At 69.3% G+C, this 57,671-nt stretch carries 43 protein-coding genes and 4 pseudogenes (2 of these 47 only partly in view); 29 read left to right on the top strand and 18 right to left on the bottom strand.

All coding sequences use genetic code 11. The annotated features are described in order from the left end of the window. Window positions 1–893 carry the 5' portion of an SGNH/GDSL hydrolase family protein gene (locus tag GPA10_RS24495; RefSeq protein ID WP_157167354.1) on the bottom strand. The gene continues 139 nt to the left of window position 1, outside the view, so 893 of the gene's 1,032 nt are visible here — the first part of the coding sequence; the start codon lies at window positions 891–893; the stop codon falls past the left edge of the window. Between the two features lie 472 nt (window positions 894–1,365). Then, a pseudogene (locus GPA10_RS24490) lies at window positions 1,366–1,524 on the bottom strand (IS5 family transposase); the annotation flags it as partial. On the opposite strand from GPA10_RS24490, the gene GPA10_RS24485 reads away from it, so the two are divergent. Continuing rightward, the gene (locus tag GPA10_RS24485; RefSeq protein ID WP_198351685.1) at window positions 1,511–1,699 is read left to right on the top strand and encodes a hypothetical protein; all 189 of its coding nucleotides are present in this window, start codon (window positions 1,511–1,513) and stop codon (window positions 1,697–1,699) included. The pseudogene GPA10_RS24490 and the gene GPA10_RS24485 overlap by 14 nt on opposite strands. Window positions 1,700–1,709: 10 nt before the next feature. Here the strand turns inward: GPA10_RS24485 and GPA10_RS24480 are convergent, their stop codons facing one another. Further along, entirely contained in the window at window positions 1,710–1,883 is a 174-nt protein-coding gene (locus tag GPA10_RS24480; protein ID WP_157167352.1) for a hypothetical protein, read from the bottom strand. Between the two features lie 169 nt (window positions 1,884–2,052). Here GPA10_RS24480 and GPA10_RS24475 point away from each other — a divergent pair, with 169 nt between their 5' ends. Then, on the top strand, window positions 2,053–2,424 hold the full coding sequence (locus GPA10_RS24475) for a chaplin family protein (RefSeq protein ID WP_157167351.1): 372 nt from the start codon (window positions 2,053–2,055) through the stop codon (window positions 2,422–2,424). A gap of 155 nt (window positions 2,425–2,579) precedes the next feature. On the opposite strand, the gene GPA10_RS44075 is transcribed toward GPA10_RS24475, so the two are convergent. From GPA10_RS44075 to GPA10_RS24465, 3 genes are all read right to left on the bottom strand, one after another. After that, on the bottom strand, window positions 2,580–2,741 hold the full coding sequence (locus tag GPA10_RS44075; RefSeq protein ID WP_425505810.1) for a DUF6192 family protein: 162 nt from the start codon (window positions 2,739–2,741) through the stop codon (window positions 2,580–2,582). 316 nt (window positions 2,742–3,057) lie between these two features. Further along, complete coding sequence (locus tag GPA10_RS24470) at window positions 3,058–3,660, bottom strand: RICIN domain-containing protein (protein ID WP_157167350.1); 603 nt, start codon at window positions 3,658–3,660, stop codon at window positions 3,058–3,060. A 58-nt stretch (window positions 3,661–3,718) separates the two neighbouring features. Continuing rightward, entirely contained in the window at window positions 3,719–4,300 is a 582-nt protein-coding gene (locus tag GPA10_RS24465) for an RICIN domain-containing protein (RefSeq protein WP_157167349.1), read from the bottom strand. Window positions 4,301–5,104: 804 nt separating this feature from the next. Between GPA10_RS24465 and GPA10_RS24460 the strand changes: the two genes are divergently transcribed. The 4 genes from GPA10_RS24460 to GPA10_RS24445 all read left to right on the top strand — a co-directional run bounded on the left by GPA10_RS24460 (window position 5,105) and on the right by GPA10_RS24445 (window position 10,253). Continuing rightward, window positions 5,105–6,103: a winged helix-turn-helix domain-containing protein gene (locus GPA10_RS24460; protein ID WP_157167348.1), complete on the top strand. Its 999-nt coding sequence runs from the start codon at window positions 5,105–5,107 to the stop codon at window positions 6,101–6,103. A gap of 180 nt (window positions 6,104–6,283) precedes the next feature. Next, entirely contained in the window at window positions 6,284–7,276 is a 993-nt protein-coding gene (locus tag GPA10_RS24455) for a transposase (RefSeq protein ID WP_157167347.1), read from the top strand. Window positions 7,277–7,698: 422 nt separating this feature from the next. Next, window positions 7,699–9,078 carry an SUMF1/EgtB/PvdO family nonheme iron enzyme gene (locus GPA10_RS24450; RefSeq protein WP_157167346.1) on the top strand — a complete coding sequence of 460 codons (1,380 nt, stop codon included), beginning with the start codon at window positions 7,699–7,701 and terminating at the stop codon, window positions 9,076–9,078. Continuing rightward, entirely contained in the window at window positions 9,075–10,253 is a 1,179-nt protein-coding gene (locus GPA10_RS24445) for a hypothetical protein (RefSeq protein ID WP_157167345.1), read from the top strand. Before GPA10_RS24450 ends, GPA10_RS24445 begins: the two co-directional genes overlap by 4 nt. 303 nt (window positions 10,254–10,556) lie before the next feature. Here the strand turns inward: GPA10_RS24445 and GPA10_RS24440 are convergent, their stop codons facing one another. Further along, window positions 10,557–12,257 (bottom strand): hypothetical protein, encoded by a 1,701-nt coding sequence (locus tag GPA10_RS24440; RefSeq protein WP_157167344.1) that lies wholly within the window; start codon window positions 12,255–12,257, stop codon window positions 10,557–10,559. A gap of 295 nt (window positions 12,258–12,552) precedes the next feature. Between GPA10_RS24440 and GPA10_RS24435 the strand changes: the two genes are divergently transcribed. After that, window positions 12,553–14,103, top strand: coding sequence for a flavin monoamine oxidase family protein (locus tag GPA10_RS24435; protein WP_157167343.1), 1,551 nt, complete (start codon window positions 12,553–12,555; stop codon window positions 14,101–14,103). 143 nt (window positions 14,104–14,246) lie between these two features. On the opposite strand, the pseudogene GPA10_RS42710 reads toward GPA10_RS24435, so the two are convergent. The 3 genes and pseudogenes from GPA10_RS42710 to GPA10_RS24425 form a co-directional block, all read right to left on the bottom strand. After that, window positions 14,247–14,378 (bottom strand): annotated as a pseudogene (locus GPA10_RS42710) (IS5 family transposase); the annotation flags it as partial. Between the two features lie 110 nt (window positions 14,379–14,488). Next, window positions 14,489–14,569: pseudogene (locus GPA10_RS42705) on the bottom strand (hypothetical protein); the annotation flags it as partial. A 19-nt stretch (window positions 14,570–14,588) separates the two neighbouring features. Beyond that, window positions 14,589–15,701 carry an AfsR/SARP family transcriptional regulator gene (locus GPA10_RS24425; protein WP_198351684.1) on the bottom strand — a complete coding sequence of 371 codons (1,113 nt, stop codon included), beginning with the start codon at window positions 15,699–15,701 and terminating at the stop codon, window positions 14,589–14,591. A 502-nt stretch (window positions 15,702–16,203) separates the two neighbouring features. On the opposite strand from GPA10_RS24425, the gene GPA10_RS24420 reads away from it, so the two are divergent. Together GPA10_RS24420 and GPA10_RS24415 are read left to right on the top strand one after the other, a co-directional pair. Beyond that, window positions 16,204–16,350: a hypothetical protein gene (locus GPA10_RS24420; RefSeq protein WP_157167340.1), complete on the top strand. Its 147-nt coding sequence runs from the start codon at window positions 16,204–16,206 to the stop codon at window positions 16,348–16,350. A gap of 537 nt (window positions 16,351–16,887) precedes the next feature. Beyond that, entirely contained in the window at window positions 16,888–18,804 is a 1,917-nt protein-coding gene (locus GPA10_RS24415) for a helix-turn-helix transcriptional regulator (RefSeq protein ID WP_157167339.1), read from the top strand. A gap of 53 nt (window positions 18,805–18,857) precedes the next feature. Here the strand turns inward: GPA10_RS24415 and GPA10_RS24410 are convergent, their stop codons facing one another. Further along, window positions 18,858–19,307: an RrF2 family transcriptional regulator gene (locus GPA10_RS24410; protein ID WP_157167338.1), complete on the bottom strand. Its 450-nt coding sequence runs from the start codon at window positions 19,305–19,307 to the stop codon at window positions 18,858–18,860. Between the two features lie 107 nt (window positions 19,308–19,414). On the opposite strand from GPA10_RS24410, the gene GPA10_RS24405 reads away from it, so the two are divergent. Next, entirely contained in the window at window positions 19,415–20,905 is a 1,491-nt protein-coding gene (locus GPA10_RS24405; RefSeq protein WP_246259637.1) for an MFS transporter, read from the top strand. Window positions 20,906–20,998: 93 nt separating this feature from the next. On the opposite strand, the gene GPA10_RS24400 is transcribed toward GPA10_RS24405, so the two are convergent. The 4 genes from GPA10_RS24400 to GPA10_RS24385 form a co-directional block, all read right to left on the bottom strand. Continuing rightward, window positions 20,999–21,853, bottom strand: a complete 855-nt coding sequence (locus GPA10_RS24400; protein WP_157167337.1) for an AfsR/SARP family transcriptional regulator — start codon at window positions 21,851–21,853, stop codon at window positions 20,999–21,001. A 1,077-nt stretch (window positions 21,854–22,930) separates the two neighbouring features. Next, window positions 22,931–23,230 (bottom strand): hypothetical protein, encoded by a 300-nt coding sequence (locus GPA10_RS24395; protein WP_157167336.1) that lies wholly within the window; start codon window positions 23,228–23,230, stop codon window positions 22,931–22,933. Between the two features lie 335 nt (window positions 23,231–23,565). Next, window positions 23,566–24,027, bottom strand: a complete 462-nt coding sequence (locus GPA10_RS24390; RefSeq protein ID WP_157167335.1) for a hotdog fold thioesterase — start codon at window positions 24,025–24,027, stop codon at window positions 23,566–23,568. Continuing rightward, window positions 24,024–25,757 (bottom strand): class I adenylate-forming enzyme family protein, encoded by a 1,734-nt coding sequence (locus GPA10_RS24385; RefSeq protein ID WP_246259635.1) that lies wholly within the window; start codon window positions 25,755–25,757, stop codon window positions 24,024–24,026. The genes GPA10_RS24390 and GPA10_RS24385 overlap by 4 nt, the downstream gene beginning before the upstream one ends. A 149-nt stretch (window positions 25,758–25,906) precedes the next feature. Here GPA10_RS24385 and GPA10_RS24380 point away from each other — a divergent pair, with 149 nt between their 5' ends. The 15 genes from GPA10_RS24380 (at window position 25,907) to GPA10_RS24310 (ending at window position 41,835) form a co-directional block, all read left to right on the top strand. Further along, on the top strand, window positions 25,907–27,769 hold the full coding sequence (locus tag GPA10_RS24380) for an AMP-binding protein (RefSeq protein ID WP_343041281.1): 1,863 nt from the start codon (window positions 25,907–25,909) through the stop codon (window positions 27,767–27,769). Beyond that, window positions 27,766–28,887 carry a beta-ketoacyl synthase N-terminal-like domain-containing protein gene (locus GPA10_RS24375; protein ID WP_157167333.1) on the top strand — a complete coding sequence of 374 codons (1,122 nt, stop codon included), beginning with the start codon at window positions 27,766–27,768 and terminating at the stop codon, window positions 28,885–28,887. Before GPA10_RS24380 ends, GPA10_RS24375 begins: the two co-directional genes overlap by 4 nt. Further along, complete coding sequence (locus GPA10_RS24370; RefSeq protein ID WP_157167332.1) at window positions 28,884–29,888, top strand: beta-ketoacyl synthase N-terminal-like domain-containing protein; 1,005 nt, start codon at window positions 28,884–28,886, stop codon at window positions 29,886–29,888. The genes GPA10_RS24375 and GPA10_RS24370 overlap by 4 nt, the downstream gene beginning before the upstream one ends. 84 nt (window positions 29,889–29,972) lie before the next feature. Then, window positions 29,973–30,233: an acyl carrier protein gene (locus GPA10_RS24365; protein ID WP_157167331.1), complete on the top strand. Its 261-nt coding sequence runs from the start codon at window positions 29,973–29,975 to the stop codon at window positions 30,231–30,233. Continuing rightward, on the top strand, window positions 30,230–30,751 hold the full coding sequence (locus GPA10_RS24360) for an SDR family NAD(P)-dependent oxidoreductase (protein WP_157167330.1): 522 nt from the start codon (window positions 30,230–30,232) through the stop codon (window positions 30,749–30,751). The genes GPA10_RS24365 and GPA10_RS24360 overlap by 4 nt, the downstream gene beginning before the upstream one ends. Before the next feature lie 50 nt (window positions 30,752–30,801). Then, entirely contained in the window at window positions 30,802–31,980 is a 1,179-nt protein-coding gene (locus GPA10_RS24355) for a 3-deoxy-7-phosphoheptulonate synthase (RefSeq protein WP_343041280.1), read from the top strand. Between the two features lie 135 nt (window positions 31,981–32,115). Continuing rightward, window positions 32,116–32,886, top strand: coding sequence for a 2,3-dihydro-2,3-dihydroxybenzoate dehydrogenase (locus tag GPA10_RS24350; RefSeq protein WP_157167329.1), 771 nt, complete (start codon window positions 32,116–32,118; stop codon window positions 32,884–32,886). Window positions 32,887–33,065: 179 nt separating this feature from the next. Further along, entirely contained in the window at window positions 33,066–33,689 is a 624-nt protein-coding gene (locus GPA10_RS24345; protein ID WP_157167328.1) for an isochorismatase family protein, read from the top strand. After that, complete coding sequence (locus GPA10_RS24340; RefSeq protein ID WP_157167327.1) at window positions 33,686–35,659, top strand: chorismate-binding protein; 1,974 nt, start codon at window positions 33,686–33,688, stop codon at window positions 35,657–35,659. The genes GPA10_RS24345 and GPA10_RS24340 overlap by 4 nt, the downstream gene beginning before the upstream one ends. Before the next feature lie 4 nt (window positions 35,660–35,663). Continuing rightward, window positions 35,664–36,443, top strand: a complete 780-nt coding sequence (gene fabI, locus GPA10_RS24335; RefSeq protein ID WP_157167407.1) for an enoyl-ACP reductase FabI — start codon at window positions 35,664–35,666, stop codon at window positions 36,441–36,443. A gap of 102 nt (window positions 36,444–36,545) precedes the next feature. Next, window positions 36,546–37,877 carry an IS701 family transposase gene (locus GPA10_RS24330; RefSeq protein WP_157167326.1) on the top strand — a complete coding sequence of 444 codons (1,332 nt, stop codon included), beginning with the start codon at window positions 36,546–36,548 and terminating at the stop codon, window positions 37,875–37,877. Then, the gene (rdgB, locus tag GPA10_RS24325; RefSeq protein WP_157167325.1) at window positions 37,874–38,476 is read left to right on the top strand and encodes an RdgB/HAM1 family non-canonical purine NTP pyrophosphatase; all 603 of its coding nucleotides are present in this window, start codon (window positions 37,874–37,876) and stop codon (window positions 38,474–38,476) included. The genes GPA10_RS24330 and rdgB overlap by 4 nt, the downstream gene beginning before the upstream one ends. A gap of 431 nt (window positions 38,477–38,907) precedes the next feature. Beyond that, on the top strand, window positions 38,908–39,624 hold the full coding sequence (locus tag GPA10_RS24320; protein WP_157167324.1) for a class I SAM-dependent methyltransferase: 717 nt from the start codon (window positions 38,908–38,910) through the stop codon (window positions 39,622–39,624). A gap of 257 nt (window positions 39,625–39,881) precedes the next feature. Further along, a complete protein-coding gene (locus GPA10_RS24315) occupies window positions 39,882–40,613 on the top strand; it encodes an MOSC domain-containing protein (protein ID WP_198351683.1) in 732 nt (243 codons plus the stop codon). Beyond that, window positions 40,606–41,835 (top strand): cytochrome P450, encoded by a 1,230-nt coding sequence (locus GPA10_RS24310; protein WP_157167322.1) that lies wholly within the window; start codon window positions 40,606–40,608, stop codon window positions 41,833–41,835. The genes GPA10_RS24315 and GPA10_RS24310 overlap by 8 nt, the downstream gene beginning before the upstream one ends. On the opposite strand, the gene GPA10_RS24305 is transcribed toward GPA10_RS24310, so the two are convergent. Beyond that, window positions 41,832–41,969: a hypothetical protein gene (locus GPA10_RS24305; protein WP_157167321.1), complete on the bottom strand. Its 138-nt coding sequence runs from the start codon at window positions 41,967–41,969 to the stop codon at window positions 41,832–41,834. The two genes, GPA10_RS24310 and GPA10_RS24305, sit on opposite strands and share 4 nt — an antisense overlap. A gap of 88 nt (window positions 41,970–42,057) precedes the next feature. On the opposite strand from GPA10_RS24305, the gene GPA10_RS24300 reads away from it, so the two are divergent. The 3 genes from GPA10_RS24300 to GPA10_RS24290 all read left to right on the top strand — a co-directional run bounded on the left by GPA10_RS24300 (window position 42,058) and on the right by GPA10_RS24290 (window position 46,227). Next, window positions 42,058–42,993: a nucleoside hydrolase gene (locus tag GPA10_RS24300; protein WP_343041288.1), complete on the top strand. Its 936-nt coding sequence runs from the start codon at window positions 42,058–42,060 to the stop codon at window positions 42,991–42,993. A gap of 68 nt (window positions 42,994–43,061) precedes the next feature. Then, window positions 43,062–43,721 (top strand): HD domain-containing protein, encoded by a 660-nt coding sequence (locus GPA10_RS24295; protein WP_157167319.1) that lies wholly within the window; start codon window positions 43,062–43,064, stop codon window positions 43,719–43,721. A 697-nt stretch (window positions 43,722–44,418) separates the two neighbouring features. Next, window positions 44,419–46,227, top strand: coding sequence for an outer membrane protein assembly factor BamB family protein (locus GPA10_RS24290; RefSeq protein ID WP_157167318.1), 1,809 nt, complete (start codon window positions 44,419–44,421; stop codon window positions 46,225–46,227). A 523-nt stretch (window positions 46,228–46,750) separates the two neighbouring features. On the opposite strand, the gene GPA10_RS24285 is transcribed toward GPA10_RS24290, so the two are convergent. Together GPA10_RS24285 and GPA10_RS24280 are read right to left on the bottom strand one after the other, a co-directional pair. Beyond that, complete coding sequence (locus GPA10_RS24285) at window positions 46,751–47,407, bottom strand: SMI1/KNR4 family protein (RefSeq protein WP_157167317.1); 657 nt, start codon at window positions 47,405–47,407, stop codon at window positions 46,751–46,753. 32 nt (window positions 47,408–47,439) lie between these two features. Beyond that, window positions 47,440–55,779, bottom strand: coding sequence for a DNRLRE domain-containing protein (locus GPA10_RS24280; RefSeq protein ID WP_343041279.1), 8,340 nt, complete (start codon window positions 55,777–55,779; stop codon window positions 47,440–47,442). Window positions 55,780–56,822: 1,043 nt separating this feature from the next. Between GPA10_RS24280 and GPA10_RS24275 the strand changes: the two are divergent. Further along, window positions 56,823–57,671 (top strand): annotated as a pseudogene (locus GPA10_RS24275) (RHS repeat-associated core domain-containing protein); its annotated part runs 865 nt beyond the window's last position; the annotation flags it as partial.

Here is a 57,671-nt window from a genome sequence, read left to right as displayed (position 1 = left end):
CCCCGGTCGTCGCCGTCGCACGCCGTGTTGCCGCCGGTGACGGCGTAGAGGTCGACGAAGTCGACGCCGCCTTCGGCGTCAGCGGCGGCCTTCTTCATGACGTCGTTCAGCCGCTTCTGAATCTGGTCCAGGACCGGCAGAGCGTCCTGCGGGATGTCTGCGAACGGCAGCTGCGTCTGACCGGGCGCCGCGGTCAGGCACTTGGTGGTGTCCTCGGGCACGAGCCGGGGGTAGCCGACCAGGACGCGCTTAGCGTCGGGGGCGAAGTAGCCGATACGGTCGAGCAGCTCCTCCAGTTCCCCACCGACCCGCTCGAACTGACCGTCCAACCACTGCTTTCCCTCCCCGGCCTCGAAGAACTCACCACACTTGGCGGCCGGCTCGTCTCCGTCCACCGGGTCTCCCGGCAGCAGAGAGGGGTTCCGGAGCTCGTCGGAACACTGCTTCAGGACGCGGTTGAACCCCAGCGTGTTGCCGCCCATGCTTCCCACGGTCAGCTGGGTGTCCTGCTTGAGCGCGTCCTGCTGCGGCGGGAGCTCGCCGGCGCCGAAGGGCAGCTCCTGCCTCTCCCAGAAGTGGTGGATGAGCGCGCCTCCGCAGGAGACGTCCGACTGGACGTCGAGCGTGATGTTCTTGCCTGCCAGGCGCCGGGTGGCGACGGCGGGATAGTTCTCCGTGGCCTGGAAACACCAGCCCCTCTCGCTGTCCTGGTTGTTCACGGGATCGATGCCAAAGTTGGCGGTGTAGGAGTCGCCGAAGAAGACGGCCGGTACGGGATCGGCGGGAGCCGCACCCGCGCTCTCTGCCGGACCGGCGAGGGCCAGGCAACTGCCCAGCGCGACGGCCGCGGCGGTCAGCCGCCGTACTACCGGTGAATTCGTCGTCTTACGCATGGCCGAAGACATGGCTGTGCCCTTTCACCGAGGTTCAGGAGGAGGAACCGAGTAAGCTGGAACGCTCCGTATTCATTCATGCACAGAAAGCGATTCTCTAGTTGAGTCAGCCAAACCAGGTATTCCTGGACAACCTCCCGCATCTGTCCATCTCGCCTGTTCAACAGGGGTGCTGGGGAGGTTTGGCCGATGAGTCCGGAGGTGATCACGACTCGAAAGAGGGAGGAGCCCGCCCGGCCACCAGCCGGGCCCAGCAGCACGGCCGCGCACCGAGCCGTGCACCGAAAGGGGCAAAGGCGTCCGGCACGCCGTCGGCCGTTTCGAACAAAGGCGCCAGCATCGAAGAGGAGTTTCGCAACCGACGCTGCTGCTTCTGCGTACTTGGCGGAGAGTCAGCCTGGAACCTGAGCCCAGGCCGACGGTCCACAGGGTTCTGTGCAGGGCTTGATTCGCGCCGCCCCTTCACTGCCCACTAGGTTCCGCGCCAGTTGGGGGTGATTTCGCCGGTGAGGCGGCATGTCATGAGGTCGATCGTCGCGAGGTGAATGAGGGCTTGACTGCGGTGCGGGTGGGTTTCGTAGTCGCGCGCGAGTCGGCGGTGGTGCATGCGCCAGCCGATGCTGCGTTCCATCGGTTGGTGGATGCACGCCCGGCGGCTGGTCAGAGACCACGAACGGCTGCCCGCCCACGCGGAGGCGATGATCAACACCGCCGTCATCACGCTGATGCCCCGTCGCCCGACCCGGCCCCGCGGCTACCCCACCGCGGCGGCACCCCGGCCCGCCGAACTCGTCCAGGCCGCGTGACGCCAGCCCCCTATCTGTCGCCCGGCCCGGCCGGGCGGTCCTCCGGGCCGAGGAGCCGCCGCAGGAAGTCGGCGCCAGTCTTGACCTGCCCCGCCGTCAGCCCCGCCTCCCGCTCCACCCGCTGCGGAGACAAGTGCTCTTTGGGACGGGACCAGATCAGCTCGCCGGTCTCGTATCCGCGCACCCCTCGCACCCCGGGCCGGTGGGTCGCGAAGCCGCTTGAAAACACACGCCTCCACCCCGGAGGAGACCACCCACCCACAGCTGTCCTGCCTGCCCGGGCCGGGTGCCGGAACAGAGCTGCCGGGACCCTGCGGTCAGTAGCGTGGCAGCGATGCCGTCGTTGTCCGGTCATGACTCAACGTTCAGTTCGTGCTGTCCTTGTCCTGGCGGCCGCTGCGGGTACCGGCTTCGCGGGAGTGGCTCCGGCGGCGGCGGGCGGGGTGGGCGATGTGCTCTCCCCGGCCTTCGGCACGAACTGCGCCAACCGGCACGGTGCCCACGCGGCCGGCACCGCCACCCACGGCAGCGGCTCGGGTGACGGTAACCTCCTGGGCCTTCCCGTCGGCAGTCCGCTGAACCAGTGCGGAGGCGCCGACCTGCCCGCGCCGGACTTCACTGTTGCCCCCACGGCCAGCTTCGACGTCTGTGAGACCGCCGAACAACTCGGACCCGTCGGCCTGGCCAGGGTGGGTCTCGCCGTGTCCGCCGGACTGTGCAAGTAGCCGACAGCTACAGGTGACAACGCCCCTGCCCAAGACTGGCCGCACACACGGCCGCTCCGGCACCTGAACTGTCCGTCCGCCGCAGACTCGGTCCAAGGCCGGCTCACGGTGTCGCGGCTGGTCAGCGTCTGGTGCCGTAGCCCGTGTTCCCCCAGTCACAGGCCGCTCGGGGTGTCGACCTGCCATCCCGCCAGGCGCTTGGCCGCATCACCGGCCCACCTCGGCTCGCCTGTACGCGGGTGCGGCGGCGGGGACTGAATCAGGGTGGCCCGGTCCTCCAGCTTTCTCCAGGATCCGGTGGATGCTGGACGGAACACCCTCCGCCCGGTACTGGCGCGGCCACCGGCCCGCGGTGTGTCGCACGATGTGTATCTGGTCGTAGCTGACGTCTGCACGAAGACGGCCGAGAGCCGGTACGGGGACCGCCGGACGGCACGGGCCCGGGCCCGTGCCGTCCGGTCCGGCGCGGGTGGTCCGTTGACGGGCGACGGGGCCCGGGTCGCCGGTCAAGGGGATTGCCGGACGGTACACGCCCGCCCCCGGGTCAAGGGTGGCGCAGGGGCGGGCGCTTGGCAGCACCGGGAAGGACTCACCGGCGCCGGACCGGCCCGAAGACGAAACCGTACCGGTAGGTCACCGCCAGAAGTGGTCGTTCCACTCGCCGCAGGGCCACTGGATGACCTTCGCACCGTCGGCGCCACTGCCGTCCTGCACGGCGAGGCACTGCTGGCTGTTGTAGTTCACCAGCCTGAACCGGCCGCCACCGGCGTTGTCGAACCGCCAGAAGTGGTCCTTCCACTCGCCGCACGGCCACTGAATGACCTGCGTGCCGGGGGTCTTGCTCCCGCCGGGCACGGCCAGACACTGCTTGCTGTTGTCGTTGATCACCCGGAAATGGGGGACGCCGTCGATGGTCCACTGTTCCGCAGACCAGAAGTGATCCTTCCAGCCGCCGCAGCCCCACTGGATGAGTCCGATGCCCTTCTCATGGCTGCCGCCGGGGACAGCGAGGCATTTACGGCTGCCGTAGTTGACGATGTGTGCCGCGAGTGCCGCCGCACGATCCGCGGCGGGGCCCGGGGCCGCGCGCACGGCACCCCGCAGCGGCGCTGACGACGCGTGTCCACCGCGGGACGCGGTTCCGTCCGTCTCGGTCGTGCCCGCCGCCGTCGGCGCGCCCGCGACCAGTGTGGTCAGTACGGCCGCCGTGACGGCAGCACGTTTCCGGTTGCGCATGCCTTCCCTCCGTTTTGCCTCGGATTGCCTGTGGATCAGGGGCTTTCGGGCGTCAGCACTAGTGCCAGTGCTGGTCCTTGTACGCCGGAGTGCACGGGAATCCGAACGCGTCGTTGTCCCGGTGTGCCGCGAGACACCTGTCGCTGTGGAAGGCGTTTTCGATCATGTAGGCGCCGCCGCCGACGTCACGGTAGAGCCAGTGCTGGTCGCGGTAGGAGGTGTTGCAGGGGCCGGTGAAGACTCTGCCGTTGCCGTGCATGGCCAGGCATTGGCCACTGTGAAGGTTCTGCAGCATGCCGTAGGCGTTCAGGGACCAGTACTGATCCGCGTAGGCACCCTCGCAGCGAGTCGCGAACGCTCTGGGGTGATGATTGGCCAAGCACTGATCGAGGTGCACGTTTCGCAGCAGGAAGCCGTCGGCGCGGTCGGTTTTGGCGGAGAGCGCCCCGGAGAGTGCCCCGGAGGCCGGCCCGGCGAGGGCCGAGGCGGCGGCAGCCGGCGCCGCAGGGGTGCCGACGGTGCCGGAGGGGGCCGCCGTGACTGAGGGAGCCGCCGTGACTGAGGGAGCGGTCAGGAGCGCAACTCCTGTCGTGAGGACCACGGTCGCGGCAACGGACGCCAGCTTCTTTCGGACAGACATACACATTCCTTCCGGCTCTGCTTCGAGAGCGCGTTGGTCGTGAGCTCGTACTGAGCCTGATGTGCACGGAGTGAGCTCGTACTGAGCCTGATGTGCACGGAACGGGGAGGCCGCGGACGAGCGCCTCCACCGCGTCCCGTACGGTGCGCGGACGGTGTTCTCCCGGCGCGCACCCAGGTTCGGCCGCGGGACTTTGATGAGCAGCCCCTTTCCGTGCCGCGCATCAACTCCGTGAACCCGTGGAGTCGGCCGGGGGCCGACGACGGTCAGGGGGTGGCCACCCGGAGTGTGCCGCACTGCCTGCCGATGTGGGCACGCACAGTGCGGAGCCTCCGAGGGGGGCAGGGCCCGGGGGCGTGAGGGGCTTGCGCGGGGCGCCGTGAGATTCCGCTGAACCCGGCGGCCGCCTGTGCCCACCCTCGTCGGCACCGTCCCCTACACCGCGCGGCCCGGGACTACTGCAGCCCGAGGGCGAGCCGCACGCCCCTTTACGCGGAGGGCTGACGCCGCTGCCGTGATCGCCAGCTCACTGTAGGGGTGTCAGTGGCCCCGCCCGCAGGGGCCCGGCCCGAAGCCACCCCAGCCGTCGATGCAAGGACCATCGCGGCTCCGCCCGCAGCTAAAGCAAACCGCTTGCACATGGGATGCCCCTTTCCTCATCAGCACACGCACCCTGCGCGTACTTACCAACCTGAAAGCAGAAAGGGCGGGCGATTGAGACAACGACGTTCGACCTCACCCGAAACCGCTCAGTAACCGGGCATCGTGCGGAGGGTGGGCCATCGAGACGGAGGAGGTCGATCGTTGCCCCTGCGAATCCACTTCACCGCACAGGACCTGGCACGCATCATCATCGACCGCACCCAGGAGCTGCCGGTCAGTGAAGCCGTCATGAGCCTTCAGGTCCTGCGCAGGCGGGACAGTGCCATCCGTTTCCGCGCGTGGCGGCGAGAGACGGAGGCCTCATTCCGTCTCTCGCTGACCATGCTCCCCGCACTTGTACCGGCAGGCGGCTGGGTCCCGGACTTCCTCACTCCGGTGGACAGTTGCTCACCGGCGAGCGGGGTCTTCGAGACCATCAGGACAACCTCTCCGCGGCGCATCGCGTCCGAGCTGCGGCGCTTGGACGAGCAGCAGCGCATCCCCGCCAAGCTGACAGGGCTGGCGTGGGGGGATGCCGGCACCATGAACGCCCTGGTCGGCGAGTTGCAGTCCTACTACGACCGCGCCATAGCCCCGCACGCGGCCGCCATCAAATCCATCCTGGCGATCGACCGCGCCAGGATGGCGGACCTCATGACCACCCGGGGAGCAGAGGCCCTGCTCGGCGAGCTGCATCCGTCCCTGCACTGGGACGCACCGGTTCTGACGCTCGCCCACCCTCGCGACACGGATTTCGAGTTGCAGGGCCGGGGCATCGTGATCAGCAGCCACTTCTTCTGCGGTACGCAGCCGCGGGCCCTGCTCAACGAATACGACACCCCGGTGCTGGTCTGCCCCGCCTCGGTCGACCTCGTACGCCAGCGCATCCCGGGCGTGCCCGTGGATCCCGCGACGTCACTAGTCGCGCTCTCCGCCGTACTGGGACGCACCCGCGCGCGCGTACTGAGCGCGGTGACGGACAACGCCCCCACGACCACCGCGCAACTGGCCCACCGCCTGCACCTGTCCATGGCCTCGGTGTCGGAACACACCACCACTCTCCGGCAGGCGCGACTGATCGACAGCTACCGCCAGCGCAACACCGTCCGGCACGTCGCCACCCCCCTGGGAGCCCGCCTCCTGGCCGAAACACGAAGCTAGTGCGTTCTCTTCGGTGCCAACCCCCGCGAGGACGAGAACCGACTGCCCCTCCGCGTCGCTCGCAGCGCCGGGCGAAGGCCCGTACACGGCAGGACCCGGATCCGACCAACCAACCGGCCACGAAGAAAGGCGCTGCCCGCCTCGAAGGACGGCACTGGCGCCTTCCCAGCGGCGAAACCGATGTCGCTGGTGGGCGGCATGGCCGCGGGCTCCGACAGCATCGACGACCTCAACGACATCGACGACATGGACCGGCTGCGGCACGGTGCTACGGGCCGCCTGCTCTCCGGAGTGCGGGCCCCGTCCATGCCGGGGTCGTTCCAGCGCTCCTTCACCCACGGGCGTGTTGAGCAACTGCACGCCTTGGCCCGCCGGTTTCTGCACGAACTGGCCCGTCTCACCCCGCTGCTGCCCGGGCGCGAACCAGGCCGCCTACGTGGCTGCGCAGGGGACCCTCGAACTCCGCGCGCGGGGCGGCAGCGTTCGCCGCTGAGGCCATCCCGCACCGCACGCGCCTGCGGCGCCAGCGGCCTGCTGGTGCTGCGGGCGGACGCCGCGTACTACGGCGCCGATGTCATCAACGCCTGCCGGGCCTTGGGTGCCCGCTTCTCCATCACCACGCGGACGAACGCCTCCGTCGAGGCCACGATCGCCCGCATCGACGAGGACGCCTGGACACCGATCACATATCCCCAAGCGGTCTGGGACGAGGAGGGCCAGCGCTGGATCTCCGACGCCGAGACAGCCGAGATCCGCTGCACCGCTTTCCCTTCCAAGCCGAAGAGACAGGAGGTCACCGCCCGACTGATCGTGCGCCGCGGCAACCGCCTGAGCCGGTACCGTCCCCGCCGGGCAGGGCGCGCTCTTCGACACCTGGCGCCACCACACCGCGTTCACCGACTCCACTCCCCGCTCGCCTTGAGGGATGCCGAGTCTGATCACCGTCGGCACGCTGTCGTCGAGCAGATGATCGCCGATGTCAAGAACAGCGGCTTCACCCACGCGCTATCCGGTCATTTCCAAGCCAATGCCGCGTGGCTCGCCCTGGCGACCCTGGCACACAACCTGACCCGCGCCGCCGACGCCCCGGCCTCCGTACTCCATGCCAGGGCGACCACCGCCACCATCCGTGACCGCCTGATCAGTGTGCCCGCCCGCCCCATGCCCAAATGAGGGGCTGCGCTCCTGACGTACACGCGGGTCGCGCTCCGACAGGAGATGCGAGATGCCCACAGGAAGTGATCACTCCGGCGGCATGTCTGCGTCCGCGCCTGCAAAACGGCTACCACAGGAGAAGTGCAGTTGCGTGTGCCGGGGTGATCCGGCAGGAGTTCTTCCCGGGCAGCAGGATGGGCAAGCTAGTCGCCCTCCGTCCTGCAGAGTACGACCCATCCCGTCCGTGTCACCCGAACGGAGGCGCACCGGCGGCAGATCTCCAACCCCTGACACGCGGCGTGAACCGGCGGTGAAGGCACCCCGGGCGGGCTCCCGCGGCCCCTTGGCAGGCTCTGCGTGTGCCAGCGGCTCTTGGCAGCCTGATAGCCGAACAGACATTGCCGAACAGGCATTGCCGAACAATCAGGGATCAGTGACCCATGCCCGGAACCCCAGCCGCTCGGTCCATAGGCCGTCCCCTGCTCCGTGACCTGTCTAGAGGGCAGCTCACCAGCTATTTCACGAGCACCTGGGACAGCTACGAAACGCTGTTCCGAGGCGTGCTCGACGCGCCTGAGGCGTACTGTGCGCGCGTCCACCCCTTCCGGCTGCCGCTCGTCTTCTATCTCGCGCACACGGCGGCGTTCTCCATGCGGAAACTCGCCATGGCCGGGCTCGTGGACAGCAGCGAGACATCCGCGTTCGACGAGCGCATGGAACGGGGCGTGTCACCCGAGGACCCCGACGAACTGGCCGGGCTCACCGACTGGCCGTCCCCGGAGACAGCGTGGGCCTACCGGAAACGTGTCCGGGGCCTCGTTCTGCGGGCTGTCGAGGACGTGCCCCTGTCCGCCACCATGGAACCAGAAGCGCCCCTCAGGGCGCTGCTCATGGCGATCGAGCACGAGAACATTCACCTGCACACCTCCATCCCTCTGGTCCGCATGTTGCCGTCCCGGCTGAAGGAGACGCCGCAGGGGTGGCCCGCCCCCGTCCAGGAACACACGGGAGCACCCGTGGCATGCGACCGCGGCGAGGGCTTCGTGCACTGCCGCGGCGGCCCGGTCCAGTTCGGCAGTACAGGGACCGAGAGGGACGGCTTCCAGTGGGACAACGAATGGGGGCGGCGGGAGGCGGAGGTCGCGCCCTTCGCCGTCGCGCCGCATCCGGTGACCAACGGCCAGTTCCTGCGATTCGTCGAGGACGACGGGTACGAGAAGACCGACCTGTGGACGACCCACGGGGCACGGCTCTTCCTGGACCGGGTCAGCAGCGGACTGCCGAACTCCTGGCTCCGCGCCGACGCCGGGCCGTATCGGTACCGGGGTGTCTTCGCCGACACCGACATGCCCTGGGACTGGCCCGTGGAAGTCAGCAGACACGAAGCGGTCGCCTACGCCAACTGGGCCGGGGCCGGGCTCCTGTCTGAGGAGCAGTTCCACGCACTGCTGAACCAGGAGTTCGGCGGGGCCGGACAGGTGGCGCACCGGAACGGCGACTTCAACGTCGGTCTCCAGCACGGCAGTCCGCGGCCGGTACGCGCTCGCGGTGCCGTTCTCGGGCGCGGCGGGACCGACTTCCTCGGCAACGTCGCCCTGTGGCTGGAGGACGACTTCACGGCGCTCGACGGGAACACGTTCCGCGTCGACCCCCTCTATCCGGACTTCTCCGAGCCCTGGTTCGGGAGGGAAACGGGGCTGCTCGCGGGTGCCAGCTACGCGGCGCGCGGACACATGGCCGACATCGGGGTCATGCGTGACTTCATGCAGAACCACATGGACCAGCTCGCGGGCATCCTCCTGACACGGCCCGCGCCATGACCGACGCGGGCTCCGAGCGCGACGTACGCGCCACGACCGACGCAGGCCCCGTTAGCGACGTACGCGCCACGACCGACACGGGCTCCGTGAACGACGTACACACCGTGACCGACACGGGCTCCGTGAGCGACGCACGCGCCACGACCGGCGTACGCCAAGCGCGTCAACTCCACCTGATGCGTGCCGCGTCGGCACTGGGTATCACGGTGCACGACCGCATGCCGGAACTCGGCGTGGACCTCGTGATCTACCGCCACGGAGCGAAGTCCGTCCCCGTCCTGGAGGGACGCTACGACCATGAGTTGCGGGCCCGCGACTTCTTCCTCACCGAGGACAAGCACGCCACCAAACTCCTCCTGAGTGAGGCGGGCTTCACCACCCCCCGGGGTTTCGCCTTCGCCTTCACCGACACGCCTGCATCCGATGGCGACGACGACCTCCCGCGCCTCACCGCCTTCGCCACCGACGCCGTCGCCGCACTGTCAGCCAATCCCGCAGCCGACGCCCCCGCACTCGCCCCCGTGGTCGTCAAACCGCGGGCGGGCATGCGCGGAGACGCCGTGCGCATGGACCTCGTCACTGCGGCAGCCGTTGCGGAACACATCGCCGACCGGCGGCACCTCTTCCGGTCCTGGATTGTCGAGGAACAGGTCGACGGCAAGGACCTGCGGCTCCAGCTTGTCGACGGCGAACTGGTCGCCGCCTGTGTCCGCGAGCCCGCCTCGGTCACGGGTGACGGACGCACCCGGCTGGCGGAGCTGGTCGAGACGCACCGTACCGCCGTCGCGGCCGCCAACCCCGACAACCGGCTCGTCGTCGACACCGAGACTCAGGATCTCCTGGCAGCTCAGGGACTCGGGCTCGACGATGTGCCCGCGGCGGGCCGCGCGGTCCGGTTGAAGAGGACCGCCAACCTGGCCAAGGGAGGCGTCGCGGTCGACGTGACAGAGAGTCTGCACGCGGACTTCGCCCCCTGGGCCGCGTCCGTGGCTGACCTTTTCGGCACGAGGATCCTGGCCATCGACGCCCTGTGCGCCAAGCCGCACGACCCACCGACGACCGGCACCACCATCCTGGAGGTCAACACCGCACCGGAGTGGGTCCACCACACGTTCTCCCGCAACCGCACCCACGACATCGCAACGCGCGTCCTGCGCTCCTGGTTCGACCTGTGAGCGGGGCCGACAACAAGGCATAGATGACCCGCCACCCAACCTGACGGGCGGTCAGGAAAGTCAACATTGGCTCAGCAGGCGGCCGTGCGTGGCGACTCCGGGTGTCCTGGCGGGCCCGGACCAGGAGGCGTCATCGAGCGGACGTCGTCTTCGCTCCTCTGCCATCAGTACGACGGTGATACCGAACGGGTGGGGTGGCCCATTTCGAGGGCGGTGAAGGAGAACTACGCCCTACGGAGTTCGCGGACAACGAGGTGTCCGACGTGGCTGCGCATGACACGGCGAGGGGGCAGCCGATCGCCGTCACCGCTGCCGAGCCAGGTGGACGAGCCCGGCGGAAGCCAGCACGTCGATGCGGCGCCGGGTCTCCTCGGCGGCGTCCAGGACGTCGAGGCCGGTAGCGGCCACCATGCCCCATCGGTCCGGCACACAGGCGATCAGATCGGCGTCCGGCACGGCCGCGCGGCCGGCGGTCAAGGAGGCGGTAGCCGAAGGCCGGAACAGGCGGGTGGCGGCATAGCGGGCACCGGACTTGTCCTGGAAGGTCCTCAGGTACTCCGCGCCGTGCGAGGAGAGGTTGAAGTCGATCGCGGCGGCCAGGACCTCGTCCCCGAAGACGCCGCCGATCCGCCCGACGGCGAAGTCCACCCCGCCGGTCACCAGGCCGCCGTGGCTGCCGTCGGTGACGCTGGCCTGGCTGAGGAAGGCCGTGTGCAGTGCCTCCATGGCCCGGGCCATGGTGTCGTACAGCGCGGGCGGCAGACCGCATCGCCGCCATCCGGCACGGTCGGTGAAGACGTTGCCCTCCCAGGCGTAGCCGTTGAGGATCTGGAGGGTGAGCCCGGGGGCCACGCGGCCGTCGCGGATGTGTCCGGAGGGGGCGACGGGACAGCGGCTGCCCCCGCCGTCGTCGTAGGTGAGGTAGTCCACGGCCGCCTCCAGCAGGTAGTCGTCACCGTGCTGGTGAGCCTCGGTGGCGGCGTCGCGGAGCCTCGCGGCGTCGTGCAGGTCGACGGGGCCGACGATGCGGGCGCCGCTGCCCGCCTCGCACGGTTTGAAGAAGGCCCGGCGCAGGCCGTAACGCCGGCGCAGCAGATCGGCGGCGCGCCCGGTGTCGTCGGCGAAGCGGTCGGGCTCGTCGGCATGGCGGCGCACGGTGTAGCCGGGCAGGACGGGCATGACCAGTCCCAGACGGCGGTGAGCCAGGCTCAGCCGCTGCTCGGCTGCCAGCAGTCGGTCCGGTGGCATCCCCTCGTGTGCGGGCAGTTCCTCGGCGTCCCGGATGTAGGGGTGGATGTGGTTCTTGCTGTTCCAGGCGGTGGCGACGCGCGGGCTGTTGGCGTCGGTGTGCAGGCGTTCCAGGCCCGTCCGGCGCAGCAGCCACAGCAGGAAGATCTGGGTCTCTCCGTCCAGGGCGTACGGGCGGGCCACTGCGTGCGGGCGTGCGCGCAGCCAGGCGATGACGCGTCCCAGCGGGCTGGCGTCCTTGTCGTGGTGGCTCTCGGGGTGGCTCTCGGTGTGGCGTACGGCCGTGGCGAGCAGTGCCTGGCACAGGTAGTAGTGCTTCAGGTCCTGAAGGTCCACCGCGTCCACGCCGAACACCTCGGCTGCCTCCCGCCAGGGCCGTGTCCGCCCCACGAGCAGGTCGCCCGGCCGGGCGAGGAAGGCCGCTCGTGCCTCCAGGTAGGTGGCGCAGTCATAGGGGGGACGCCCCTCCGCCAGATCTGCGACATCCCCTTCGAAGTGCCGGTTGGCGGGTGTGGCGCCGTGCAGGAAGAGAGAGGGGTCACGGTCCTGCGGGGTGGCGCGGTACGGCAGGAGGCGGCGCGCCGCTTCCTGCTCGGCCTGCTGCGGCGTCAGGCCGAGCAGACGTGCGCTGTAGTCGGCGAGGCCCCCCTGGTGCACGTACGGGCCGGTGCCGAAGCCCTCCCACGCGCGTTCTGTACCGTCTTTCAGCCGGATGCGTGGTCCGTGCGGGCCGGTGGCGCTCGGGAAGGTGTCCATGACCGGAACAACGAGGGCCGCGTCATCATCGTTGCACCACCGGGCGGACGTCCCCCACCCAGCGGAACGAATACCTCTTCTCGCGACTCAGACCTTCTTCTGACGACTTATCGCTTCTTTCCATGACATAACGGAAGAAGGTTCCCTAACAAGCCCCCAAACAAGGACCCAATCAAGCCCCCTGACAAGGTCCCTGACAAGGTCCCTAAGAAAGTCCCTGACAAGGGAACACCAGTCCTGAGCAGACCGGCCGCCCGCCGGGCGGCCACCCGAGCCGGGCAGGAGTGCCACGGACATGCCAGACGCCGTACCGGAGCCAGCACTGCCTTACAGCCTGCGGGCCGCGTACTCCAAGTGGGCGCGGGCCATCGGACCCAGTCCGCCCGCCCGTGGTACGACACCCCTGCGGCCCGGAGGCCGGATCGGCATCATCGGCGCGGGCATGGCCGGCCTGTACGCGGCCCTGCTGCTGCGCGGCCAGGGACATGAGGTGACGATCCTGGAGGCGTCGCCGGGCCGGGTCGGCGGACGGATCATGACCCACCGGTTCTCCTCCCGGCCCGAGCAGTACTTCGAGGCCGGGGCGATGCGTCTGCCGCTGATGCTCGAGCACCAGCCGGTGTTCGACCTGATCGATTTCCTCAACACCCGCGACGGATCGATCGAGCTGCTCGATTACGTGCTGTGCCACCCGCAGGGGAACCGGGTACTGGTCAACGGCGCACGCGACCGGCACGGCCGTGTAATGACGGTCGAGTACGCCGAGGCACACCCCGAGGAACTGGGCTTCGGCCTGCCCCTGCCGGTGCGCACCGCCCGGCAGATACTCGACCGGGTCATCAGCTACTACGTGGAGCTGCTCAAGCGTGACTTCGCGGAGGGGTTCCGGGCGCTCATCCAGTACGACGACTGGTCCTTCTACAGCTACCTGACCACCGTCTGCGGCTGGAGCCCGCGCGAGATCGACTACGTCGAGGTGATGACCTCGCAGACCAACCAGTTCCAGGCCAGCTTCCCCGAGATCGTCATGGAGAACGTCGACTTCGCCGAGCGCCGCTGGAAGACCGTCAAGGACGGCATGGACCGGCTGCCGGCCGCCTGCGCCCGGGTGATCGGACACGACCGGTTCCTGATGGGCGCCCACGTCCACGCCCTCCAGCAGCATCCGTCCGGGGTCACCGTCCACTACACCGATGGCGGCGCGGGCCGGCACGCCCACTTCGACAAGATCATCGTCGCGGTGCCCCCGGCCGTGGTCCGCATGTGGCACCGCCCCAGGTGGTCGCCCGACAAGGAGCGGGCCATCCGCGCCATGAACTACCAGCCGCTCTACAAGGTCGGCCTGCGCTTCGCCGAACGGTTCTGGGAACGCGGCGACCGGCCCGCGCACGGCGGCCAGTCCATCACCGACCTCCCCTCACGCTGGGTGGTCTATCCCTCGAACGGCATCAGCACCACCGGCCCGGGAGTCCTGCTCCAGTACGCCTGGATGACCGACGCCTACACCTGGCTCCCCCAGGACAGGGACACCCGGGTCGCCCGCGCCCTGTACGATCTCCAGTTGCTGCATCCGGAAGTCGACGTCCACAGCCTCTTCATCGAGGCCCATGACGTGACGTGGTCCACGCAGTGGGCGGCGGGCGACGCGAAGTTCCTTCCCGGGCAGTTCCGCGAACTCTTCACCGCGGGCCAGAGTGCCGAGAGCGACATCCACTTCGCGGGCGAACACCTCAGCGTGCACCACACCTGGATCCTCGGTGCCCTGGACTCCGCCAGGGTCGCCTGCCGCCAGATCACCGGCCGCCACTTGCCCTACCTGTCCGCCGCCGACGGAGTGCCGGGGTGAGCGTGCGGCACTCCGGGATGGTGTTCGGTGGCAGCCGGGTCGGCGCCCGTTCCAGAGCCAGGCAGTCCGTCGGGGCTCACGGTGCCGGGGCGCTCACTGGGTGTCTGGTCCTGTGGTGGGGGCTGGTTGCCGGGGGGGCAGGTTCCGCGCCAGTTGGGGGTGGTTTCGCCGGTGACGCGGCGGGTCATGAGGTCGTTCATCGCGAGGTGGATGAGGGCTTCACTGCGGTGCGGGTGGATTTCGTAGTCGCGGGCGAGTCGGCGGTGGTGCATGAGCCCGTGGGCGGCTCGACTGATGTCTCCCCGCGGCGTCCCCGAGGCCGACTGGCACCAGCATCCCGGACCCAGTTGCGCAGGGTCTCGGTATTGATTTCCAGATCGACGGCGACCTGCCGGATCGTCGCTTCGGGCCGCGACCGATACAGCGCGACCGCGTCCGCCTTGAACTGCGGCGGATAGTTCTTCATGACCACGAGATGTCCGTTCTCAGATCCTCAGGATCCAGTGTCTCGTGTGTCCAAGATCAAGGGTCAAGGCCCCACCCCCGGTGCTGCGGCCTTCACCGGGCAGGAGAGCATCGAGCCGGGCGATCGCGTCGGCCCGACCAACGAAGTCGCGTATGCAGTGCGGCAGTTGGGCGGGAACCAGGGAGTGGTGCCGCCGGGTGCGGTCGGGCTGCTGCGGGCCTGATTCTGCCGAGACGAAACCCGATCCTGCTGGACCGTAAGCCGATCCTGTCACACTTGAGCCCAACCCTGCTGGGCCCGAGCGCAGTCCGGCCGCAGACGCAGCGGCCAAGCTCGGCTGCGGTACGTCAAGTGCCATGTCCCCTGCGAGAATCCGCTGGTGCAGCCGCTGCAGCCGTTCCGTGGGCTCGGTCCCGATCCGCTCGTGGATGCTCCGGCGCGCCTGCCGGAAGGCGGCCAGCGCCTCGGCCTGGTGGCCCGCACAGTACAGCGCAAGCATGAGCAGGCCGTACAGATTCTCCCGTGTCGGCTGATCGGCCACGAGCCGGCGCAACCCACCCGCCAGGTCGAAGGGGGCACGGAGCCCGAGGTCCACTTCGATGCGCTCCTCCAGCACCTTGAGCCGCCGTTGTTCCAGCCGCTGCCGTTCGGCCTCGACCGACGGCCCGGACAACCCTTCGCACACCTGCCCGCGCGACAGACCCAATGCCTCGTGCAGCGCTACGGCCGCCGCGGGCATGCCTCCCGCGCTGCGCGCGGCGCGGGCACGTTGCACCTCACGGTCCAAGTCGTGCAGATCCAGCCGGTCGGGCGGCACGGTCAGCCGGTAGCCGGCCGCGGTCCAGGCCAGCAGACGCGACAGCGAACGGGGTCGTCGGCCGGGTTCGAGCACACGGCGCAGCCCCGAGGCATGCCGCTGCGGGAGGTTCACCGCGTGCGCCGGCGGCGTCATCCCCCATAGGCCGCTCATCAGTTGCTGCTGACTCAGTGAGCGATTGACGTTCAGCAGCAGTATGGCGAGGACAACCCTCTGTTGCTGCTGGCCGAGATCCAGTTCGGCCCCTTCCCGCCATGCGCGCAGCGGCCCGAGCAGTTCGAAACGCAGTGTCCGTGAGACGGCCTGATCGCCCATCGCCCCTCCCCCGAGTGGAGCAACTCCCGTCAAGGCTATCCCCAACCGCAGTGCAGCGGCCCCTTCCGCCCTGCCCTCCAGTCGTGGCTGATGCCGACTGCAACGGCGACTCCAACCAGTCCTCCAACCCGCGTACGCACGATGAGGACCGCACCCACCCCTTGGCGTGCGGGCCCCACCGGCCGGCCCGCCCAACGCACTCACAAGACAAGAAAAGCGAGGCAGGTCATGACTGGATCCACCAGCCTTACGGCAAGCGACCGGGGCGAGGGCCCTCGGCCCGGTCAAGGCGGCCGCGACCGCCGTCACCGAAGGCATCACCACGGCTCTGACGACCGCGCCGCCCCACCTGCGTTCCCCGCACGGCTTCCTGCTCGTGCGTTACGCGATCCAGCAACTCGGCCTGGTCGACGCCGGGCTCGGCGCCATCACCGTCCCATGGTCCACCTGGGCGTACTTCTCGCGTACGCGCTGTGGGGAACCCGGAAGAGGTGAGACACCCATGGCGAAGAGGAGCAGCACGGCACAGAATCCAGCCGGGCACCATCACTGCCGCGGCGACCAGAGCCGCCCCTACCAGCTCGCACGCTGGCTCGGTCCGATCTACACGGTGTACCGAATCGTGCGGGACCACTGGGACCACTCCTGACCTGAGCTATGGATGCGTCACCGGATCATGGACCGCCCCGGCCGGGGGCAGCCGCAGGCTCAGCCCCGAGTGCTCCACGCGCGGTACGTGGATCGTCGCCACAAGCATCGGGAAGTCTCCCTGGTCACTGCTGACTTGCGCGAGGCAGTCGGCGTTCGTGGAGCCGGGGCGTCGACGAACTGGTGCGTCACCACAAGCAGCAGCTCGCGAAGTGGCACGAGGCTCTGGACGGACTCGTCGGGTCGATCCGCAGCGACGACCGCGTACCGCAGTGGGCAACACCGGTCATCAAGCTTCCGCGAAGCCTCATCAACAACAAAGCCTCATCAATGACGACGGCAGCCGGTAGCGTTTGACCCGCAGCCAGGCGAAACCATGGCGCTGCACACACCGCACGCACCGCGTATCACGCTTGTATCACTCATGTATCTGCGGGCGGCCTGGAAGCGAAGTGGACTTGTCCGCATGCCCGACCGCCGATGACACTCACGAGGTAACGACAGGAGCTGGCCGAACCGAAGCTGGTGGGAACTTCGCATGCCGGACTACTCGATACCATACGAGCCACTGCGGGAAGTGCCGCTGGAGTTGGCCGAACTGTCACTGCAGGCTGTGGAGTTCGTTCAGGCTGCCGCGCTCGTCGGCGAGCCGTTCACGCTTCAGGAAGTTGCCCGGGTGCAGTCGGTGACGGCTCTCTCGATGCTGCTGGCGCTCGAAGAGACGATCACGGCGGGCGTGATCGGCATCAAGGGGCACAGGCTGGTGTTCCGCTCGCCCGGCCTGCGCCGCAAGCTCAATACCCGGATCTCCGTCCCCCTCCGGAAGGTCCTGCTGCGGGGTGCGCCCCCGCACCGGTCGCCTGCGCCGGCCGCGATTGCGCCGGCCACCGAGGCCCGTCCGAAGCCGCCCGCCTCCGGGGAACGGCCGATGCCTGTGGGACGGATGGCCGAACAAGCCCCTGAGTCCCTGGTGTCGGCCCTGCTGTTGTGCCGGGAGGATCCCGGCCGGCCGCTCGACCCGCACACCGAGATCGCGTTGAGCCGGACGCTGAACGAGGCGCCCGCGCCTGCGGACGGCGCGGTGGGCGGCGACGCCGATGCCGCGGAGATCCTCGCCTTGTTCGTCCCCGATGAGACAAAGCAGCGGGACCGGGCGAAGGCGATAGTCGCGACCCGGAGGCGCAGCGCCGTCTCCGTCGTCGCCGCCTTGGTCCTCGCGAACCTGGACTGGGCCGCGGGCCGCGTCGATCAAGCGCTGGAGTGGGGCCACGAGGCCCTGCGGATGGACCAGGACGCCCTGCCCGTCGCCTGGCGTCCGTATCCTCCGCTCGTCCTGGCCGTCATGCTGGTCCATCTTGGCCGCTTCACGGAGGGCGAGGCGCACCTCGCCCGTGCCCGGGAACTGGCTGAACGGCTCGAGCATCCCTGGGCGTTGGCCGAGTCGTCGATCGTGCGCGGACGACTGCTCATGGGGACGGGCCGTACCGAGAAGGCTGAGGCGGAGATACGTGCGGGGGTCGCAGGGGCCCAGCGCGTCGACGCGCACCTGACCGCCGCGCAGGGAATCTCCTTGCTGTCCCTGATGACGCTCGCCCAGGGGCACTGGTCCGAGGCCGTGGACCAGTTCTGGCGGGCCCGCTCGGAGATCGTCGCCCAGCCCGGTGCGTTGCGGCCCGTACGCCATGACTGGGCCGACTTCAGGGTGACCACGGCAGGTATGGACGCGGCCATGGCGGTCGAGCTGCTGGTAAAGCGATTCCCCGATCTGCTCACCAAGGCATCCGTCCTTCTGCTGGATGCCGGGGTGGCCGCACATCTGGTGCGTCTGTGCCGGGCTGCGGGCGAGAAGACGCTGGCCACAGCGATCACCCGGCGGGTGGCGCGGCTCGCGGACCAGAACGCCGGGCACCAGGGGCTCGCTGCTGAGGCCGGGCACGCCTGGGGGCTGCTGCACCAGGACGCCGACGCTCTGGAGTACGCGGCCCTTCAGCACAGTGTTCCTTGGGCGGCCGCGGCGGCCAGCGAGGATCTGGGGACCGTGCTCCTGGAACGGTGGGAGGACGGGTCCGCGGCTCGGCGACATCTGGGGACGGCGCTGGAGGGGTACCGCGCCATCGGCGCCCTCGCCTCGGTCACGCGGGTCGAATCGCTTCTCAGGAAGGCCGGGAGCGACGGTCCGCAGGGCGCCGGGAAGACCGTGTCGACACCGGTTCCCGCATCCGTGACCGTGACGGGTCAGGGCAGGCGCCCGTACCGGCCGAGCGGTTCGCGGACCCGATCCGGGCTGACGGAGATCGAGCACCGCATCGCACGTCTGGTGGCAGAGGGCCTGACCAACCAGCAGGTGGCCAACCGGGTCTCGCGCTCCCCGCACACCATCAACTTCCACCTGCGCCAGATCTACCGGAAGCTCGATGTGGACTCCCGCGTCAAACTGGCCCGTGTGTTGCACTGAGCGGAGCGGGTGCGTCGAGGTGGACTACGGTGCGCGGCCGACCGACACTGTGCCTACCACTGGGCGCGTGCTCCTGCGGGGAGCCGGGCCACGATGTCGGCGATCGTGACCGCTCGCAGCGAGGATCGCCACGCCTCGGTCGCGGAGTCCAGGGCAAGGGCGACACCGCAGCGTTCCCGGCACTGCTCGGGCGGCAACGCGGCGGTACCCCGCTGCCGAATCTCCTGGCACACGAAGTGCGGTCCGCTGCCGTCGACGGCCTCCACCACGTCCAGCACGGTGATCTCCTCGGCGGCCCGCGCGAGCCGGAACCCGCCCCTGGGCCCCGTGATGGCGTGCAGCAAACCGGCGGCGACCATGGCCTTGAGATGCTTGGCCAAGTACGCCTCGGGCAGCTCGTAGCGCTCGGCGAGGGTTCGGCGTGACACCGAGACACCCGACGCGGTCTGCGCGAGGGCGACCGCGCAGTGCATGCTCCACTCAACTCCCTGCGACAGCTTCATACCTCATCCTAAGAGATGTCATTGTAGACATTAACTATCCATGATATGGTCAATTCTCGATCTCGCAAGGCTTTGACTGTGCGCTGTAGTCGATGAGATGGGAATCCATGACCGCGGAGAACCCCACCGCACCCTCGAGTGCGGCGTCGTCCCTGGCCGCCCGTGCTTCCGACCCGCTCCCGAGGACCGGACGCATGCTCGCCGTGCTGCTCGTCGCGGTCTTCATGGCTCAGTTCGACTTCTTCGTCGCCAATGTCGCGGCACCCTCGCTCTCCGAGAGCCTGCACGCCGGGCAGGCCGCTCTGGAACTGATCGTCGGCGGGTACGCCTTCGCCTACGCGAGCGGCATGATCACCGGCGGCCGGCTCGGTGACCTGCTCGGCCACCGACGCATGTTCGTCATCGGCACGCTCGGCTTCGCCGTCACCTCGGTGCTGTGCGGGTTGGCTGCGAACCCGGCCCAGCTCATCGCGTTCCGGCTGCTCCAGGGGCTGACCGCGGCCGCGATGGTGCCCCAGGTCCTGGCCACGATCACCGCGGTCTTCCCCGCCGCCGCACGGCCGGGCGCCATCGCCTGGTACGGAGTGGCGGGCGGTATCGGCTCCATCGCCGGGCAGGTGCTCGGCGGGGTCCTGCTGGAGGCGGACGTCTTCGGGCTCGGCTGGCGTGTCATCTTCCTGATCAACGGTCCCATCGGCCTGGTGGCCGCACTGGTCGCGCTCCGGGTGCTGCCCGGACGCTCCGCCGACGCCCGCGCGTCCAGGCGCCGCAGCTCAGCCGATCCGCTCGGCGCGCTGGGCATCGCCCTGTCGCTAGCGCTGCTTGTGATCCCGCTGTCGCTCGGGCGTGGCGAGCACTGGCCGCTGTGGACCTGGCTCTGCATGATCGCCGCGGTTCCAGCCGGAGCGGCGACCGTGGCGTGGGAGCGTCGACTGACGCGCCGGGGCGGCACGCCGACCCTTGAGCTCTCCCTCTTCCACAGCCCGCCGTTCCGCACCGGACTGCTCGCCGGCTTCGCCTTCTATCTCTACTTCGGCAGCTTCATGTTCACCCTCACGCTGCTGCTCCAGGCGGGCCTGGGGCAGAGCGCGGTGAGGGCGGGCCTGACCTTCGCACCGATGGGTGTGATGTTCGGGGTGGCCTCGATGGTGGGCAAGCGGCTCACCGCGCGCCACGGACTGCCGGTGGTCCTGCTCGGCACGGCGCTCATCGCCGCGGGCCTGTGCCTGCTGGCCGTGGCACTCGAAGTGTCGTCCGGTGACGTTCCGCTGTATCTCGTCATCGTGGCGCTGACGATCGTCGGCATCGGCAACGGCATCGTGCTTCCGGCGCTCAACGGTGCGACCCTTGCCCTGGTGCGGCCGCACCAGGCCGGTGCCGCGTCCGGCGTCCTGACGACGGCCCAGCAGTTCGCCTCGGCGATCGGAGTCGCCGTGATCGGCACGATCTTCTACGCCGCGCTGGGCTCCCGGCACGGAGCCGGTAGCTACGCCGAGGCGATGGAGCTGTCGACCGCGCTGGCGGTGGTGCTGACGCTCGCGGTGGCCGCTACCGTGTGGGGGCTGATGCGGTTGTCGCGTCGGGCGGCCGCGGAATGAGCCACCCCATGCGCGCCGGTGGTGTCCCGGGGCACCGGGCACCACCGGCGGTCGCGTCTCCGTCCGCGTACGGGCGTACCCGCGGCGTCGTATTTACGCCGAAATCCTGGCTTCCTGAACGTAAAATCTACTTAATTCCGGACTCTGTGTGAGGATTTTCCTTTCCAGGATGCGAAGTAAGTGCGAAGGCTCGATCCCAAGCTCTTCCGTAAATTTTTTCCTGATCTTCCGGTAGGTATGCAGTGCGTCCACCTGACGGCCGGAACGGTAAAGGGCCGTGAGGAGCTGGAACTGAATCCGCTCCCGGAACGGATACTCGTCGGCATGAGCCATCAGTTCCGGCAATATTTGGTGGTGTCGGCCGAGCCTGATTTCCAGGCCGAAGCAGTGCTCCAACGTTCCCACTCGCTCCTCGTCGAGACGCATTGCCGCGGCACGTATCAGTGGGCTCGTCAGCCCTCTCGCTGCCGGGCCGCGCCACAGGCCGAGGGCCGTGCGCAGCAGTCGCACGGCTTCCGCGCAATCCCCTTCGGCCTCGGCCTCGCGCGACATTGCCAGCAGATCGGTGAAGCGGTGCACGTCGACCTGATCCCGTCGTACGGCCAGGCGGTAGCCGTGGCTGTCAGTGCTGATCATGCCTGGCACCCCTGCCTCGGCCAGCCGACGGCGCAGCCGTGAGACGCAGATACGCAATTGGGCGTCAGCCGTCGCGGGTGGACGGCCACCCCAGACGCCCTCGATCAGCCGACTCGCCCCGACGGTGTTCCCGGCATCCAGCGACAACATGGCGGCGAGCGACTGCTGCCGCGCTCCCTTAAGGTTTATCCGTCGGCTTGCCGCGAGGATTTCCGGGGTGCCGAGAAGACTGAAGAAGAGTCCTGTGTTGCACCTTTCCAGTTGCATAATGCTCCCTTGGCGATCCGATGAGCGACAAAGCAGTATAGCCATGTCGACACTCGGCGCGACAGAGCAAGGTCAGCCGATATTGAGCCTTGCTTTTCCTGGAATCTGGCTCCGTCACGATCAGACGAATAGGCGCGGAGGGAAATCTTCCTTGGAAGGAGCTTCTCCATGGGTGTGGGCAACTTCTGCCAGAGCGGTGCGGGCAGCGACGACCGGGCCAACGATTCACCAAATCAGGCCAACGATTCACCAATGAGAATACCGCCGAACAGTGTCTCTGCGGCCTTTTACAGGACAACCTTTGCGTCAAGGATGTGGCCCGTTACCGCTCGCTGTCTGTGGTAACTGATCCCCAGGGCCCTGGGAGCCAGGGCCTGGGCGTCACTGAAACCGGCCATGTCGGCACCGGGTAGTTTCAACCGTCGCCGGCCCGCTGTACGTGAACGCCGAGTTTCGTCGCATCGGCCGGCCGGACCCCCACGGACGGACGGCGTCCGCGTCGTAGCGGTACGCCGCGCCGTCGTACGCGGTCACCGTGCTTCACGCGCGATCGAGACGGACAGCAGCACGGCCGAACCGTACATCCACCGACAGAAGTGGCCGGAAATCTCTGCGTACAACCGGTCCAGCAGCCAGTGGGCAACCATGCCGAAAACTAACCACGACGAGTGTCCGGATCACGCCGCCCGTCCCTGGCAAGGCTCCCGCGAGAACTCCGCGATCTCGACCTGGCAGCCGTTGCGTCCGGTGGTGGCCGGGGGCTGGGCCGAGACCGCGGGGCTCGATCCGAGGACCAGCAGTCCGTCCGCGGCCCTCGACCCGCTCTCAGACTCTGGAGCAGGTCGAAGGCGGGACGGCCGGGTCCCGGGAGCGAGCTCGGGCCCCCACTCGGCGGCATGGGCCCGCGCGCCCGGGGCGTCGGTCCTGCGGTAGCCGTCAGCCGGTCCGCCTTCCGCTCGCGCGCCCGCCTCCTGGCCTTGGCCCTGCCCGGCGTGTTGGGCCCGTGCCGACATCTGCACCGCCTCGCGCTGCCGCACCGCCGGTACGCCGCTCAACTCCTCCGCCCGCACCGGACGCCATCTTGTAGCGTGCCGCGTCGAACCCGTCGGTGCGCCCGGCCACTTACGGCTCGTCACAGAGCCCCTCCGACACCGCCGCGTGCAGCAGGCCCAGCGCCGGCGCGAGATCCGTACCCGGCCGCTGGCCCGGGTGCAGCTTCGCGCGGTCGGCCGTGCGCGAGTGGCGGGGGTCCACCACGATCAGGACAGTGCCGTCGAGACGCGCAGCAGCGGCGGCATGGTCTCGGCGACGTCGGCGCCGACCAGCAGGAACCGCCTCCGCACCGTCGAGGCCGGTGAGCGGGAGCGGCAGCCCCCAGTCCGGGCCGAAGGCGGCCATGCCGGCCACGGCTGTCGCAGACATGCGGAAGCGGCCGTTGTGGTCGTTCGGCGACGTTCGCAGAGCGACCCTGGCGAACTTGCCCAACGTGGAGGCGCGGCGCAGTACTTGCCCAGCATGGAGGCGGAGCGGCAGTACGCCGTCCGCCCGGCGGAAGGCGAGTGGCGCAGCCGGGCCGGGGCGTCGAGCAGGGTCGGAGCTGTCCAGCCCTTCTGGCACAGGGAGCCATGGTCGACTGGGAAATCGGAGGGTTCCACGGTCACCGCGCCGTCTCCCGCTCCGGAAAGACCTCGGCCGGGGAGCTCGGGGTGAGGGGGCCCGGGGACACGGGCGCACGGGAGCGAGTGAGCGCGGTCGGGTCACGACCGTGCGCGGCGGATCACCTCCGCCGTGTTCGGCGCGACGGTGATCCGGGCGGTGCACAGGCGCAGACCGGCCTCGTCGGTGATGACCACCTCGTACGAGGCGATGGTCGGGGTCAGGTTGAGGGCCGTGGCCACACCGGTCACGATGCCGCTGCGCACCGGCCTGTGGTGGGTGGCGTTGACATCGACACCGAGGGCGATGTGTCCGCCGCCCGCGTGTATCGCCGCGCCGATGGAGCCGAGGGTCTCGGCCAGCACGACGGACGCGCCACCGTGCAGCATGCCGTACAGCTGCTTGTTGCCCGCCACCGGCATGGTGCCGACCAAACGCTGTGCGGTCGCTTCGAGAAGCTCGATGCCCATGCGTGCGGCCAGTGTTTCAGCCGCGCCGGGGCGGGAAATCCACGCTGACAGGTCGCCGGCCGCAGCCGTCTCGGGAAGGGAGGACTGCGTCATCGCAGCGATGCCCCCTCTCCATCGGTGGCGAAGCGCCCGGTAGCGGTCGCCGGATACGTGTCGAGATCCGCGTACCTCTCCCGCAGCACGCGTTTGAGTACTTTGCCGGTGGGGCCGGTGGGGATGGCCGCCGGGGAATCGACTACTTCCAGCAGGGCGAGGGGCGGCTGGCCGGCTTTGCTCAGTGCGGAGTTGGCACGCTTGAGCAGATCGTCGGGATCGGCGTCCTCGGTGGTCCTGACCACGGCGACCGGGCGGGCGGTGTCCCCGCGGTGTCCCGCCACGACCGCGCAATCGGCCACCTCGGGCAGGCCCATCAGAAGTATCTCCTCCATCAGCACCGAGTAGCCCGGCCCGTCGGGGGAATGAATCGCGTCCGCCGCCCGGTCGACCAGGAAGAAGTCGTCCCCCTCGTGGTAGGCGAGATCGCCGGAGAGCCAGTAGCCGACGAGCCTGCTGCGGTAGTAGGTGTCGGCGTCGTTCCAGTAGCCGGGCACCACCGAGCGGCTGCGCAGCCCGAACATGCCGACCTCGCCGTCCGCTGCCTTGCTGCCGTCCTGGCGGAGCACGGCCACCTCACCGGCTGGCACCGGGTTGCCCATGAAGCGCGGCCGGGAGGGAGTGTCCTGGTCGATGTAGCGGCGCAACGTCGCCCAGCCCAGCTCGGAGGAGCCCAGGCCGTCGCTGAAGACCGAACCGGGCAGGCGCTCGCCGTCGGCGAGGTGATGGCCGTGGCGGATCAACTTGCGGATGTGCGCGTCGTGCGCCGAGTCACCGGTGTTCTGCCATTCGCGCACTGACGTGAAGTCGTCCGGGTCCAGCTTCATGGCGGCCAGCTCCGAGTAGGTCTGGTTGAACGCCAGGATGCGGGTTGGCCGGTGCTCGCGGACGCCCCGCGCCACCCCTGGGCCGGACTGGTCGGAGAACGAGATCAGCGGAAGGCCGCACAGCAGCGAGTAGAGGGTGTAGGCGATCGCGGACGAGTGGGACTGCGGGGCTGCCGACATCAGGATCGCCGGGTCCTCGGGGACGGACAGCCGCCAGCCGGGGCCGGCCAGGCTCTGCCTGTGCGCCCAGATCACCGGCTTCGGGGTGCCGGTGGTGCCCGACGAGTGGCACAGGAAGACCGGGTCGTCATCACCGTGCCGGTGCCGCGCCCGCTCGGGCAGCGTCCGTCGACCCAGCCCGCGTCCGTCCTCCGGCGTGATGGTCCAGCGCAGCTCCGGCAGCTTCTCGTGCCGGCCCTTCAGCAGGAGGAGATGGGCCGCGTCCGTGTACAGCCCCACGGGATTCGTGCGGGTCATCAGACTCAGCGCCGACTCCGACAACATTCGGCCGTTGATGAGCAGCGGAATGGCGCCGAGCCGGGCTAGTGCGGCCAACTGGAGCTGGTCGTCGAAGGAGTCGTCGATCCAGACGGCCACGCGGTCCCTGCGGCGTACCCCGCGGTCCCAGTACAAAGATGCCCAGGACTCGGCGAGTTCATCGAGTTGCCGCAGATTGAATTCAGATTGCGGAACGCCGTCGCAATTATTTACCGGACGATCCGCCAGCAGACACGTCTTGTCGGGGTGCGGGCTCAGCTCCAGCGCTTTCTGCCACGCGTTTCCACCGCCCACGGATGTGTCCTCGTGCATCCGCGTGCGGGCTTCCTGGTCGAGCATGGTGTCCGTCGTGAGCGGCATGTCCACCTGGCCTTGGTCGTTGCGGGGCCCCGAGGGGTGTGTCATGTCTGCGACGACGGTAGTCCGTGAACTGTTGCCGCCGGAACTGCTCGAACAGGTAGGTGGATCGACGGCCCTTTCTACTCGATCGTGCGGTACCGGGGCCCAAAACTCCGGGGTTAATGTCGCGGCATCGACAGAAAGGGAATCCACCAGTGACCGCGCAAATAGCCACCGCACGTGATTTGCTGCGCGAGATCGTGGCACAGGTGATGGAACTGGAACCGTCCGAGGTCGGCGAGAACGACCGCTGGGTCGATGAACTCGGGATGACCTCGCTGGAGAAGGTGGAGGCCATCACGCGGATTCAAGAGGGATTCGGCACCGCTTTCGCGCCGCAGACCGCGGCCGCCGTCGGATCCGTCTCGGACGCGCTCGCCGCGCTCGGCTCGCACGACGTCGCCGCGCCTGCCGAACCCGCCTCCCGGGACGGAGACACGCCCACCGCGCCCGAGGCCGACGGCGCGAACCTCGTGGACGGCGCCTGCGATCTGGTCGGCCGACTGGTGCAGCACCACCGCATCGCGGCGGACGGCGGGGAAGCGATCGCCTGCATCGATCCCGACGTCGGCCGTGTCTCGTACGCCGCTCTGTACGAGGCGGCCCGCTCCTACGCCGAAACTCTGTACCGGCTCGGTGTGCGGCCCGGCGACCGGGGCGCGGTGGTCGCGGAGGATTCCGTCGCGTCCGTGGCCGCCGTCCTCGGGCACTGGTGGAACGGATCGGTACCCGTCGTGGTGAGTCCGCTCCTCGACGACCGTGCCATCGCCTTCGCGGTGGACGACTGCGGAGCCCGGGTGGTCCACGTGGACGGCGACGACGGCAAGCGGGCGGCTCTGCACACCGTGCTGGGCGGGTACGCGCGCACCGACGGGGAGGACCTCCGCCGGGAACTCGCCGAGCGCCGCGCCGCGGACGGCGGGGCGTCGTCACAGGGCCCGGCCGTCCCCTTCCGCTGGCCCGCAGGCGATGAGGCACTCGTGCAGTACACCTCGGGCAGCACCGGAGCGCCCAAGGGCGTGCGCCACTCGGCGGGCGCTCTGGTGGCGATGGTCGAGGGCTTCGGCAGGGCACTGAATCTGCGCCCCGACGACATACTGCTGACAACGGCCCGGCTGTCCTTCGGCTACGGCTTCGGCAATGCGGTGCTGTGCGTCCTCGCGGCCGGCGCGAGCGCGGCCCTGATCCGCGGCGCGGTGGACCCGTACGTCGTGGCGGCGGCGCTCGACCGGTACCGGCCCAGCGTCTTCTGCTCCGTGCCCCGGCTGTACGCGGCGCTGCTGGCACTGCCCGGGTTCGCCGACATCGGCCACGACACGGTGCGCCTGTGCACGACGGCGGGCGAGAACTGCCCGCGCCCCCTGGCCGATCGCATCCGCTCCGCCTTCGGGGCCGCCCTGGTGAACTGCTTCGGCGCCACCGAACTCATGCACGTCGTCCTCCTCACGTCCGCCCACGAAGCAACCACCGGATCGCTCGGACGACCCGCCCCCGGAGTCCGCGCCACGGTCCGCGACGACACGGGCCGCGAACTGCCCGACGGGCAGGCAGGCAGGCTCCACATCGCCGGACCGACCGTGGCGCTCGGCTACGTCGGGCGCGAGGAGACCGACCGTGCCGCGTTCACCGACGGCGGCGCCTACACCGGCGACCTGGTGCGCAAGGCCGAGGACGGTTCGTTCGACTATCTGTGCCGCAGCGACGACGTCCTCAACATCGGCGGCTACAAGGTGGTCCCGGCCGAGATCGAGTCCGTGGTGCGCGAGGTCGACGGCGTCGTGGCCTGCGTGGTCGTCTCCAGCCGCAGCCCCGAGGGCCTGGAGGAGGCGGTCGCCTGTGTGCAGCCCGCAGCCGGGAGCGATCCCGTACGGGTGCGCCGACAGGTGATCGCCGCCGCACGACGTCGGCTGCCCGGCCACAAGCGCCCCTCGCGGGTGGAGTTGTTCACCGAACTGCCCGTCACCGGCAGCGGCAAGGTGGCGGCGCACATCCTGCGCGAACGGGTGGCCCGGACATGAGCTGGGACATAACAGGCATCGGAATCGTCAGCAGCGTCGGCGGCGACGCCCGCACCACCTACGACGCACTGTGCGCGGGGCGCGACGGGCTGGCGCCCGTCCGGGTCTTCGACACGGCCAACTACCGCGCGCGCCACGCCTACGAGATCGACGACCGGGGCCCCGGCGGGGACCGCCCCCTGCGGGCCACCGGCTGGCTCCTGTCGGCCGTGGCTCAGGCACTGGCCGACGCCGGACTCGAGGAGGACCTCGCCGAGGTACCCGTACTGGTCGGCACGACCCTGCGCGAGCAGCGCAGCGTGGAACTGTGGTGGCGGGGCGGACCCAGGGTTCCCGTGGATCGGCTGGACTTCGGGACGGCGCTGCGGGAGCGCTTCGCCGCCACGACCTCCTACACCTTCGCCAACGCCTGCGCCGCCTCCCTGTACGCGCTCGGCCTGGCCGCCGACATGATCGATCTGGGGCAGGCCGACACCGTCGTGGTGGCGGGCACCGACTCCATCGCCGAATCCACCTTCGCCGCCATGGACCGCGCCCAGACACTGGTGCCCGACGCGGTCCGGCCCTTCGACCGGGGGCACCGCGGCATGGTCATGGGCGAGGGCGCCGTCGCCGCCGTGCTGCGCCGTGCGGACACGGGCCGGTCTCTGGCCAGGCTGCGCTCGGTCGGACTCAGCTGCGACGCGGCCCATCCCACCGCCCCCGCCGCCGGGGGCATCACCGCCGCTGTGCGCGAAGCCCACCAGCTGGCCGGTGTGACACCCGGCGACATCGAACTGGTCATGCTGCACGGCACCGGCACCGCCCGCAACGACGAGACCGAGGCGGCCGTCATGTCCGAGGTCTTCGCCGAGGGCCCGGGGCCACTGATGACCGCCGTCAAGTCCGGGGTGGGGCACACTCTCGGCGGCTCCGGTCTTTTCAGCCTGCTGACCGCCGTACTGAGCATGCGGCACGGCGCCGTACCGCCGGTGATCGGACTGCGAGAGCCGATCGACGAGGCCGCCGGGCTGCGCCTGGTGCGGGACGCGAGCCGGCCCGCACCGATCGGCCTTGCCCAGGTCAACGCGTTCGGATTCGGCGGGATCAACGCCGTGGCGCTGGTGGAGAAGGCATGAGCGACGAACCGATGGCACGCACCGCCGTGGTGGTGACCGGGGCCGGCCTCGCGATCCGCGGCCTCACGGGACCCGGCGACCTGCTGGGTTCCTCCGTCGACGGCACGGGCTTCGACCCGGAGACCGAGCTCAGGGGCCGTGACTTGCGGCACAAGGACCGGGCGACCCGGCTCGCCCTCCGCTCGGTGGAACCTGCCCTACGCGACGCGGGACTGCTTGGGGCCGGCGGCCCGGTGCTCGACGGCACCCGCTCCGCGGTGGTCGTCAGCTCCAACACCGGAAACTACGACAGCGTCTGCGCGTATGTGGACATCGCGGCGCGGCAGACCTCGCGGGCGGTCTCCGCGGTGGGCCTGCCCCACACCTCCACCAGCGCCATCGCCGGCTGGATCGCGGCCGGCCACGGCCTGCACGGCCCCGCGGTGACTCTGTGCAACGGGGCGACGAGCGGCCTCGACGCGCTGCACTGGGGCCGCAACCTGATCGCCGCCGACCGAGCCGACACCGTTGTTGTCACCGGCGTCGAACCGGACAACGACGTCGTGCACAAGCTGCTGGGCACCCGCACCCTCGACGGCGCCGCCACCATCGTCCTGGAGTCCGCCACGCACGCGGCGGACCGAGGGGGCCGCGTCCGTGCCCGCTGGCACGGCCTCCACCGAGGCCGGGACCACGACGAGGTGCTGCGCACGGCTTCCGGCTCCCTGGCCCCCGACATCGGGCTGTGGCTGACCGGGGCCCGCGAGACGCGCCCCGCGCACCTGGGCACCTCGGTGCGGCAGGTGGACCTGGCGGACGCGCTGGGCGAGTGCGGCGGCGCCCTCGGTGTCGTCCAGTGCGCGGCGGTGGTCGCCCACTTCGACGCCGGCGGCGGGGGTGTGGCGCTCGCCACGGCCTCAGCCGCAGGCGTTTCCGCCGCACTGACCCTGCTGCCCCCCGGCCACCACCCTCACTTCCCCGGCCGAGTGGTCCGAGCGAGCCAGATGACCCGAGCGACCTGAGCGATCCAAGTGATCCGAGCGGCCCGATCGGCCCGATCGGCCCGAGCGACCTCGGACGAGGCGAATGACCGAAAGGACAGCACCATGTCCCACAGCACCCCGGACTCCGTCGACCTGGAGGAACTGCGCAGTCTGATGGCCCTCACCTTCGAGCTGCCGCCTGAGGAGGTCACCGACGACGCGCACTTCGCGGAGGACCTCGGTGTCGACTCCCTCACCTCACTGGAGATCACCACCCGGTTGGAGGACCGCTACGGCGTCGTCGTCTCGGACGACGAGTTCAAGACCATCAGCACCTTGCTGAGCGTCCGCGAGCTGGTCCGGCGAAAGCTCGCGGAGGCATGAGCGTGCCGGCCTCCGACCGGCCGGTGGCACTGGTCACCCGCGGCTCCCGGGGCGTCGGGCGGTCCGTCGTGGCACGGCTCGCCGGCGCCGGCCACGATGTCGCCCTCCGCTACCGCTCGAACGACGCCGCCACCAAGGAGAAGGCGGATCCGGCGGCGACCGGCGCCCGTGTGTACAGTCGCGCCGCCGACCTGAGCGAGCCGGGCGGCGCCCGGGAGTTCGTGACGCAGTCCGAGCAGCGGCACGGCCCCGTACGGATCCTCGTCGACGCCGCGGGCATCGCCCGCGACCGCTCCACGCTGTGCCGCAAGGCGGGCGGAACCGTCACCCTCTCCTCCGTCGCGCGTGTGCACGGCAGCGCCGGTCAGACCAACTGCTCGGCGCTCAAGGCCACACGCCTCGGCTGCACCCGGGCACCGGCCGAGGAGTGCGGACGCATGGTCGCCTGTCTTGTCTCCGACCGCGCCTCCTGCATCACCGGACGGGTGTTCGGCATCGGCGGCGGACTCGTCCCGTGACACCCCTCCGTTCCGCCGTACGTACCAGGCCCGCAAGGGGAGAGAAGACAGTGGACAACACCCTGCTCGGCCTCCGTTACGAGGAGGCCAGACAACAGCCGCCCTGGGAAGATCCGGCCCAACTGGCCCGGGTGCGCAAGGCGATCGCCCAGCGCCCCGCCCTGGTACGAGCTGCGGATGTCGCGCTCCTGCGCTCTCTGCTGGCCCGCGTGGCGGCGGGAGAGGCACAGGTGATTCAGGCCGGCGACTGCGCCGAGGACCCGGACGAGTGCACGCCCGGCCACGTCGCCCGCAAGTGCGCCGTACTGGAGATGCTCGCAGGCTCACTCAAGCTGATCACCGGCAGGCCCGTGCTGCGGATCGGCCGGATGGCCGGACAGTTCGGCAAGCCGCGCTCGAACCCCACCGAGACGGTGGACGGCTGCGAACTCCCCGTGTTTCGCGGCCACATGGTCAACGATCCGGTACCGCTGCCGGAGAACCGCCGTCCCGATCCGCTGCGGCTACTCACCGGATACATGGCCGCCGCCGACATCATGGGCCACCTCGGGTGGGGCGAGCAGGGCCACAGCACCCCCGGCGAACCCGTGGTCTGGACCAGCCATGAGGCCCTGTTGCTCGATTACGAGATACCCATGCTGCGCCGTACCGAGGACGGCCGGCTGCTGCTCGCCTCCACACATCTGCCGTGGATCGGGGAGCGCACGCGCCAGGCCGACGGCCCGCACGTGGCGCTGCTGGCCGAAGTGGTCAACCCTGTGGCCTGCAAGGTGGGCCCGACCACCAGCACCGAGGAACTCCTGGCGCTGTGCGAACGACTCGACCCGATGCGGCAGCCGGGCCGGCTCACCCTGATCGCCCGCACCGGCGCGGCCCGGGCGGCCCGGGTACTCCCCCCGCTCGTCGCCGCCGTCCGTGCCGAGGGCCACCCGGTGGTCTGGCTCACCGACCCCATGCACGGCAACACCGTCTCGGCGCGCGACGGCCGCAAAAGGAGGTACATCGAAACCCTCCAGCAGGAGATCCAGGCCTTCCAGGAGGCCGTGGGCGCGGCTGGTGGCGTCGCCGGAGGGTTGCATCTGGAGACCACCCCCGACGACGTCGTGGAGTGCGTGGCGAACGCGGCGGCCCTGGAGGCGAACGGGGAGCTCGGCCCGTACACCAGCGTGTGCGATCCGCGGCTGAACCCGGCCCAGGCAATGTCCCTCGTGCGGGTCTGGCGGCCCTGATGCGCGAGCTGGGCAACAGCCCCGAAGGACGGTGACGAACGGAACGGGCCTCCCTGGGAGCCGGCAGCCGACGGGACAGCTCCGTCCCACCGCGACCCACGACGCGCAACGGAACAGGACACGGAAAGGAAGCCCATGCAGGACAAGACAGCCATCGTCACCGGAGCGGCCGGGGGGATCGGCGGCGCCGTCGCCGCGGCCCTGGCCGCGCGCGGCGTGCGCGTGGCGGCGGTCGACCTCGACGGGGCGCGACTGGAGCAGTGGGCGGCCGAGGGCACCACGGGCAGCTCCCGGGTGACCGTCTTTCCCGCCGATGTCAGCGACGCTGCCGCCGTGCACACCCTGGTGGGCGAGGTCGAACGGCGCTTGGGCGCGGTCGACTTCCTGGTCAACGCTGCGGGAGTGCTGCACCTGGGTCCGGTCGTCGGCTTCGGTGACCGGGAGTGGGCCCACACGCTGGCGGTCAACACCACCGGTGTCTTCCACATGTGCCGGGCGATGGCCGAGCGGATGGTCCCGCGCCGCGCGGGGTCGATCGTGACCGTGGCTTCCAACGCGGCGCGCACGCCACGCGCCGAGATGGCCGCCTACGCCGCCTCCAAGGCCGCCGCCGTCCAGCTCACCAAGTCCCTCGGCATCGAACTGTCCGGGCACGGCATCCGCTGCAACGTGGTCGCCCCCGGGTCGACCGACACCCCGATGCTCACCTCGATGTGGCACGACGAGTCCGGCCGCGAGGCCACACTCCGGGGGACCCCCGGGACGTACCGGCTCGGCATCCCGCTGGGCCGGATCGCCCGGCCCGAGAACATAGCCGACGCGGTGCTCTTCCTGCTCTCGGACGAGGCGTCGCACATCACCCTGCACGAGCTGACGGTCGACGGCGGAGCCACCCTCGGTGCCTGAGCGCTCCGCGGTCGGTCCGGTGCGCCGTCTGCGCACCGCCTTGGCCACCCGCGGTTCCCCGATCCGGCGGCCGGGCGGCACACGCCCCGGACCGGCCCGACCGGACGGGTCCCCGCTCCGCGAACACATTCCGCGCCCCGCCCCGCCGACCCCTCTTCCCAGCCCTTGAGAGGAGCGCCATGCCCAGCATCCCGCCCATCGAGCCCTACCCGATGCCGACCAGCGGGGACCTGCCCGCCCGTGTGCCCCTGTGGACGATCGATCCCGCGCGGGCCGTCCTGCTCGTCCACGACATGCAGCGGTTCTTCCTGCGGCCACTGCCCGACGTCCTGCGCACCGAACTCGTCCGCAACACCGCCGCGCTGCTTGAACACTGCCGGGGCGCGGGTATGCCGATCGCCTACACGGCTCAGCCCGGCGACATGCCCCCCGAACAGCGCGGCCTGCTGGCCGACTTCTGGGGCCAGGGCATGCGGGCCGGCCACGCCGACCGCGAGATCGTCGAACCCCTGGCCCCCGCCGAGGACGACTGGGTGCTCACCAAGTGGCGCTACAGCGCCTTCTTCAAGAGCGACCTGCTCGAGCGGATGCGCCGGCACGGACGCGACCAGCTCGTGGTGTGCGGGGTGTACGCCCACGTCGGGGTGCTGACCAGCGCGCTGGAGGCGTACACCCACGACATCCAGCCCTTCCTGGTGGCCGACGCCGTCGCCGACTTCAGCGCGGACGACCACCGCAGGACCCTCGACCATGCCTCTCGCACCTGCGCCGTGGTTCTCACCACGAAGGAGGCGCTCGAATGACCGGTGCCCAGGGGACCGACCCTCTCGGCCGCGTCCTGTCGGCCGATCCCGGGCCCTGTGCCCTGCTGTACCGTCCCGGAAGCCGCGCGAGGGGCCTGGTCGACGTGGTCCTCGGCGAGGTGAGCGAGTGCGCCTCGCTCGCCGAGCTGCCCCTGCCGCGCACGCCGGCCCGGCCCGGTGCGCACCACGAGGTGCTGGCGGTCGTGCCCTTCCGGCAGATCGCCGAGCGCGGCTTCACCTGCGTCGACGACGGTGCGCCGCTCCTCGCGCTGACGGTGCGGGAGCAGGCCGCCGTACCGCTCGCCGAGGTCCTGCGCCGCGTCCAGGACACCGGAATCCGGCTTCTCGGCGGGGACTTCGACCTGCCCGACGACGCTTACGCGGACATCGTGGAGCGGGTGGTGGCCGACGAGATCGGCACCGGGCTCGGAGCCAACTTCGTCATCAGGCGGTCCTTCGTCACCGAGATCGGCGACTACGGTCTGCACAGCGCGCTCTCCTTCTTCCGGCGCCTGCTGGAGCGCGAGTCGTCCGCGTACTGGATCTTCCTCATCCACACCGGCGACCGTACCTTCGTCGGCGCCTCGCCCGAACGCCATGTGAGCCTGCACGGCGGAACCGCGGTGATGAACCCGATCAGCGGCACCTACCGCTACCCGGACGGTGGCCCCACCCTGCCCGGCGTACTGGATTTCCTCGCCGACCGTAAGGAGACCGACGAGCTGTACATGGTGGTCGATGAGGAACTGAAGATGATGAGCCGGGTCTGCTCCGACGGCGTCGCAGTGGACGGCCCCTATCTGCGGGAGATGTCCCGGCTCGCGCACACCGAGTACTTCATCGAGGGCCACACCCATCGTGAACCGCAGGACATCCTGCGCGAGACACTGTTCGCGCCCACCGTGACGGGTAGTCCGCTGGAGAGCGCCTGCAGGGTCATCGCCCGGTACGAGCCACAGGGCCGCGGCTACTACAGCGGTGTCGCCGCGCTCATCGGCCGCGACGAGTGGGGCGGTCGGACGCTGGACTCCGCCATCCTGATCCGCACCGCCGACATCGACCGCGCGGGCCGGGTCGCCATCGGGGTCGGTGCCACCCTCGTACGCCATTCCCGACCGGTCGCCGAGGTCGCCGAGACCCGGACGAAGGCCACCGGGCTCATCGCCGCCCTGGAGGGGCGTGCGTCCGCCGGGTTCCGCGACCATCCCGAGGTGCGGGCGGCACTGCGCAGCCGCAACGACGCGCTGGCCGGGTTCTGGCTGGCCGACGGCGAGGTGCCGCAGATGCCGCCCGACGTGCCGCGGGACCGGCTCGCCGGGCTACGGGTCCTCGTGATCGACGCTGAGGACACCTTCACCTCCATGATCGAGTTGCAATTGCGCAGTATGGGTATGGAGGTGACGGCCCGCCGGTTCGACGAGCAGTACACCTTCACCGGCCACGACGTCGTCGTCATGGGGCCGGGACCCGGTGACCCGTGCGCCACGTCCGACCCCAAGATCGCTCACCTGGAGGGCGCGATCCGCGCACTCTTGAACGGGCGGCGGCCCTTCCTCGCGGTGTGCCTGAGCCACCAAGTGCTCAGCAGGCTGCTCGGCCTCGGCGTCGTCCGCAAGGAGGTGCCCAACCAGGGGCTCCAGCGCGAGATCGACCTGTTCGGCAGCCGGGAGCAGGTTGGTTTCTACAACACCTTCGTCGCCCACAGCACCCGCGATGTGGTCGAGGGGCCCCACGCGGCACGTGTCGAGATCAGCAGGGACCGCCGCACCGGTGAGGTGCACGCCCTGCGGTCCCCGCACTTCGCCTCCATGCAGTTCCACGCGGAGTCCGTCCTCACCCACAACGGTCCGCGCATCGTCGCGGGCCTGCTGGCCGGGCTCGCTCCGGTCGGCGGACCGGAACCCACCGACCGCACAGCTCCGCCGGCCGCTGTGGTGGCGGCCGACGGTGCGCGAACCAAGGAGGTGTGACGACCTGAGCGGAATACTCAGCGGAAAGAACATCCTGGTCACGGGGTTGCTCACGGAGAAGTCCATCGCGTTTCACGTGGCGCGCCTCGCTCAGCGCGAGGGCGCGCGGGTGGTTCTGACCTCCTACGGCCGACGGAGACTTGTCGAGCTGATCGCCAAGAGGCTCCCCGAGCCGGCTCCCCTGGTGGACCTGGACGTGTGCGACCAGGAGCAGTTGGCCTCGCTGGCCGACCGGGTCGCCGAGCATCTGGGGCCCGACCCGGCCCTCGACGGCGTGGTGCACTCCATCGCGTACGCACCCCAGGACGCGCTCGGCGGTAACTTCCTCAACACGAGGTGGAGTTCGGTCGCCACCTCAGTGGAGATCTCGGCCTTCTCGCTCAAGTCCCTGACGGTCGCCGTGGCCAAGCTGCTGCAACTGCGCGGCGGCGCGGTGGTGGGCATGGACTCCGACGCCCAGCAGGCATGGCCCTACTACGACTGGATGGGTGTCAGCAAGGCGGCCCTGGAAGCGACGTCCCGTTACCTCGCCCGGGAACTGGGCGGCCGGGGCATCCGCTGCAACCTGGTCGCCGCGGGGCCCATCCGCTCCACCGCCGCCAAGTCCATCCCCGGCTTCCAGGCGCTGGCCGAGGCCAGCACGGCGCGCGCGCCGCTCGGCTGGGACCTGGAGGACCCCGAACCCGCCGCCCGCGCTGTGGTGGCCCTGCTGTCGGACTGGTTCCCCATGACTACCGGGGAGATCGTCCACGTCGACGGAGGAACCCATATGGCCGGGGCCTGACGAATCCCGTCCGGGCCGGCTCTCGCCCCGGTGCCCAAAGGGCCACCGACCGAACCGGACAGCCGCACAGACAGGACAGACCGGACAGAAGGGAGAAGCTCGATGGAAGCCCACGCACATGCCGGTGCGGGCCCTGGCACCCGCCCGAGTGCCGGTTCGGTCTGTACGGCCGGCGACGGCGAGGTGCCGGAGGGTTTCTGCGCCGAGTTGTTCGCCTCCTTGAGACGCAAGGATCAGCAGCTCAGGGCCCGGCAGTATCTGCATGGCCTGCTCGCGGCGCAGGGCCGCAAGTCGATCAGGAACATCGCTGCGATCACGGGCGATCCGGCCGCGGCGCAGCGCCTGCACCACTTCATTGCCGACTCGACCTGGGACTGGCGCCCCATCCGCGCGGCTCTGGCCGCCTTGGCGGAGAAGACCGACCCGGCCCGCGCGCTCGTCGTGCACTCGATGGCCATTCCCAGGACCGGTAAGCAGTCCGTGGGCGTCGACGAGATGTTCGACCCACAGCGGCAGGGGACGTTCCAGGGACAGCTCGCGTACGGTGTCTGGCTGGCGTCGCCGGAGCTGACCGCACCGGTCAACTGGCTGCTGTTCCTGCCGGGGGCGGGCACGCCGGGGACCGAGGGGCCGTCGCGGAGCGCGGCCGGGAGCACCCCGCAGGGCTGGGCCGCGAGCGCCGCCCTCGCCACACCCCGCGACACCGGGGTCCGCGGCAGACCGGTGGTGATGAACGTGCCCGGCGACGTGAGCCGGGCCACCCTGGCGCGGTTCACCCGGAACGTCACCCCGGTCCTCGCCCGGACGACACTCACCACCCGGCTCGCGGTGACCGACCGGCACATGCCCGGATACCGGCGCGGCTCATTCTCCGCACAGGTCATCCTGGAGGCCGCCCGGAGCGTCCGGCAGCCCGTACGGCACGCCGCCCCGGGCGGCGTGCGGCCGCCTGCCCGCTCTCTTGCGGCCGCGGTGCCCGTCCGGCTGGCGCAGGAAGCCGTTGCGGGACCGCGGCTGCTGCTGGTCGGCGAGTGGCACGACCCGGGCCGGCCCCCCGAACACCTGTGGCTGACGGACATGGTCGACACCCCCTTGCAGCGGCTCGTGGAGTACGCCGATCTGGCCCGCCGCGTCGACCGGGAGGTGGCCTGGGCCGTCGAGGCCGTCGGCCTGCGTGACTTCAGCGGCAGATCGCTCGCCGGATGGCACCGCCATGTGACGCTGGCGTCCGCCGCCTACACCGCGGCACGGCTCGGCCTCGGCCCGTCGCACGCTTTCCGGCCGGTCGGGCGTACCTGCCCGGCCCACGGTTTGCAGCCGCACGGACCTGTCTCGGCCCCTCCCGCTGTCGGCGGGCGAGCGTCCGCACCGTGCCCGGAAGCGTCCGCCACTTCACCCCAACTACCCCACCTCGACTGGATACTTGACTCATGAACACGTTGATCCTCGCCACGCGCAACTCGGGCAAGCTCGTCGAGCTGAAGGCGATCCTGAGCGAGGCGGCGCTCCCATACGACCTGGTGGGTGCGGACGCCTACCCCGACATCCCCGATGTGAAGGAGACCGGGGTCACCTATGCCGAGAACGCCCTGCTCAAAGCGCATGCCCTGGCCCGTGCCACCGGGCTGCCCGCCATCGCCGACGACTCCGGCCTCGGCGTCGACGTCCTCTCCGGGACGCCCGGCGTCTTCTCCGCCCGCTGGGCCGGTCGGCACGGCGACGACGAGGCCAATCTGCGCCTGCTCCTGGCGCAGCTGCAAGACATCGGCGACCCGCACCGAACCGCCCGCTATGTCTGCGCCGCCGCGCTCGCCTTGCCCAACGGCACGGAGCGGGTGACCTTCGGGGAGCTGCCCGGCGCACTGCGCACCTCTCCGGAGGGCACAGGCGGGTTCGGCTACGACCCGGTCTTCCAGCCACTGGGCGAGAGGGTGACCGCCGCGCAACTGGGCCCGGAGCGGAAGAACCGCATCAGCCACCGGGGCGCCGCCTTCCGCGCACTCGTGCCACACATCCGGGAACTGGTGGGATGAAACCGGGCTGAGCGGTCCGCCCCCGCGGCATCGCGAAATCTTCCGGCCGCCATCGGCCACAGCCTCCGCAGACTACGGGAAATCACAGTTGCGGGCCGGGGACCTCCCGCTCGGCCCGCAGCTTGCGTATGCGTTCCGCATACGGCTATTTTCCCGTCGGCGAACATGCGTCGGCCCGTTCGACAGGAATGAGCGGGCGCCTTCGGCACGCCACGGAAAAAAGCGCAGCACTTTTCTCGCACTCCGTGCGAAAAATCAGCAGCCCGACTACCGGAACTGACACATCACGCGCCCCTACCTTTACAGAACCGACCGACGGGCGAATGATCGAAAAGTAACTTCCGTCTCCCGTGCATCAAGGCCGACATGGGCCTTCCCCAATACGCGGTACGGGTTCGGAAAATGCCGAGAATCAAGGAGAGGAAGCACATATGAGCCGCTTCGAGGCCATGTGGGACCGCTTCTGGAAAGACCTTCCCCCGACGCCCGGCGCATCACCGTGGGACGTGGACCCCACCTACGTGGCCCATGCCCACCTGCACCTGTTCGGCAGCGTGCTCGACCCCTCCAAGCCCGTCATCGACGTCGGCTGCGGGGACGGCGCGCAGACGGCGGCCATCGCCACGCACTTCGACCGGGTGATCGGCGTGGACGTGGCCCCGAGCGCCGTGGAGCGGGCGCGAAAGTACCACGGCGCCCCCGGCGTCGAGTACGAGCAGCTCGATCTGCTCCAACCCGAGCAGGCTGCCGCGCTGCACGAACGGATCGGTGACGCCTCGCTGTACGTCCGCACCGTCCTGCACGCCTTCACCCCCGACGAACTCGATCGCGCGGTCACGTCCCTGGCGCACCTGGCCGGCTCCAGCGGCGGCGCCTTCTTCTATGAACTCGCCCCGGCCAGCCGGGACTTCATCCTCGGCCAGCTCAAGCGCAAGGGCGATCCCGCGGAGAAGTTCGGGTTCGTCTTCGATCGGGTCCCGCTGCCGGTCGCCCGGGAGGCCGACGCCCTGCAGCGCAAACTGGGGGCGGCCGGCTTCGAGATCCTCTCCACCGCCCCCCTCGACTATCAGGGGACGGTCACGGTGGACGGGCGCCATGTAAATGTCCCCGCTTTCTTCGTGACGGCACGCGCCCGGGCCGCACGGTAGCTCCGGGAGCGTTCTTCTCCACGGGAGTGCAACGATCGGCACGGTTCCCTCTTTCCCGCGGCACGCACATGTGCTCCAGACTGTCTGGGGTTTCTCCCCCGGACCGCTGGAGCACGCCGGGCGTTGCGGCCGAATACCGTCTGCCGTTTCGAAAGTGGCGAGCTCCGCCGATAGCGGGGACCAGACACCTGACATATTTTCGGAGCCATTGTTGCTGAGCGTATAAGGTGTCGATTAGCGTAAATTGCATGAGTACTGTGATCTCGGTCAACAGGGGTCCGATCGTTTCGGCTGAATTCGCTGCGCGCCGCGGCAGATCGGCAATCAGAAAGCTACCCGTCGACGGAAGTGTCAAAGTCGGCAGGCTTGGTCTCGAAGGCGACGAGCAGGCCGCCGATTTCCACGGCGGGGTACTCCAGGCGGTCTACGCCTATGCGCGGGAGGATCTCGACTGGTGGTCGGACCGTCTGGGAAAGCCCCTGTGCAACGGCATGTTCGGGGAGAACCTGGACCTCGTCGGATTCGACGCGAGCGGGGCCGTACTCGCCGAGAAATGGCAGGTCGGCGAGTTGCTTCTGCAGGTCATGGCACCCCGTATGGCCTGCGGTACATTCGGCGGCTGGATGCAGGAGAAGGGGTGGGCCAAACGTTTCAACGGCGCCCGTCGTCCCGGGGTCTACCTGCGGGTGCTCGAAGAGGGACGGGTCGCCGCCGGGGACCCGGTCGAGGTGGTGTGGCGGCCCGCCAAGCACGTGACGGTGGCGGAGGCGGTCGGCGCCATCCTCGACGAGGAGGACGTGCTGCGGCGCGTCATCGCCATGGCCGACGAGGAACCCGGCTGGGACCGCACCGCGATGATGTTCCACGTCTCGAACCGGACCAGGTCCCGCGCGACCGCACCGGCCGCGCCCTCGGCTCCGACCGCCACCGCACCGGACGCCGGGCCGGCCTCTCCCCCGGCCCGGCCCGACGGAGCCGTCCATGCTTGACGTGTTCGGTGACTTCAGTCGCGAGGACCCGGCTGCGGCGCTAGCCGAGGCGGCCGCGGCCTGCCCCTTCCAGGAGGCGGCCGAGAACGGCGGCCTCTACGCCTTCCGTGCCGACGACGTACGGCACATCCTGACCAGCGGCGAGTTCTGGTCCCAGCGCTCCACCGACCGGCGGCTGGCCCCGCTCCCGGAGGAGGACCGCAGACGGCGGTCCAGCCTCAAGGAGTTCTTCGCCCACTGGCCCGTCTTCTCCGACTCGGGCTACCACAAGCGCATCCGCTCGGTCTCCCTGAGTCTGCTGCGCGGGACTGTGACGCCACAGCTGCGGGCCACGTGCACGTGGGTGGCCGACGAACGCCTCGCCGCCGTGGGCGAGGAGCCCTTCGACTGGCTGGACGAGGTGGCGCGCCCGCTGGCGTGGGAGGTCGTCGCCGCCCTGACCGGTCGCGTCGGCGCCACGGTGCTCATCGAGCTGAGCCGGTCCGTGATGGACGAACTGGCCACACCACGCCTCGACATGGAGCGGATCGACCGGGCGCTCGCCTCGGTCGACGGGCTGCGCGAGTGGCTGCGCGCGGCACGGACGGCGCCCCCGACCCCGTTCGTGGCGGGTGTCGCGAAGCTGTGGGACGACCCGGCCTTCGGGCCGGAGAGCGCCACGGCGCTGCTCACCCAAGTGGTGACCGGGGCCCACGACCCCACCGTCGCCGCCCTGTGCGTCGTGGGTGAGCGCATCACCTGCGACCTGCTCAGCAGCACTTTCGTGCCTCGGCTCAGGGAGGAGGTGTTCCGGCTCGCCACCCCCTTCCGGTTCGCCAGCCGGTATGCGCGGGGGCCGGTCTCCGTCGGCCCGTACCGGCTTGAGGAAGGGGACAGAGTCAACCTCTGCCTCGCCGCGGCCAATCTGGACCCCGGGCACTACCCGGACCCTCTGCGCATACAGAACCGCGGCGCCACCTCGCGCTCGCTCAGCTTCGGGGCGGGAGGGCACTACTGCCCCGGTGCGCCGCTGGCGCGGTCGGTGGTCGAGGTCCTTCTGGAGGCGCTGAAGAGGGCGGGCGCGGAGTTCCGGGCGGACCTCGTCGAGCGGGAGCCGGAACTGCCCACTCTCCGGTACCGGGCGCTCCGCGGACGCCTGGTGCGCCCCGCGCCGCAGGTCCGGGGACCCCTTCTCGCCCCGGCCGAGCGCCCTGGGCAACGACCGTCGCCGGACCGTGCCTAGGCGCGCCACCGGAAGTGCGGCGCGCTGTCCACGGGTTGGTCGTGGCGGCCGAGGAGATTCCCGCGCTCCTTGACGAGGTAGCGGTATCGCAGCGGTCTCAGCCGCGGCCGCGGCAGCTCGGTGGGAAGCGACACCGCGAGGCGACACCACGAGGCGCGGCCCGCCGAAGGCAGCGCGAGCAAGTGCTCTGTTCCGTCGCATACAGGGAGTTCCCCCTTGAGCGTGTTGGTCATAGACACCGATCCCGGGCTGGACGACGCCCACGCCCTCGCCATGGCGCTGACCCCGTCGCCGAAGCGACCGCACGTCCCGGTGGCCGCCGTCTGCACGGTTGCGGGCAACGTCGGCATCGACACCGTGACGGCGAACGCCCGGTGGCTGCTCGGCGCATATGGCGACGATGCGGCCAGGACCCCGGTGTACCGGGGCGCCGGGGGTCCCCTTGCGGGGCCGCGCAGCGAGGCTCCCGACATTCATGGCGCGGACGGGCTCGGCGAACTCGGTCGGTGGCCCGTTAAGCAGACCGGGGAGCAGCGCACACCGGCGGCGCTCGCGCTGGTCGAGACGGCCCGCCGCCACCCCGGCAGGACCACGCTCGTCGCCCTCGGCCCTCTCACCAATATCGCCCTCGCGCTCCGGCTCGAACCGGAGCTGCCCCAACTGCTCGACCGGGTGGTGGTGATGGGCGGCGCCGTCCACGGCCGCGGCAACCTCACGATCAGCGCCGAGTTCAACACCGGGGCCGATCCGGCCGCGGCCGACCTGGTCCTCGCCGGCTTTCCCGGGCTTGTGCTGCTCTCGTGGGAGACGACACTGGCCCACGCCTTCACACCGGACGAGTTCACGTCCTTCTTCGAGGGGACGAGCCGGGCCGCCGCGACCCTACGGCGCATCGTCGCGAACCGGTTCGTCACCAACCCGTCGTACGCGCGGCGCGACGAGTATGTCCGTGCCGATCCGCTGGCCATGGCGGTGGCCCTCGATCCCTCCGTGGTCACCGCGGCAGTCGAGCACCGCGTCTATGCGGAGTACGCCCCGGGCAGTGCCCGCCACGGCGCCACCGCCGTCGACTGGCGCGACACGCTGCGGGACCGGCCCGCCGTCACGATCGTCGAGCGGCTCGATCGCGGCCGGCTGCTCGAACTGCTCCAAGTCTGACCGCACCCTGTGCTCCCGTTCAACCCTGCTCCCAAAAGCCGCCCCCCCCCCCCCGAGGAAAGGACGACATGACCGCATCACCGACCGCCCCCGACACCGCCAAGCAGTTGCTGGACGCGGAGGGACTGCCGCTCGCCATTTCCGGACGCCTCGCCCGGCAGATCGCCTTCATCGCCGAGACCGACCGGCTGAAGACCGTCCTGAGGCTGAGCCCCCTGCTGTCCACGAACCGGCGGGAGAACGACGCCGAGCACTCCTGGCATCTGGCCCTGATGGTGCTCGTCCTCGCCGAGTACGCCAATGAGCCGGTCGATGTAGAACGCACGCTGAAGCTCGTCCTGGTACACGATCTCGTCGAGATCTACGCGGGTGACACCTGCCTGTTCGACGACGCGGCCCGCAAGAGTCAGGCACAGCGCGAGGGTGCCGCCGCCAAGCGGCTGTTCGCGTTGCTGCCCGCCGACCAGGAGGTGGAGTTCCACGGCCTGTGGGACGAGTTCGAGGAGCGCCGGACCCCCGAGGCCAGGTTCGCCAAGGCGATGGACCGGTTCCAGCCCCTGCTGTTGAACGCCGGTAACCACGGCGGTACTTGGCGCGCCCCGGGCGTCACCCACGCACGGGTGCACGAGCGTACCTCCGTCATCGACGAAGGCTCCCACGATCTGTGGGACTGCACGGAGAAACTGCTCGCCCTCGGGGTGCGCGAGGGGTGGCTGAAGGGCGGATAGGGTTGTGGCGCCTGCCGACGGAACGCAATCTGTCGAAGAAGTGTCCACGGGGTCGAAGTCAGCGCGGCAGCGATCGAGGGGCCCGAATCCGCCCTGCTCGCCTGATGCGTTGCCCTGCTCACAGCCGGTGCCCGGCGCCTTTCCCGGGCTCTTTTTGCCACACTGGTTCAGTGTGCTTCCGGCTAGGAGGCGGCCGGCCAGGTTGCGTTTGCAGGCGCCGATGGTGCCGTAGGCCGTAGTGCCGAAGCCATAGAACCCAGCAGCACGCACTTTTTTCCTCCCCTCAGTGGTGTGGACGGGCGGCAGTCAATTCACGCACCACATCGATGGCGACTCCGGACGGTAAAGAGGGAGAGGCGGCGGCAGCCGCCTCTCCTATCACTACTACTCATCTGTGCTGTACCCACCACAGCAAAGTAGTGATCGCTGTCGCGCCGACTGTGTAAGCGACCCCGCGAGCGAGTGCGAAGAGCATCGCATGCGTCAAGCGGCGCAGTTTCCTTAGATTGGTTTCACGCATTGGTGCCTTTCCTGTCACGAGGGTTCGGGTGGTCCGAACCAATTGGCACTACAGCGTGGAAGGTGCTGGAATTGGCCGCCACGACGAAGGTGACAAGCACCAGGTGAAGTGCGGCCAACCTTGTGTTGTCCGCATTGGACGGGGGAGTCGATGGCAGGTCCCGGGCGGCCACGCCGGTTGAATCCGGACACCGAGGAGGCCGCGGCACTGGCCCGCTTCTTGCTGCAACTCACCGGCGGGCTGGGCATCCGGGAGCTGTCGGAGAAGTTCCCCGGCACGGCGGGGAGGTCCCAGTGGGGCTTGTGGCTGAGGGCGGACAAGGATGTGCCGCTGGAGGTACTGCGGCAACTCATCGAAGCCCGTCTGCCGGCCGAGCAGCGTGCCAAAGCGTTGCAGCGCGCCACCATGCTGTGTGCGCGTGCCGAGGCGTCCCGGGCCGGCCGAGGGCGCCCCGTGCCGGCACAGCACCAGAGGCAGGAGACGGAGACCGTCCAGGCGTACAAGGAACTCGCCGCCGCTCGCCAGGGACTGCTGGAGGCCAGAGAAGCCCTGTATCGCAGCAAGAACTTGGTGTTGATGCTGTTGTGGATGATCGAGTCGCTGAACTCGCGCATCAAGGGACTCCAAACCCGCCCCCAGCCGCCGACCGCTCCCGGCCCGACACGTTTCCGATCTGAACTGGCACGAGCGGAGGACCAGTTGCGCCGGTCCGAAACGGAGCTGAGGCGGGCCAGGGAAGAACGGGATCGAGCACAGCGACTGCACGCAGCAGCGCAGCAGCACGCGGAAGAACTCGAATGCCGCATGGCCGACCTCGCGCAGAACTCCGCCCCCATCGCCCCGGCCCCCCAGGCCGAGGAGGCGGGTCTGGACGGCGAGCCGACAGCGGACGAGTACGACGTCGCGCTGGAGCGCGTCGCCACAGACCTGGACGCCAACGCGCACGATCTGCGTGAACTGCAAGAACGCTTAGAGGGAGCCGAAGGCCCTTCGGCCCGTGCTCCTGCTCGGCACGTTGTCCGCGAAGAGATCCTGGACAACGTGGACAACGTGGAAAGCTCGGATAGCTTGGGCAACAGCGTCGCGATGACCGGCAAGAGGGCTCCCGGCGACGGACCGACGGGGCACGTCGTACGAGGCGAGGCGTTGTCCCGGACAGCCACGGACAACCCGGTCACCAGCCTGGCCCCGATGTCATGGAACTCGAAGCGGCCTTCTACAGCGCCCTCGGCCAGCGAGGCGAGCGGTGAAGCGCGGGCACTGATCCCGGCTGACGCCGCGCGCACGCCGTCGGCCCGAACCGATCACAAGATGAGCGGGCGTTCCGGCGGACCACAGAACGCACTGTCGCCAGATGAGAACGCCAACGGGCAGTGCGGAGCCGGTCACGGCACTGGCTCCCGGCCGCAGTACGGAAGTCCAGTCATACGTAACCGACGCGTGCGCGCGGTGAGCTCGTTGGCGATCGGCGTGACGCTGCTGCTCGGCGTGACCGCCTCGCAACGGGAACCGGGCATGAACTCCCAGAACTCCCTGCCGACGGTGCGCCCTTCGGGTGCCCCGTCCGGCCGTCCCGCAACCGCCCCCAAGGGCACGGTGCACCTCCGCTCCGATGCCGCCCTGGCGGCAGTGGACACGGCCAAGGGAACCAAGCGCTGGAGCCGACCCGGCGCTGCTTCTGGGACCGAAATCGTCGCCGACGTTTCGATCTACTCTTCGCAATCCGGTGGCGTGAAAGCAATAGACTCAGCCACTGGCAAAGAGCGCTGGAGCACGTCACTGAAACAAGAAGACCTGTCTGTTTTCGCCGTCACTTCCGACACGGTGTACGTCAATTCCCGCAGCGGCTTGACAGCCTTGGACACCACCACTGGCAAAGAGAAATGGATCAGGAATGAAATAGCTGGCGAGGTGGTCCACGACGGGACGGTCTACGGCGGGACATTCGATGCGGATTTAGCATACACGGTGTATTCATGCGGCTGAACCCGGCCTGGCTGCCCGGGTTCAGCCACATGATCACAGTCATGGATCTACTAGGGCTGACGCCAGCCCGTTCCCCCACCACGCCCGGCCGGCCCACCGCCACGACCGCCCGAAGGTATGCCTCCTCGGTTGATCAGGCCGAGGAGTTGCTGGAACACTCGTGGCGTGTTTGTGCGTTGACCCCAGGAGCTTTTGAGTTCGCTCGAGTAGGTAGTTCCATCGATCAGGCCACGAGAGCCTTGCGGGATCTTTCGCATGGCGAAAACGCCTAGATCCTCAGCGCATTCCGAGGATAAAATGCGGTTAGCGGAGACCGCATTCTGCACGCCACCCATACGGCCGCCCAAATACTGTCTCTGCAGATTGGGGCTCTCACGCAGATACCTTGCCGCTGCCTCTGCGCGCCTCTTACCCAATGTCCCGAATTTCCCATCGGCCCGGATCACGGGAACCCCTTCGTCTTCCAGCCTGTCCAGCATCCGGGTCAGCCCGCTTCCTGCCGCACGTGATCCCCTCACGGCCCCTACTCGGCAGGCGTGAACGTCGGTTCAGGAACGTACGGAGCTAGTGTGAACGGGCGGAACGCGGTGTCGGTGAGAACGCGGAAGACGAATTCTGGAACGCTTACTTCATAGCGCTGCCAGTCCGTGGTCTCCGCCTCGGCCACGCGCCCCAGAATCGGCCAGTCATCCGGCGCGGCCCCTTCTTCCACGAGCCAGAAGAAGGAGTCCCCGGTGTCGCCGGAACCCCAGGGAATCAAACCCCCTTTACCGGGGATGTAGAGGTGGTGCGGTTCGTAGAACGGGTCGGTCTCACCGTCCTCCACGCCATTCTCCCGGGCGTTCCGCAGACCGACACTCCAGCCGGAAACGAGGTCGAACACCAGCTCGGGATCGACGGAGTCCACGGTGAGGGAGTTCGAGAACGTGCCGTGCCCGAAGACTTCGCACAGTTCCTTGTAGCTGTCGGGAAGCCGCACACCGAGCGCGCGTTCCGCGGGATCCCAGTTGATGGTGAGCCCCAGGCGCGCACGCCCGGTGGACTCCAGCAGACGCTCAACCCACACCATTTCCGTTCCCTCCACATATGTCAGCGGGCGGGAACCCACCAGGATTCCCGCCCGCACTTCGACGCCATTCCCATACGCCATGCGCTTTGCGCCATGTGCGTCACGCGTCACGCGTCACGCGTCACGCGTCACGCGGGCAACGCCTAGGGCGCGGCCCCCGACGGCGTATTCCAGAACGTCTTGTTCCCGGTCTCTCCCGTCGTCGCACTGGCCCAGTACACGCTCAGGGAGTCCGGGGCCCCGCGCGCCCCACTGTAGTTGGCGGTCACCTGGTAGTAGAGCGTTTCGCCGCCCGCGACGCGCTTGGCCATCTGCCCCTCGAACCGGGACATGATCGGTGTGTTGACCTTCGCGTACAGCGGTACCAGGTTTCTGCGGTCCACACCCGATCCGCCGAGTTGGTTGCCCAGCAGATGGCCGCGGTGCATTTTCGGCTTCATCCCCGGCGGCGTCCAGAGCGGGTTCCCGTCCGGAGGACGGGGCACGGGCGTGCCGCGCAGCTTGGAGTCGGCGTTGCCCTTGATCTCTCCAGTGCTGCCGTTCACCCAGCCGAGGTCGGCCTTGGAGAGGCAAGCGCGCACGCCTTGGGCCCGTCCCCCGCTGTCGAGCGGCATGTAGTAGGCGCCGCTGTTCCCCTTGCTGCGGCAGTCGCTCTCGTTCACCGGCGTGGACGAGTGCTGACGGTACTCACGTTCTTTGTCCGGTGTGACGAGGAGGCCGAGGCTGTAGTTCGGCTTCCGCGCGTCGTACGCGGACTCCTCGCCCCAGTCGGCGCCCGAGTTCCAGCCGATGACGTTGCCGAAGACGCGCGCCGCCACACCCAGCGGTGAGACCTTGGCGCCCTTGACCGCCTTCCTCGCCGCCTTGGCGGCACCCTTGCGCACGGCCTTGCCCGTGTCCTCGACCTTGTCGATGACCGCGTCGCAGACCCCGCAGCCGAAGATGTGCCCGTCCAGCTCGACATTGCCCACGGGGTTGCCGCCCGCGAACGCGTACCGGTTGCCCGTCATCGGGTCGGACCCCAGGTCCATGTCCGCGAGCGCCCCGGTGTACATGTCCCGCGTCGTGAACCGGTTCAGCCCCGGACTGTAGTCCCTGAATCCCATGTCGTACGTGCCGGACGCCGCGTCCCAGCGCTTGGAGTTGAAGCGGTAGGGGTTGTACGCCTCCTTCGTCGGGTCGGTCGCCGTCGGCTTGTCGATGCCGGTGAAGTCGGACGGGTCGGCGTTGCCGTACGCCGTGTAGCCGTACGTGGCCTTCGCGTCGCCGTCCTTGTCGGTGAGGGTCTCCACGTCCGTGTGGCTGTTGTAGCCGTAGAAGCCGTCCTCGGTGGCGCCGTCGGCGGCGTGCTTGACCTGGGAGAGGCGCTCGCCCCAGGGGCTGTACTGGTAGGACTTCGTGAGCTTGCCCCCGACGTCCTCGCTGAGGACCTCGCCGGACATGCCGAGGTAGTTGTAGTCGGTCTTCTTGCCCGCGGCGTCGGAGCGGCTCGCGGTGCGGTCAAGGGGGTCGTAGGCGTACGTGGTGGCCTTGAGGGCGCCGGTGCCCGCCTCGGTCCTCTCGTGCTGCTTGACCCGGTCGAAGCCGTCGTAGGTGGTGCGCTCCACGACCTTGCCGCCGGCCGTGGTCGACTCCTGGCGGCCGAAGGGGTCGTACTGGTACCAGACCTCCGACCCGCCCTCCGTCGCCTTCAGCAGCCGGTTGCGGTCGTACCCGTAGGTGGTCGTCTTGCCCTTGACCGTCTGGGAGATGACGTTGGCGTTGTCGTCGTGGACGTACGTCTCCGTCCCGGCACCGTCACCGGTACGGACGGACTTCGCGAGCCGGTCGGCCGGGTCGTAGGTGTAGTCGGTCGTGGACGACACGTACTTCGACGTGTCGTCGGCGTTCATCTTCCTCGCCTCGTCCTGCGCCTTGTTGCCGTTGGCGTCGTAGGCGTAGGTGTGCGAGGAGACGACGGAGCCGTTCGCCTTCTTCTCCGTAGCGGACTTGAGGGCGCCGTCCAGGTAGTAGGCGTAGTCGACCGTGTTCTTGTTGGCCTTGTGCTCCTGCTTCCTCTCGCCCCGCGAGGTGTAGTCGTACGTCGTGACCTTCGGCGAGGAATCGGAAGCCGACTCCCCCACCGAGACCTCCTTCACCAACTCCCTCAGGTCGTAGGTGTACGTGGCGTACTGGTCGGGATGCGTCAGGGTCTGCGGCTGCCCGTTCGCGTCGTACGTGTATGACGTGGACTTCTTCTCCTGGCCCGCCAGGGCTTCGACGACCTTCGCGACCTGGTTGAGGCCCGTGTAGGAGATCGTGTACGCGTCGACCTTCGTGCCCGTCGACTTGTCGTCGATCGAGGTGAGGTTGCCGTTGACGTCGTAGGCGTACGCGAAGCGCTTGTTCTCGGTGTCCGCCTCCGCGGAGGCGTCACGGACGAGTTTGACCTTGGCGGCGCTCGCGGCGGTGAGCGTCGTGATCTCGTTCTTCCTGTAGGACTTCGTGGACAGCTTCACCCAGCCCTTGCCGTCGCCCGTGCGGTCCGCGTACGCCGTGTACGTGCCCGACCTCGGGATCGGCAGCTTCCAGCCGGCGCCCCCGCGCTTCTGGGCCGCCTCCCCCAGGACCTCGTTGCGGCCCACCGGGATGCCGTCGTCGTCGAGGGACTTGAGCTTGCCGTCGGGGTAGTGGCCCCAGCGCATGGTGCGGCTGGAGGAGCCCGCGGCCGAGGTCAGCTGGCGGGCGCTCTGCTGGCCGAGGCTGTTGTAGTCGTAAGTGGTCGTGATGTTCCACGCGTCCTTGGACGACTGCACCCAACCGTTGTCGTAGTACCCGTACGTCGTGTCGTTACGGGTCTGCTCGCCCTCGGACGGGGGCGCCGAGACCTTCGCCACCCGACCCACCGCGTCGTACGTCGTCTCCGTCCAGACCTTCCGGTTGTAGCGGGGGTCGTTCGGGTCGTACGGCTGGATCTGCCGCGCGGGGCGGTTCAGCGGGTCGTACGTCGTCTCCGCGACGAAGGCCTCGGAGGTGCCGGCGGCCACCGCACGCGGCGTGATCACCTTGACCCGGTTGCCGACCTCGTCGTAGCCGAACTTCGTCGTCCGGAGCGTGTCGTCCTTGTGCGGGATCTCGACGACGGCGAGCTTGCCGCGCTCGTCGTAGTGGTTCTTGGTGATGTTGTTCTCGGCGTCCGTCGTCGTCAGGAGGAGCGCGTCCTTGTCGTACGCCTGCTTGACCGTCCTGCCCGCCGCATCAGTGACCGCCACAACACGGTGGTTCAGGTCAAAAGCTGTCCTGGTCGTGTAGTCGTCCGGATCGGATGTCCCGTTCTTCTTCGGGTCGACGACCTCGACCGGGTTGCCCACGCCGTCGTATACGTAACTGACCTTGTCCTTCTTGGCGTTGACGACGGAGATCAGCTGATAGATCTCGTCGTAGGCATTCGTCGTGACGTAGTCGTCGGGGTCCGACGGGGTCGCCGTGCCCTTCGGCTCTGTGGTCGTCAGGAGGTTGCCGACCTTGTCGTACGCGTACGTCGACGTCCGCTCCGGTGACGTCGCGGTGTCCTTGGGCGCCGTCGCCTCTATGACCTGGTCGGCCTTGTCGTACACCGCCGTCGACACCGCGTCGTTCGGCGCCGTCGACTTGGTGACGTTGTCGTTCGCGTCGTACTCGGGCGCCGGAGTCGTGATGTACACGCCCGCCGCCTGGTCCTTGGGGACCTTGGACACCAGGGGGCGGCCGTAGGTGTCGTACGTCTGCGTGGTCTTCTTGCCCAGCGCGTCCGTGACCGCGGTGACCTGGCCGCGCGCGTCGTACTCGGTCTTGGTGGCCTTGTTCAGGGCGTCCGTCGTCGTGCGCGGATAGCCCGACGCGGCGTAGTCCGCGTACAGCGTCGCGTTGCCGTTCGCGTCCGTGGCCTTCGTCAGCCGGCCGTAGCCGTCGTAGTCGTACGACGTCGTGTAGTCCCCGGCCGCCGGCGTGGCGACGCCCTTGGGGTCCGTGACCTTCTTCAGATTTCCCTTGGCGTCGTAGCCGAACTCCCAACCGCGGTTCTCCGCGGAGATCTTCTTCTTCAGGTCGGCGACGTACCCGTCCTCGCGCGTCTGGTACTCATAGCGCACGGAGTGCTGCGGGTACTTCCCCGGCGCGCACTCGTCCGCCGACGGGACGCCCTCCTTGTTCTCCTCCGCCGCGCGCTGCCACGTCGGATAGCCCGTCTTCGCGTCGAAGCAGTAGGCCGTCTTCGCGCCGTTGTTCTCCTCCAGGAGCGTGACGTTGTGGTCGGCGTCCCAGGTCAGCTTCGTCTGCTCGGACTTGGCGTTCACCGTCCGCACCGGCCGGGCGAGGTCGTCCGTCTCGTGCGTCGTCGTGTGCTTCTCGGCGTCGGTGACCTTCGTCTGGCGGCCGCCGCCCGTGGGGCGCGCGGCGTACGCGAAGCCGGTCGTGCCGCCCAGGCGGTCCGTGACCGTCTTCGTCACCCAGCGCGCGCCGTAGTCCAGGCCCGTGCCGCTGTCGCGCGGGTCCGTGACCTTCGTCAGCTTGGCGTTCCTGTTGCCCTGCGCCGCGTCGTACGTGAAGGCGAAGGCCTTCGGCTGGGTGGCGCCGTCGCCGTCCACGACCCGGCCGAGCAGGCCCTTGGCCGTGTACAGGAAGGTGACCTTGCGCCCGGAGACGTCCGTGAACGACTTCACGTGGTCGTAGATCCGCGGGTTCTTCAGATCGGTGCCCTTGGCGGGCTTGCCGTTCGCGTCGATGTAGTCGTACGTCGCGTCGCCCTGCTCGTAGAAGTCGACGGTCAGGGACCTGCGGTCCGCGGGGTCACGGATCTCCTTCAGGAACTTGACGGGCCTGCCTTCGGAGTCGCGCTCCTCGTAGACGTACCGCTGGGCGTTGCCGTTCGTGTCGACGATCGACGTCAGACGGCCCTCGCAGTCGAGGAGGAAGCGGGTCCCGTCGGGGCGGGTCAGCGTCCAGGCGTCCGTCACCGCGTCGTTGTCGGGGGTGCAGGTGAGGTTCGGCTTCGGTTTGAGCCGGTAGTGCAGGCCCGGCGGGGACGTCCAGCCGCCGTCGGTGTCCTTGCGGAAGACGTGCGTGGTGCCGTCGCCGTCCGTCAGATGGGCCTTGGTGGGGTTGGTGTCCGGCTCGAAGTCCAGCGGGGCGCCCAGGCGCAGCGGCCCGGACGCCTGTGCCGTCCAGCCGTACCCGAGCGAACTGTCCGAGGTGTCCTGGGCGTTGTAGGAGAGCCGGAGGAAGGTGTTGAGGCCGCGGCCCGGGTTGTTGAAGGCGTCGTACGACCAGACCGCGTTGCCGGAGGCCAGGTTGCTCATCAGCGTGGAGCCGGCGCCGGTGTTCTTGCCGGTGTAGCCGTAGAACTTCTCCAGGCCGAGCTGGTCGGCGGTGCCCGCGTCCTCCACGGCCACGCTCTGCGCGAGCCCGGGGATGCCGGGCTTCTGCGACAGCCAGCTGCTGTCCGTCTTGTTGCGGACGTCCCACGTGAGGACGTGTCCCACGCGGCCGTTACCGTCGTCGACCGTCGGGGACTTCACCTTGGCCTTGACGGTGGCCGACTTGCCGGGGGCGAGCGCGGGCAGAGCGGTCTCCAGCTGGTTGGCGGCCGTGGTGGCGTCCGTGCCGTCGGGCAGGGTCCAGCGGTACGACAGCTCGCGCTCACTTGCGGGCCAGGGGCTGTCGGTGGTGTTGGTGACGGTGACGTCCGTGGTGTACGTGAGGCCTTCCGTCATGCGGGAGGGGGTCTTCGGCGCGTAGTACGTCGACTCGGTCGAGGAGTCGACGTAGATGACGCGCAGGAGCGGCCGCAGCTGCTTGTCCTTGGCCTCCGCGGAGAGGAACAGGGTGCGCTCCTGGCCGCCGGTCGCCGACTCGTCCTTGAGCTTGATCAGGGCGCCGGTGTTGCTGCTCGGCTTCGTCACCCACTTCTGGGTCAGTGCCGTGGCGTCCCACCAGTGCCGGCCGACGTCGCTGGTGATCTCCGGGACGGTGTCGGAGACCGTGCCCGAGTAGTCGCCGCCCGCCTTGGTCCAGGCGGTGGTGGCGTCGGCCTTGTTCCAGGTCGCCTTCTTCTCGTCGAAGTCCCGGGTCAGCGCGTGCAGTTCGTACACCGCGCCCCGGCTCTCACTGGTGGTCTCCGAACCCCACATCTGAAGCTGCGACTCGAGGATCGTCGCCGTCGAGGGGACGCTGCCCGTGGGGAACTTGAGCACGGCGCGCGTCTTGCCGTAGGTGTCGGAGTTGTTGCCGACGCTCGTCCACGTCTGGCCCACGTCCCAGGACGGCAGGGCGTCGAGGTTGGTGTCGGGCTTGGCGGACGACAGGGTGGTGTCGCTCTGGCCCGCCTGGATGAGCTTCATGGTGCGCCCTGCCTTGGGAATGCCCACCATGCGCACGGGCGAACCGAGGAGCTGTCCGTCCTTGGTCTTGACGGCGACCTGGTAGAAGTACACCCGGCCGATCTCGTTCGTGCTGCTGTCCGGCGTCGGCGTGGCCGTGGTGTCGCGGAAGGTGGTCCTCGCCTTGCTGACCGGCGCGATCAGGGTCGAGGCGTCCGGCGCGAAGCCCTCCCGCGTCGAGCGGTGGATCTGGTACTCGGCGATGTCGAGGTCGGGGTCGTCGGAGTCGTTGCTGTACTTCGACCACGACAGCTCGGGCCCGTTGCCGTGCACGACGGTCGGCGAGTCGAGGGCGCTGCCCACCTTGCCGTAGGTGACGGTCAGGCGGGGGTACGTCGAGGTCTCGCCGCCGTAGTCGTAGTCGGCCTGCTCGTAGCGCGGGCCGCCCTTGGGGGCGTCGGCCGACTCGTCCTTGGCCCGCAGGACGAAGCCGTGGTTGGCGGTGCCGTCGACCCACTTCTGGACGGTGTCCTTGACGGGGAAGTTGTGCCACTGGTTGTACTCGCCCTTGTTCTTCACGACCTGGGCGGGGTTCACCAGGCGCACCGAGTCGGCGATGTTCCGCTTGCCGCCGTCGCCCGTGTCACCGAGCACGACCTTGCCCGCGGTGCCCTTGGCGAAGCCGATCTGGCCGCCCACCACGGGCCTCCAGGCGCTGTCGGCGCCGTTCTGGTCGACGGTGCCGGTCTTCGTGCCACCGTCGTGGGTGACCGTGTACGGGGCGTCCTTGGCCGCGTCCGAGGCTTTCGGGAAGTGGGCTTCCACCCGGTAGGTGGAGCCTTCGGGCACCTTCGGCTGCCAGGTGTACGACTCGTTGCGCGCGGTGTTCTTGTTGTAGAGGTAGTCGTTGTTGGTCGCGTCGCCGCCGGTGGTGGTCACCTTCGGCCAGTCGCCGACGGCCGCCGTGCCGGGGTCCCCGTCATCGGTACGGACCGTCGTGCCCGACAGCTCTCCCGCCAGGTTGTCGGTCTTGTCCCAGGTGGCCGTCGCCTCGTCCCAGGCGCCGGTGGCGCGGTGCGCCTCGATGGTGACGTCGTTGCCGTTCGTGGTGTGCGTCTGGTCGTAGTACACGCCGAGCCGCGCCGAGTCGATGTCGACGCCCGCCGGGATCTCGTCCAGCGGGAACTTCAGCAGCGACCGCGCGACGCCGGTGTCCGTCCTGCCCACCGCGAGCCGCCAGTTGGCGTTGAAGTTCACGCCCGGCTGATCGGACAGGACCATGACGTCCTGCGACTGCGCGGGCCGCGGGGAGATGGTGATGGTGGGGTCGATGACCACGGGGTAGCGCCGCTGCTTCGCCGCGAGCCAGTCGGCGTCCGGCGTGACGGTGACCCGCCACGCGTCACCGTCCTTGCTGAGCTTCTGCCGTACCTTGACGGAGCCGGCCTTCCCGTACGGCGAGGACACGACGTCCCTGGCGTCCGTCATGTGAGCGGCCGGAATCACCAGGGCGGGGTGGCGCGAGTACTCCCCGAAGAAGGCGATCGAACCGTCCTTGCGGGGTTCGGGCCGCAGCCCGTCGGCGTCGAGCCGGAAGTCGAAGGAGACTTGCCCCTTCGGCCGCTCGGCGAGGACGATCTCCTCCTTCACCTGCCCGACCCCGACCTGATACCGCAGCCGGGCGCCGGACACCGGGTCGCGATACGTGACCCGGTCCCCCTTGACCTGAGGCTTCAGTCGCCCCTTCCGATCGAGCCCGACCGTGACGGCCTGCCCGCCCCCGGCCTCGTACCGCAGCAGTCTGCGCGCGTCGGACCCGAAGTAACTACGCCCGGTGTTAGTGGTGTTGGCGAACTCGTACACCCCGCCGCCGCGCCGCTGGCTCGCGCGCCGTACGTCGGTGTCGATCGGCTTCCACGCGTTACCCGCCTTGTAGGTGGTGGGAAACGCCGACAGCTCCGCCTGCACGCGCCCGTCGGACAACTCCCAGAACCGCGTACTCGGCGTACGCTCCCCCTTCAACTCCTTGACGCGCTTGGCCTGCGGGGCCTTCACCCCCTTGGGTAAGCGCTCACGTCTGGGCTCCGGGTCACCGTCGCCGCTCTTGGGCGACTCCTGGTCCCGCGCCCGACCGACGTCGGCTGTCACGGCACCCTTGCCACCGACCGCCGAATGCGCCACGGCGATCTGCGGCAGGGCGGTCCCTAAGACGGTGAGTGCAACGACGGTCGTACATAGCCGTCTGAGTCTCAACGTTTCTCCTGAGGGAAGTGATGTAGTGCGGCGCGCAGGGTGCGCGCACGCCACCCACCAGATCGTCGGCACTGGCCGACGAGCTGGCAGCACCAGCCGACCAGTCCGCACATGCGGGCTCAACAAGGTCCGCTGACACTGACCTGATTCGCGTTCGCCACGTTCCAGCGAACCCACGATGCCGAGCTGCGCCAGGCACTCGCCTCACCGTCGAACTGCCAGTTCACCGGGACAGTGTCAGGAGCGTCGCGACATGCAACCAAGGGAACCAATCCCGCGTTTCCCACAAGAAACACTCTTGTCTGTCAACATGGCTGATTCCGCTTCGAGGGTCTGTAGTCTCGTCCGCTCGCGGCCGAACTGAGGAGCACAGGGCCCCGGGGGCCAGTCTTCCCGTCGGCGCTCTGGCCGTCCTCGCCACGGCCGAAGACGCCTTTCCCGCCCCGGGACTGCCGCTGCCGGTGCTGTTCCTGACGGCGCCTCATGGATCTGCCCTGGTCCGGCCGCGGATCCGTCGCAGCTGAGTCGGCGGGCCGGGTGACGCGGACCCGCCGTCCGCGCCGCCCGGCCCGCATTCAGCCGATCTTGCATCTTCAGCAGGCGGGCACAGATACCCGGCCGGCACCCCCGAAAGAGGTCACCCGTGTCCACGCATACCCGTCCCCGGGCCCACGCAGCGAGCCACCCTCCCTCCTCCGGGCCCGCGGCTGATGCCCGACGCGCCCGCCGGTGCGCCGAAGCGATCCGCGACATCGCCGAAGACTTCACCGTCGCCTCCGAGAACCTGATGAACGCCGCCTACGGGCCCGGCACGGACGTGACGGACGTGACGAACGTGACGGACATGACGGACGTGACGGACCTGCTGCCCCACCTCGTCACCCTCCCGTCGCTGCTCGAGGAACTGACCCCGGTGCGGCTGTGGTGCTGCAGGCACGACGACGGTCACCGATCCCGAGCGGCACGCCACGAAGTACGAGCACAACGGCGACGGCGGGGTCACCAAAGTCACCGATGGGCGCGGCATCAAGTCCGTCTACGCGTACGACGAGCGCGACCGCGTCGTCGAGGTGACCTCTTCGTCGAAGGCCACGGTGGCGTACTCCTATGACGGCGACGGCAACCTCACCCAGCGCTCGGACGGCACCGGCGTGATCAAGTACGCCTTCGACCCGCTGTCCCGCGGGACCGTCCGCACGCTCCAGAACGCCTCGCAGACCAAGCTCACCTACACACCCGCGGGGGCAACATAGAGACCTATGAGGACCCGGCCGGGGTCACCGACTACACCTGGAACAAGGTCAACAGGCTCGCAAAGCTGAAGGATCCGGCGGGCAGGACCACCACGTACGAGTACAACAAGAACGACACCCGCACCAAGACCACCTACCCCGGTGGCACAGAACAGACGGTCACCCCGGACAAGTCCAGCCGCCCCGAGAAGATCAAAGCCACCTCGCCCAAGGGCACCCTGGTCGACCTGTCCTACACCTACGCCGACGCGGGTCAGGACGGCACGAAGGTCCGCACCCACACGGACGCGGTCGCCGATTTGAAGATCAGCTACACCTACGACAGTGCTGGCCGGTTCTCCTACGCCAAGGAGGAGAAGGGGTCCACGCCCACCTACTCTTGGCGGTACTGCTTCGACCAAGCCGGGAACCTCACTTCGCAGGGCACCGGCAAGGGCTGCCCGAGCGACTCCACGTTCACCGTCAACGATGCCGAGCAGATCACGGCGAAGAACGGCAGCGGCGCCAACTGGTCCTATGACGCAGCCGGGAACG

This window comes from Streptomyces typhae, from assembly GCF_009755605.1.
Classification (GTDB): domain Bacteria; phylum Actinomycetota; class Actinomycetes; order Streptomycetales; family Streptomycetaceae; genus Streptomyces; species Streptomyces typhae.
This window is presented reverse-complemented; position numbering and strand designations above follow the sequence as displayed.

Bases quoted from the DNA above. Each gene is read 5' to 3' on its own strand.
- GPA10_RS24470 (WP_157167350.1), bottom strand. From the start codon at position 3,660: ATGCGCAACCGGAAACGTGCTGCCGTCACGGCGGCCGTACTGACCACA.
- GPA10_RS24360 (WP_157167330.1), top strand. From the start codon at position 30,230: ATGAGCGTGCCGGCCTCCGACCGGCCGGTGGCACTGGTCACCCGCGGC.
- GPA10_RS24400 (WP_157167337.1), bottom strand. From the start codon at position 21,853: ATGGCTATACTGCTTTGTCGCTCATCGGATCGCCAAGGGAGCATTATG.
- GPA10_RS24405 (WP_246259637.1), top strand. From the start codon at position 19,415: ATGACCGCGGAGAACCCCACCGCACCCTCGAGTGCGGCGTCGTCCCTG.
- GPA10_RS24350 (WP_157167329.1), top strand. From the start codon at position 32,116: ATGCAGGACAAGACAGCCATCGTCACCGGAGCGGCCGGGGGGATCGGC.
- GPA10_RS24320 (WP_157167324.1), top strand. From the start codon at position 38,908: ATGAGCCGCTTCGAGGCCATGTGGGACCGCTTCTGGAAAGACCTTCCC.
- GPA10_RS24475 (WP_157167351.1), top strand. From the start codon at position 2,053: ATGACTCAACGTTCAGTTCGTGCTGTCCTTGTCCTGGCGGCCGCTGCG.
- GPA10_RS24410 (WP_157167338.1), bottom strand. From the start codon at position 19,307: ATGAAGCTGTCGCAGGGAGTTGAGTGGAGCATGCACTGCGCGGTCGCC.
- GPA10_RS24485 (WP_198351685.1), top strand. From the start codon at position 1,511: ATGCTGCGTTCCATCGGTTGGTGGATGCACGCCCGGCGGCTGGTCAGA.
- GPA10_RS24330 (WP_157167326.1), top strand. From the start codon at position 36,546: ATGGAAGCCCACGCACATGCCGGTGCGGGCCCTGGCACCCGCCCGAGT.
- GPA10_RS24390 (WP_157167335.1), bottom strand. From the start codon at position 24,027: ATGACGCAGTCCTCCCTTCCCGAGACGGCTGCGGCCGGCGACCTGTCA.
- GPA10_RS24375 (WP_157167333.1), top strand. From the start codon at position 27,766: ATGAGCTGGGACATAACAGGCATCGGAATCGTCAGCAGCGTCGGCGGC.
- GPA10_RS24345 (WP_157167328.1), top strand. From the start codon at position 33,066: ATGCCCAGCATCCCGCCCATCGAGCCCTACCCGATGCCGACCAGCGGG.
- GPA10_RS24465 (WP_157167349.1), bottom strand. From the start codon at position 4,300: ATGTCTGTCCGAAAGAAGCTGGCGTCCGTTGCCGCGACCGTGGTCCTC.
- GPA10_RS24435 (WP_157167343.1), top strand. From the start codon at position 12,553: ATGCCAGACGCCGTACCGGAGCCAGCACTGCCTTACAGCCTGCGGGCC.
- GPA10_RS24295 (WP_157167319.1), top strand. From the start codon at position 43,062: ATGACCGCATCACCGACCGCCCCCGACACCGCCAAGCAGTTGCTGGAC.
- GPA10_RS24340 (WP_157167327.1), top strand. From the start codon at position 33,686: ATGACCGGTGCCCAGGGGACCGACCCTCTCGGCCGCGTCCTGTCGGCC.
- GPA10_RS24425 (WP_198351684.1), bottom strand. From the start codon at position 15,701: ATGGGCGATCAGGCCGTCTCACGGACACTGCGTTTCGAACTGCTCGGG.
- GPA10_RS24440 (WP_157167344.1), bottom strand. From the start codon at position 12,257: ATGGACACCTTCCCGAGCGCCACCGGCCCGCACGGACCACGCATCCGG.
- GPA10_RS24385 (WP_246259635.1), bottom strand. From the start codon at position 25,757: ATGACACACCCCTCGGGGCCCCGCAACGACCAAGGCCAGGTGGACATG.
- GPA10_RS24370 (WP_157167332.1), top strand. From the start codon at position 28,884: ATGAGCGACGAACCGATGGCACGCACCGCCGTGGTGGTGACCGGGGCC.
- rdgB (WP_157167325.1), top strand. From the start codon at position 37,874: ATGAACACGTTGATCCTCGCCACGCGCAACTCGGGCAAGCTCGTCGAG.
- GPA10_RS24420 (WP_157167340.1), top strand. From the start codon at position 16,204: ATGGCGAAGAGGAGCAGCACGGCACAGAATCCAGCCGGGCACCATCAC.
- GPA10_RS24415 (WP_157167339.1), top strand. From the start codon at position 16,888: ATGCCGGACTACTCGATACCATACGAGCCACTGCGGGAAGTGCCGCTG.
- GPA10_RS24395 (WP_157167336.1), bottom strand. From the start codon at position 23,230: ATGTCTGCGACAGCCGTGGCCGGCATGGCCGCCTTCGGCCCGGACTGG.
- GPA10_RS24455 (WP_157167347.1), top strand. From the start codon at position 6,284: ATGTCGCTGGTGGGCGGCATGGCCGCGGGCTCCGACAGCATCGACGAC.
- GPA10_RS24365 (WP_157167331.1), top strand. From the start codon at position 29,973: ATGTCCCACAGCACCCCGGACTCCGTCGACCTGGAGGAACTGCGCAGT.
- GPA10_RS24445 (WP_157167345.1), top strand. From the start codon at position 9,075: ATGACCGACGCGGGCTCCGAGCGCGACGTACGCGCCACGACCGACGCA.
- GPA10_RS24450 (WP_157167346.1), top strand. From the start codon at position 7,699: ATGCCCGGAACCCCAGCCGCTCGGTCCATAGGCCGTCCCCTGCTCCGT.
- GPA10_RS24310 (WP_157167322.1), top strand. From the start codon at position 40,606: ATGCTTGACGTGTTCGGTGACTTCAGTCGCGAGGACCCGGCTGCGGCG.